The following is a 57,671-nucleotide window of genomic DNA, read 5'->3' as shown; positions in this document are numbered from 1 at the left end:
CGATACGAGGTGGACGAGGAGACGTGTCGAAAAGAAGTGACTCGTTTCGTTGAACTATTAGTCCAAAAAGAGCTTGTCGAAGTCAGATGACCAAGCGTACACGTCTTTCCGCTATTGAATTACTTCAATTCATTGAAGCCTATCTATCGTTAGGATTTGCCAGAGGATGTGTCGTATTTCTTCCCTTTCGCTACGTTGCACCTTTACTAGGGCGAGCGGTTCAGGAGTCACCGTCTTATACTGGGGATTTAAGGAACGATGTGAAACGAGCAATCGAAAGAAGTGCCTATCGAACACCTTGGCGTAGTAATTGTTTAGCACAATCGTTAGCAGCGATATGGATGATGCGACGACGGGGACATCACGTAACGACCTATATGGGCGTTCGGCGTGATGAGAATAGTGCGATCATTGCTCATTCCTGGACGATGGCAGGAGAAGCGTTCTTGACCGGAAAGCGAGGACATGAGTTGTATACGGTGACAAAGATATTTTCGACATATTCAAAATGACAGAGGTAGCTTCCTTCACAAATATTAGAAGGAGCTACTTTTTTGTATGAGCAGAAAATAGAAGAAGTCATTTTAAATGATATTTACTTTTATTCAAAAAAATAGAAAATTAAAGTTCTGATTTTCTTATAAGATATAAAGGTTGAGAAAAAAGAAAGAGAGTGATGAACATGAAAAAGGTAGCAATCCTTGGAATGGCGGCATCAATATTCGGACTTGGGTCATCATCAGTTGAAGCGACGGTTGATTTACCAAAAACAGCCGCTTTTTTGAATTATGGTGACTATAAAGTCATTCCAGGACAAAATTTATTGTGGGGTTATTACGGATACGAAGATGCTTCACTTGTGGATCTCGGTCAAGGAACTAGACTCCAAAGTCTTTCTGAGACGAGAGATACGTATCATGAAACAGGCTTCGCGGTTTCAGATGATCAAAAAATGGTAGCCGTTGCAAAAAACAATCGGATTTATGTATATGATGCCTTCGCAGAGCTCATCGATACGATTGAAATGATTCCGTACAACAATCAGGAAATCAAGAACTTCACGAAGGTAGAGTTTTTACCAGGTTCACATCAAGTGATTGCGTTAGCGGATGAATATGAGGACGGAAAGCTCATTCGCTATGACTTAGATACGAAAGAACTTCTATTCGTTCGTGGCACAAGTCAATTCGGGGATATTCTCGTATCCGACTCAAACATTGCAGTCATTAATTCAGATGATATCTATCTTTACGGCCAAGATGGAACATATCAACGAGTCATCCATTCGACAAGTGGAAACGCGATCGAAGCTTATGATTTCAATCGTGATGGATTGCTCGTCGTCGGAGAAGAGGGTGACCGTCAATTAAAGGTGTACGATGGAAGTCAAAATTTCAAACCTCTTCATCGGTCAGGTTCTTTCGTGACAGAAACGGATTATGCATTTAGTGATATCGATATCGATGAATCCGGTCAATTCATTGCGGCTACCTATTCAGGATGGGGAAGCGATTTTTCACTATTTGAACGCAAAACAGGTCGAAAAATCTATACCAGTTTAGATGCAGATAACATCGTTGCTCAAAATTCACCTGTTGCTTTGACAAAAGATGCAAAATCTATCGTACTGCGGACAGAGGATAATCGATCAAGCGTGTTCAGCGGAAAAAACATCTCGAAGCGTCCAGTTGCTATCTCGATTATCAAAGACCATCAGTCGGTGACATCCGGCGCATCGGAAACCCTTTATTTAGAGGTCACACAGGCAGACGGCAAGAAAGTGAAGATTAAATCAGGTGTCAAGTGGGCGACCAACGCACCGACGAAAGCCTACATCAAATCAGGTAAGCTTTACGGAAAAAGCGTTGGAACATATACACTAAAAGCAACGTATGAAGGCTTCACAGCAACAACGACAGGCAAAGTTATCGCACCACCAAAGCTATCCACTTTAAAGGATGAGCCGTGGCTAAAACGCCATCGTCAAGCGATTGAAGCAACAAAATCATTTGAAGGAAAGTTAGCGCCAGGCACTTCTTATAAAAAGGTGACGGGTACTGCTGGGAGCCTGTTCATTCCCCATACAGATGCGGTCTGGAGTGGTAAGTGGAATGGAAGCGTCTTGTATTCACGTTACGCCATGAGTAACTCGAACGTGATTGATATGCTTGTGCTCCTCCCGTCACTAGAGAAACGAAGCATTACAAAAGCAGAAATCAAAAATGCTTTTGGAAAAGCAGGAAACGTCATCAATTATTCAAAGCCAACGACGTATCACCTCGATAAATCGAAGAAGACATTTGCTAAGTACTCCGTAAAAAGTGCCTATATGTATCAATGGAACGGTCAAGAATTGTATGTCGCCTTTGACAAAAATGACTATGCCCGTTTTTTAGTTTTAAGTCCGTCGGAGTAAAGGCACTAGAAAAATAAATGGATGAGGTGGGGATGAAAATGAATCATATTCGAAATATTTTGATAGGGGTCGGGGGTGCGTTAGGACTTGTCATTTGTACGATACCTGCATCGGCACAAAACTCGGAAAATGAGACGCAGCGCTTAATTGTAGAAACGAAACAACCAGACATGTTGAGTATCGATGACGCAGAAGTAGTGATTAAGAAAAAGGAAAATCGTAATGCGTTACTGGTCGTAGATGTCCCAGTTGATCAATCGGTGGCATCTTTTAAGAACGAACTAAAAAAGGAAGCTGGTGTCGTGCGCGTCGAACAGGACCATTTAGTATACAAGACACAAACGCCAAATGACCCGGACTTCTCGACTCAATTCCACCATCGTAATATTGAAACAGAAAAAGCTTGGACGCGAACGATGGGGTCTAGATCCGTCATTGTAGCCGTCATCGATGATGGAATCGATCAGAATCATAGAGATTTGAGAGGGAATATCGTCGATGGGTATGACATCGTCAATAACTCGCCTTATACAATTACGAATGGCGATCACGGTACACATGTTGCGGGAATCATCAGTGGCGTCAGTAATAACGGTCTAGGGGGTACAGGAGTAGCTCCGACTACTACAGTCATGCCACTTGATGTATTTACAGGCGATTCCGCGTATTCTTCTGACGTGATAAAGGCTATTTATCGTGCGACAGATCGTGGTGCATCAATCATCAATATGAGCCTCGGCAGTTATTATTACAACTCACTTTATCAATCTGCCATAAATTACGCTCACGATAAAGGTGTTGTTGTCATTGCTGCAGCAGGTAACGATGCAACATCACGCAAACACTATCCATCTTCGTATGAACACGTCGTATCGGTCGCCTCAACAACGTCATGGGATGATTCGTCATACTTTTCGAACTATGGAGAAGATATTGATATCGCAGCACCAGGTAGTTCGATTTACTCGACGTTACCGTATGATGATTATGGTTATATGAGTGGAACATCGATGGCTTCACCCGTTGTTGCAGGAGTTGCAGCTTTAATTAAGGCAGACGATTTTTCGATGACGAATGACCAAATTGTTTCTCGTCTTGAGGAGACAGCGGATGATTTAGGAACGAACGGATGGGATTACGAGTTTGGTCATGGACGAGTCAATGCCGCTAACGCGTTACTCATAAAAGAATATGGTCAATTGTATATAGATGAGGTAACTGATCAATCAACAACGATTGATGGAGAAGTACCATTTGATATCGAAAATGGTACGATCTATGTCTACGATTTGTTGGATGAACTCGTTGGAAAACAAGTCAATGTATCACAAGGAAGATTTTCGATACCGATTGATAAGCAACCAAGTAATCGTGCGTTAAGCATCTTCATAGAAGACGAAAAAGGCAATAAAAGTTCGCGACAACCTTTAATCGTCGCGGATCGTACGAAACCAGGAGCCCCCGTCGTAAACGAACTAACGGATCAGCAAACCCAACTAACTGGAACGGGTGAAGTAGATGGAATCGTTCAGGTCCATGACGAGAAGGGGAATCTAATAAATGACGGAACGGTAGATATAGACGGCATGTTCGATGTCTATATTTCGCAACAGTTTAGTGGAACGAAGTTGTTTGTAACAATAACAGATACTTCAGGAAATGTCAGCGAACAGACGGTCATTAAGGTAGTGGATCGAACGAAACCGATCTTTTATGAAATTGATCCAATCTCTGATCAGATGAACCGAGTAACAGGTGATACGGAGCCGGGTGCAACCATCACGATTAAACATAACAATACTGTGATTGGTGTAGGAAAATCGGATCAAGCTAATACATTTGCTGTAAGTATACCTCGTCAAAAAGCTGGTACGAAGTTAAGTGTGATTGTAACAGATACAGCTGGAAACGACAGTGAGGTAGTATTCGTCCAGGTTCTCGATCGAACGCCTCCTGCTAAAGCGAAAGTCGAAAAATTTTCAGATAATATGACAACTCTTAAAGGAACAGCTGAGAAAAATAGTACTGTTGAGATCAAGCGAGATAATAAGGTGATTGCGAAGCAGTCAACAACTTCCGGAAAGTTCAGTATCCGCTTATCTAAACAAAAAGCAGGAACTGTGTTAAGTGTATTCGTATACGATGAGGCGAAGAATCGAAGTACGCATACAGTAGTGAACGTACTGGATCGAACACCCCCGGCATCCCCAACTGTTAATGTAGTTACGACAAAAACTACGATTTTGTCTGGAAAGGCTGAAGCCAACGCAATCGTAGAAGTATACAGTGGAAAAACTAAAATCAAAGGTACTATTGCTTCGAGTAAAGGAACATACAAAGTAACCATTAAGCCGATGAAGAAAAATACGAAGCTGACTCTTTATGCGATTGATAAAGCAAAAAATAAAAGTAAATCGCGTACAGTTCAAGTTAAATTATCTACTAGTAAATAACGATTATACTGAGAGTTAGTAGTTTGAAAAAATAGTACCTAAATAAAAGAGCAGTATCAGTCATGAATTAAAGACTGGTGCTGCTCTTTGCAATATCTAAGATGTAAAAAAAGTAGTTAATTTTATTAGCTTTTTAACCACAGGAATGCATGGTATATTTTTAGATAATATATCAGTTGTATAGAGAAGGACGGTGTAGAGTTTGAAAAGTAATAGTAAAAAATTTATGATAGCCACAGTAATCATTCTTATTATTGCCACATTAACAATTAATTATATGTATCCGTATAGCGCTTTAAGTATGAATAAAAAAATTGAAGTAAATCAAAACAAAATAACAACTCGTTATAAAAACAATCTAAAAAAATTGTCTGCCGGTATTCCGACGCTCTCGGAAGATCGATCATACAATGAAAAAATAAGTGCACAGGTTGAGAATGTTCTTGCGTCTTCGACATTGAAAAAAGAAGATATAAAAAAATCGGACTTACGAAAATTATTGAGTGAGATGAATAACTTAGTAAAAAACATCAGACATAGTGTAAGATATCAACCGAAGTATTTTAATGACGACCAGCGATCCTATCTTATTGAATTAAAAAATCATCTTGAAGCGAATTCATATAATACCAATCAAATCATTGAAGATTCTTTTTCGAGTAAAAAAGACATTCAACAAGCAATTAATAATTTATACGTAGGGATGAACCAAGACATAAAATCGTTGCTAATACTTGGTTAGTTTACTTTTTACTGAAGAAGAAAGCACTTGAATCCACGGATTCAGGTGCTTTCTTTATTCTCAGAGAGATGAGCGATTTAGTGATTATCAAAATTGCTTCGCTGCGAGGCTATGACTAAAAAATTAGGCGCTTCCGCTCGATCGTAATAAATTTAAATATCCAAACAGATCCTCTTCTTTCAACGGTCGACTGAAATAATAGCCCTGGAAATAATCGCAACCTTCTCGAGCGAGCCAGTCTGCCTGCCCCAACGTTTCTACCCCTTCAATTAAGACCTCCATCTCGAGATTATGTCCAAGTTGAATCATCGATTGAACGATTGCTTGTTGATTCTTACCGTCAAATAACGAACTGATGAACGAGCGATCAATCTTTAACAACTGAATTGGTAATGAACGAAGCTGCTTGAAGGACGAGTAACCGGTACCGAAGTCGTCGAGGGAAACACGAATACCGAGTTCTTGCAGTCGTGCTAATTTTTCATAGGTCGTTGTCTCATATGATAAGGCGGCAGACTCCGTGATTTCGAGCTCGAGGTATGCCGGATTCATTCCTGTCTCCTCGAGAATTGTTTCGACGCGACGTAAGAACTTTTGACTCGCGAACTGAAGTGGGGAGACGTTAACGGCAATCGAAAACGGTTCCGGTGTCAAGTCTTGCCACGCGACCCAGCGTATGCAGGCGGTACGTAACACCCAGTCACCTAGGGCATGAATCGCCCCGGTATTTTCAGCGACTGGAATGAATTCTGCCGGTGAGACGAACCCAAGCTCATCGTGCGTCCAGCGTGCTAACACTTCAACACCAGTCATGCGTGCCGTAGCCACTGCAATCTTTGGTTGATAGACGAGCTCGAAGGCTTCTGCTTCGAGTGCCTCCGTCATGAATTTTTCGATCTGGACGGTCCGCAAGATATCGTTTCGATTCTCGACCTTGAATTCCTTGATCGTGTTTTGCGCTTCAGTAAACGAAGCATGTAGTGCCAGTTTTGCATACTCGATCAGTTCTTCTGCTGTTGTGGCGTCTTCCGGGTAATGACTAATCCCGGCGCGCATCGTCAGCGTAATGACGGTTCCATCGATATCAAATGGTTGCGATAAGGCAGCGTAACACTTCTCGGCTTTTTGTGTCGCTAGCTGACTGCGTTCGTCAACGAGGAGAACAAGAAATTCGGATGAATCAAGGCGTGCTAAGACATCACGCGCGTGAATCGTTGCTTGAAGACGTTCTGCAATTTGCAGCAACAGACTCTCGACGCCTTTATGTCCGAGCATATCACTTAGAGAACGCCAACGATCCATACTGAGCGCGAGACACGAAATCGGAATTCCTTGTCTAATCTGTTCCTCGATAAACAGCGTGATCTTATCTCGATTCGGTAAATCCGTCAATCGGTCATGAAAGGCAAGGTGTTCGAGTTGCTGCTGCGACGACACTTGATTGGTGACGTTGCGGAAAAACCACAATGTCTGATTCAAGTTCTCGCCTTTTAGCGGGTGATTGACGACTTCAAGGATACGTTCGTCGACGTGCAGCATTTGTTTCGTATGATCGGGTACATCAAGACGTAAAGCTACGTCATGTTCCGTTAAGTATGAATGACGTTCCGGGAAAAAATCATGGAACAGTGAGTTCGCATATTGGATCAGACCATCAGGGTTCGTTGTCACGACACCATCTTCGGTCGATTCAAGAATCGTCGCTTGGATTAAGTCACGTTTACGTAACTGGAGGTCAAACAAGACGGAAGCGAAGAAGACGATGAATAAAAATAGTGTGACGATCGACACAAGCGTCAACAGCATCGCTGGTTCGATGACTTGATCACTCGTGAATGATGGAATCATCTGAAACTCTAAACCGAGCATCCCGACGTGATGCATTCCGGAGATCGCGATGCCCATGATGAGAGCAAAGAAGACTTTCGTTTGCACCAACATCTGTTGCTTTGCGTAACGCGAAAAGAAACCAATCCAGAGTGCGGTCCAAGAAGCAGCGATCGCAATCAAGATCGAGAATAAGACGTAACCAGCATGATACTGCAGGGTCATCCCCTGTAAAGCGGCAATCCCAACATAATGCATGCCGGCAATCGCACTCCCCATCAAGAAACCACCGAGAACGAACGATTCACGGGACATGCGACGAGCGACGAGATAAAAGCCGAGAATACATCCCGTTATCGCGATGATGACCGATAGAAAGACGAGCGGGAACGAGTAGGTCGCATCCTTCAAGGTACCGTGACCAAGCATCGCGACGAAATGCATCGACCAGATGCCAAGACCTAAAATCGATCCACCAGCAATCAACCAAAGATGTTTCGAACGATCGGTCGCTGTCTTGACGCGTCCCGCGAGTTCAATCGCGATATAGGCGGATGTTGCGGCAATCAGATAAGATAAAGTGACAAGCAAAAAGTCAGTATGAGCATGCATCGTATGGTTTGGCATGATGGATGGAGTCACCTCGGCAGAGTGGAATGTTTAATCGAATGGTAAAGGTGTAATCTAGATACCCTTTTTCATTCAATCATATACATTTTTTTCAAATAACATCTGCAGGTGAGGAAAAATCAAAGCGTATCGATTATAGATGAAGACCGACAAGGATTTTATGGTCCATTAATTTCGTATACTGGAGCGTATGAAAAAATGGATTTCCGAAGTCGCATGGTTGAAGATGGACATGGATCATGTGATAGCTGTATGACAAGTTCGGGTTTGCCTTTAGCAGATTCAAAATCGTTTGTTCTTGGGACGCTGGGCTGATGTCATAGATATGAAACGAAATGATGTTATGACGGATGCGAAACGGGGCAATCGTGAGGGTGAACGGTTTATGGTGGGCGAAGCGATGTGCTGTTGAGACGGTCGATCCGGTAATCACGAGCTCGTGTGGGGTGATGCGTAATTTTGGGTGCCAGAAGTCTTTGAATTCGATGGCGATGATGTCGCGCAAGTCTTCTTCCGTCACATACGTCGTGACGAGAATATCTGAGGGATTGCCAAGATAGTCGTTATCCGTATTCATATGTAAGCTCCTTTATCGATTAGTGGATGGAATCAATACGCTGTCGTTCAGGGTAAAGAAAGGTATGTGTTCTCTCCTGCTCTACAGAAAGTAGATTTAATATGATTGTAACTTTTTTCCTTATTTTTGTTTTTCACTCATTGATCGTTTAGGGAAAGCGATTCTTGATATTTCATCAAAAATCAATCGTGTGCTCCATTAGCTTTCACGTCAGTCCTACAAAAAGGAGGAACTAGCTATGCCCCACCATGACTATCTCGATCAGTATTTATTGACGGACTTCTCGCGGACAGCCCATACGATCAAGGCATACCGGAGTGATCTTCGACAAATGCGTTTGCATCAGGTCGACTGGTCTGTCGCGTCCTTACGACGCTACTTTCACTGGATGCGAGCGCATTATAAGCCGTCGACGATTCTGCGACGCTATCACGTCTTACACCGGCTCGGAAACGTTCTCGTCGAGCGGCGACGGATCAAAAAGAATCCGATGGTCGAGATCCGTCCGATTGTCCATCAACGTCTCCAAGATGAGACCTATCATGATAGTGAAGAGTTGATCCCGGTGATTCGACAGATTCAAGATCCAACCTATCGCCTCTTCTTCGAGGTGCTCAGCCAAACGGGCCTCCGCTTCATGGAGGCCCGTTTGTTGACGGTGCAGGATTTTGATCTAGCGAAGAATGAACTGTACGTGCGTCACGGAAAAGGTGGGCGGACCCGGACCGTTCCGATCGGAAAGACCCTTTGCGAAAAGATTGTTCTGTTTCTAGCAGATCGTACGACCGGCTACTTGTTTCAATCCGTCACGGGACGGATGATCAATGAACATGCGGCAAGGAAGGCACTTCGCGAGGTCGGATTTACGTCCTTGAAGCGTCACATCCGTCCGCATATGTTACGGATCGCCTATGCGACCTATCTCTATCAGCAGGCAGGGTTGAAGTTGCTCGATATAAAGCGTCTGCTTGGTCACGCTAGCATCTCAACGACGGAAGGATACATCCGCAGCCAGACGAATCACGTCCGGGACGTTCTTAATCGTCTGTCCGCTTGAGCCGATTGACCGACGAATGAGCAATGTCGTGCGACGGTAGGACGTAGTGCTGGGTCGTTCTTACGTCGCTATGCCCAAGCAAGCGCATGATGGTCAGAATATCCGTCTGATGTACGTGATAGAGCGTCGTTGCGAACGTCACCCGGATGTCATGCGGTCGCAGGATTCGTCCGAGACATCGTTCACTTGCCTCCCTTAAGACACGGCGGAACTTCGCCGGATTGACCGGTCGTCCACTGTCTTCGCAAAACAACGAGGTGGCGTCAGGACGAATCGTCTCGATGTAACGCGTTAGGACATTTCGTAACGCATGATGCAGCGGAACTTGACGTGATTGATCGCCTTTCCCACTCCGAACGAGCACGTGATCGCGCGCAAAGTCGACATCTGCGAGGTGCAAGTCACGGGCTTCTGAGAAACGCAATCCTGTATGCAGGAGCAGAAAGCTAAAGGCGTAGACGGTCTCATCACGAATCGTCTCGAGGACACGGTGGACGTCGTCGTACGTGAAGGCAAGTCGTCGGTAGGGTGCAGGAATCGGTTTTTTGACGCGAGCCAACGGATTTGTCGGAAGTGAACGTTCCGCGACCAGTTGATCGAACAGGATGGACAGAGCATGCAGTCGCCGAGCCGCAGTCGCTGGGGCATACGTGTCGCGTAAAAACTTAGCGTAACGTTGCAACGACGGGACATCGATCCGTTCGACGTAACGACAGAGATGCCGTACGTCCGAGCGATAGGCTTTTTTCGTCAAGGGACGATAGTTCGCTTGTTCGATGATTACGAGTAAGCGTTCTTGATAATAGGTCATCATCCGAGGAGGTACTGGACTTTCTGCCGGAGTTCCGACTTTAATGAGCGCAGTCGCGCTGGTGAGTAACCGAGCGTTTCTTCCGTGCCGTGCATCAAGGCTTCGAGAAACGCGTACTCCTTATTCGACAGATCCCGTTTGAGTTCGCTGAGGAGATAATGAAAGGAGACGTTCGGCGTCCGAGGGAGTTCCGGCATTGTTTCGACCGCGACTTCGGTCGCAAGCGTCCGGTTACGGGTCGCTAAGTAGTCAAGCATCGCGCCTTTTGCCCGAATCCGGGCGAAGGTGACGGTCATGACCTTGCCTTCTTCGATTGACTTCCAAAGTCGGAGTAGGGCGGCTTGCCGGCATTCATCATGTTCATTCGGGTGGATCGAGAGGCGGGCCAGGAGGGAGTTGACGAGGGGAATCCAGTTGCGTAGTAAATCGTTCATAGGTATCCATTTCTTCAGATATGCATATCTGGTATGTATTCCGCGGTAGTTTTAGTATAAGTAGAGTTATCCTGAAAGCGATCGCTCTAGAATGAGAGTTTATCTGAAGCGAATGGACGGAAGGATGGGAAATCACGCGGCTTACGCTCTTTGAAAGTTGAAGAAACCGTTGGCATGATTGAAGAAATGGAGCATTGCGTCGAGCGGATAACTCTACTTATCCGCTGGGGTGTTCGGATAAATTTAATCTTTTATCTCTATTATTGAATCGTTGAAATCAAGAGTTATCGAATTGAATTTTAATTATAAATAAAGGTAGTTTATTGACTTATAAATGTAAAAAATTAATTCTAAATAATCCTTTTAATGGTAAAGTTATATTATTATAGGAAAAGCGGGTGTGCGAATTGTTTTACATAATCATTGGTTTAGTGTTACTGATTCTTTTTGCAATATTCGGAGGATTGGAAGGAATCGGTTGTTTCTTTTTCTTATTGATTGGTCTTATTTTATGGCATATTGGTCTACTAGGTTTCATAATCAGTACAATTATAAAAGTTGCGCGATGGATCATCGTTCGTATCTTTATCTACTATCAAAAATACTTTGGTACGGAAGAAGGAGCCTTTTACTTTTCTCGCGAACTGATTAGATACATTACTTAAAAAATTGAAGATAAGTTATTGAAGATAAGTTAATGTACAACTTAAACGAAAAGAGAAAGTCCTTTGAAGAATAAATCTCAAAGGACTTTCTCTTATAAAAGCTTAGAAAGGTTTTTCTTCAGAAGACTTAGTCGGCTTATTATCTGTAAAAATGAATTGGTAAACTTCAATAATTAAGCAACATACCACAACAATATAGAGTCCAAGTGAAATAAACGAATAATTGAATTCAGCTGGAATCAGGTAACTCAAGAATGAAAATTGCTCGTTCACGATCGTATAAGCAAAAGCTAAAATCAATGTAAATATCATCAATCGTCGATTGAAATTAAGAGGCAAACGATTTATGAACTTTGTAACACCAATGATTAGGCAAACGAAAGAAAGTAAGAAAAATGCCGATTCAATTTGATTAACTAATAAAATTTCGTTAAATCCTGTCATTGAACTCGAAACATGAATAATCCAACCAACTAAAAGTGAGAATATACCTAGTTTTAAATTAAACGAACCGGCTCTTAATTGTGGAAGAAACTCATGCTGATGTTTAATCATAATGACTATGATTGCAATTAATGAAACTCCAAGTAAGAAAGACATGAAAAAACTCCTTTATTTTAGCAATATAGATACATTATAAAGAATCTAAGGATTTTATATCTATTTTATTTGATTAAAAAGGTAATATATTGTTTTTTTTTATTTTAGTTTTTGTTTGTTTTAATTCACATTAGATATAGATATTTAGATACGAATGGAGAAAATATAGTACTAAATGGACGTCACAATGTAAAACAAGTACGATTTACAACTACTTTGGTTCAAGTAATGTAATAGTTGGATAGGAGGAAACTGGATGAAACGCTTGAAGTTGATGATTCTGACCGTGATGGTGTTTACGAGTCTGTTCATCATCGGAGAAAGTCGAATGCTGACACTTGAAGGATTCGCAGAACCGTTCGTGTCGACGACGATCTATCCGAATCCGAAGATTTCGGAACAACAGATGCTAGCAGATATCGAGCGAGCCGCGACAAAACATCAAGTCGATGTCTTCACTTATGAAGAGACGCCTAATCAGACGTTCTCCAGTACGAAGACGATTTACGGGACGGCTGGTACTAAAGCGATGTTTGCTACCCGCTCGATTGAAGAACAGGTCTATCAAAGCGTCTTTCTCGGTGATATCACGTTCCAGTTCAAGCCGTTATCCGAGCATCCTGCCGTTGCTTATACACCAAACTTCTACGGGATGGGTTCAGCTGCTGCCGTAAAGGCGTTTAAGATGGAATTGATTGATACATACGCGGGGAATCATCCGCAACCGGGTTATAATGAGTCAGCAGAACTGTACCGTATCTTAGGCGTATTCGCACTTGTTGCGATCATCACCGTGTTACTGACCTTCTATGAGCTGGCTGTCGTCAGAAAGGAATTGCTCGTTCGTCTATCGATGGGCGAATCGTTAGCGCGATGGGTGACACGTTCGATTCTGATGGACTCCGGCATTTTGTTGCTTTCGTTCATCGTTAGCTTTTTGACACTCCGTTCATTCACGCCGATTGATCCATACTTGATACTGTTCAGTGGCTTGATGGTTGGATTGCTCGTTGTCAACGGACTGGTCTATCTGCGATTGCGACGCTTGACGATCAAAGAAGCGTTCTCGAACGGTCAGCGTTCGAACAAATTACTAGGCTTTACATATGGCATGAAATTCGTGACAGCTTTCTTGACGATCTTGATGCTCTCAAGCAGTATCACGGTCATCGCCGAAGCCGTGACGATCTATAAGCAACGTCCGTTCTTTGAAGCAAAGAAAAATTATTCGTATACTTACATCGGTCACAAGGTAACGTCTCCGCTTTACTCGGATGAAAAAAGTTCCGACATCTCGGAACGAATCCAGACAGAACTGTACACACGCTTTTATGATGACTTTAAAGTGACATTGAGTACCCCGATTAACAGCTTCACGACGGCAGACCAACCGACCGTCTTGATGAACCGGACAGCATTTAATGAATTTGCCGGGAAATTTGAGAATAGTGCTTCCGTCTTGAAGCATGAGCTGACGTTCTTTGCACCAGAGGGGATTGCAATTCCAGCGAAGTCGACCATTGATAGTGGACTTCGTGAACTCGGACTCGTAGCGTATCTCGCAGACGCCTATCCGGTCGTCCGCTATCAGGAAGATTTCGAAACCGTCGCGATCGATCAAAATCTTACTAGCGGCAGTACACTCATCGATGATCCGTTACTCATCGTCGTCAATGAAGCAAAGCAACAGAAAGTACCAAAACAACTGTCAAATGTTTTACTCGCTGACGTCATGTATGACCTGGACCAAGGAGCCTTTCAAGACTATGTGGCGGAGAAACAGATGACAAATGAACTTGTCTTGCAGACGAATGCGTGGGAGAAGTATCTTGGCATCTGGGAAGCAGCAAAACGATTGATGAACATGAACCTGATCTTTGCCGTACTGATTCTTAGTCTCGAGTTGCTCGTCATCTGGACGGTGCTACGACTCGAGTATCAAGTGAATGCGATCGAGTTGTCGGTTCAGAAGGTGATGGGGTACAGCATCTGGCAGAAAAATCGTCGCCTGATCGTATCCACGATGGGGATTACGCTTGTCAGTACACTGGCTGTAACGCTTACTGCCTATATCCTTGAGTTTTCTTCACCCGGGCTACTATTAGCTGGCGGAGGACTCTTACTAGTGGCAGAAGGCGTCTTGCTAATTTGGCTGATTCGAAAGATTGAACGGGCAAATGTCCAGCGCATTTTAAAGGGGGGAAATCTATGATTGAAATCCGGCAACTGACCAAGTCGTTTCAAGGGAAAACCTTATTCGAAAACCTATCGCTAACGATTTCTCAGGGCGACTTCGTCATCTTTTCCGGTCCAAGTGGATGCGGGAAGACGACGCTACTCAACATGATTGGGGCGCTAGAGCCGATTGATACGGGAACGATCGTCGTCGACGGAAAGGACATCACGAATAAGCGCAATCAACTGGCATACTTCCGGACGAAGCTTGGCTTCTTATTTCAGAACTTCGCACTCGTCGACCAAAAAACGGTCCGGCAGAATCTCGAGATCGTTCAAAAACGCTATCGCGCTGGTAAGACGATTGAAGAAGTGCTGACTTCTGTTGGATTAAGCGACAAAATCGATCAAAAAGTCTTTATGTTGTCAGGTGGGGAACAGCAACGGGTCGCATTAGCTCGATTGATGCTGAAGCAATGTGACATCATCTTGGCGGATGAACCGACGGGCTCGCTTGATCAAGCGAACGCGGAGCGGGTGATGGCGCTGTTACAAGAGCTGAACGATCAAGGAAAAACGATCATCCTCGTCACACATGACGAAGCGATTAAACAACAAGGGAAAAGGTTATTGAAGATTGGGTGACGAAACGAACGATGCGCTGTTACTTTCGAAATAAATCTTCATAATAATATTGATAAGAAACACTCGGTTGCGCCTAGATAATGATTGCATAAAGATGAGGAATACTGAAATACGTGAAGAAGTTTAAGAATACTTAAGCGATTTCGGTGAAATAGGTGTGTATATCCAAAAGAAAGTTCCCAATTTTTTGTTAACCGTAAATCACAACAAAAACTCCATTTTGCACGCTGGACGGTTTTCCCTACATAAGATGGAGTTTGTTCATCTTCTTCTTTGCTAACGGAATCTTAGCCCTATTGATCGCACCGTTCGGCTCTTCTGGATACGGTCTTAGCTTTGCGATCGGATCGACTTTGACGTTCGCGTTTGCACTAATGCGACTTATCCAGTACGTCTCAGATATTGATTATCATACGTTTTGTCGAATGACTTTACCGCCACGATCGATGCGCTTCGCCCGCTGGAGTGACCGATTAAACCGCTCTTGGATGTGAAAGTTGCCTGTAAAAGCTTTCTACCATCCGTTCGTCTATTTAAAAAGGAGATCAATTTCCGAAATGAATTCGGAAATCGATCTCCTTTTATGTGTGTAGAATAAAATCTTTTATCGTCTACATTATTTTTGATAACCGTCTGGATTATTTGATTGCCAGCGCCAAGCGTCCTTACACATCTCAAATAAGTTTTTCTCCGCTTTCCATCCAAGTAAACGTTCTGCTTTTGAAGCATCCGCATAACATGAACTAACATCTCCCGGTCGTCTTGTCGTAATCTTTCGGTCGATTTGCAGGGAAGTCGCGTCTTCAAACGTCGCAACAAGTTCAAGAACACTTGTTCCTTGACCCGTTCCTAAATTGAATGCCTCAATACCAGAATGATCATGATAAAGCGCCTTGATATGCCCTTTTGCCAAGTCGACAACATGGATATAATCTCGGACACCAGTGCCATCTTCGGTGTCATAATCATTTCCAAATATTTGGAGAGTATCTAATTTACCTGCAGCAACTTGCGTCACGTAAGGCATCAGGTTGTTCGGAATACCATTTGGATCTTCACCAATGAGACCGCTCACATCCGCGCCAATTGGATTGAAATAGCGGAGTAACGTAATGTCCCACGTTGGATCAGCCTGAGCGATATCTTCAAGGATCTGCTCAATCATGAGTTTCGTCGCACCATAAGGATTTGTTGCAGATCGCGGAGCAGATTCCGTAATTGGTGTCGTCTCAGGCACACCATAGACTGTCGCGGAAGAACTGAAGACGAGCTTCTTAACGTCGTGACGACTCATCACATCTATCAAAACAAGCGAGCTGATCAGGTTATTTTGATAGTAGAATAACGGCTGTGATACAGACTCACCAACTGCTTTTAAACCAGCAAAATGAATGACGGCATCAATCGAATGCTTTTGGAAGATGTCTTCTAATGACGATTCATTGCGAACATCCATCTCATAAAATGTGACAGACCGTTCCGCGAGCTGTTCGACACGTTCGAGGGCATTCTGGTGACTATTACTTAGATTGTCGACGACAATGACTTCATGACCCTCTCGTAAAAGTTCGAGACACGTATGACTGCCGATATAACCAGCGCCTCCAGTTACTAAAATATTCATATTTTTTCCTCCGTTTAATTCCATAATTTATATAATAATAACATAGAAGTAAGGATTTTTTTATTGATTTTTCTCTTTATCCATTTTTAGTTTTTCTGGATAAACTGTCCATTCTGTTCGATCATGAAGTGCCAAGGAGCCGTATGTACGATATTTTGCTCCCGTCTATGTAAGGTCGTGACTGAAAGCTCGAAGAGCGAGGCAATCGATGTTATCGAATCTGTTGCATCTTCTTTCGTATATCTAAATGATCCGTAGTTTTTCATACAGCGAAAACTTAGATTTAGACATAGAAAAAGCTCCCTTCAAAGAATGGATAGTTTTTGATATTTCAACTGTCTACTTTTTGGGCAGCATATTATGATGGCAATTCCTTCTTTTCGTTAAATTCAGCTAGTTATGTCCCAGCCTCGTTTAAAAAATTACCTATTTACATTTTCTATAGCAGATACGAGGTATATGATTTTAGATCATTTTTTAACGATGATTTCGATGTCTACTGTTTTTTCTCCAGGGCCAGGTGAAAGAATGAGATACGTCGTGCCTGGTTTTTTCGTTAACAAGCTTACTTTAGAAAAATCCCAGTCCATCGTGTAATGACCTTTTGAATGAAGACTATATTCGTAGTCTTTCGCATCGGTCAGTTGATGACGTCCTATTCCGATTCGATCTCCAACATGAACCGTATAAGTATGCTTACCGATATATTTCGCTCTTCCTGATAGCTGTTCGAGTCCTAACCAAACTTCCGGTTGCTCTGCTACAATCCGATCGTCTTGACCCGTTGGTTGACCAGTCGATACCAGTTTATTTTTTTTGTAGCTGTATTTGCTGAGGGTGATGGAACGATTGAGATAGTAAAGGTTTCCTTTTGCAATCTTCGCATTTCCCATCAAAAGTCCTTCCTTCGTTTGAATCGTTTTTAGTGTTTCTCCATCCGTTGATCCAATGAGATAGGAATTCAAGAAATTTCTACTCCCTGATTTGTACCCAACAACAGCATGTTCATATTTTCCGATCAGACCAGCTGTGATGAACTTTACATCATGTTGTTCTTTGATGACTTTTTCATAAGATTCTTTCCATTTTCCGTTTTTTAATTCGTGAACTCGGATGATATAGTCATTAAAAAATGAATCTCTTTTCTTTTTGAAGATGGAGACAATTTCCTTGGAAGAGGACTGATTCATCTGTAGTGTACGATGCATTAAATATGTATGACCCTGAAGCGATTCCTTTTTTAGTTGCTCGATTTTTTTGTCAGTTGAAGAAGCATCGACTGGAACGGTCGAGAGTGTCAACGCAAGCAATGTAAGTCCAATTTTTTTCATATAACGATTCTCCTTCACATCAATGGTTTTATATGTAAATTATAATAAAAACTTCACAAGTATTCTTTTACAAGTGAAGATTTAAGTGAATAGTTTTTTTGATTTTAATGAAGTTGAAACTCACTTTTTTATACGATAGATTTCGTATTTATGTTTTTTTGTAATTTCAGTTGAATGTTTGTTTTTATGGATTGAAGCTTTCATTTATATTTTTAAGACCATATTTTTGCGAAAGCGACGAGAAAATATGAATTATATATTGGATGATTTTGAAAACGATTTCATGATACGCTAGGGAACAGAAAACTTGTCCAGAAAGAAGGAATTCCCATGCATATTCTTGTCATCGATGATGAGGCGAGCATCCGGCATCTCGTCAAACTGCAACTTGAGCTCGATGGTCAGACGGTCGAGACGGCAGCCGACGGAGCAGCAGCACTCGCCTTGCAGGCAACACAACCCTTTGATTTGATCGTCCTCGATTTGATGCTACCGGATACGACCGGTTTCGATTTGATTCCTAAGCTGCGACAGACGACACCTGACTTACCGATCTTGATGCTGACGGCGCGTGATCAGATGAACGATAAAATCATCGGGCTTCAGCTCGGAGCGGATGACTATATGACCAAACCGTTTAACGGAACGGAGCTCGTTTTGCGTGTCAAAAATCTGTTGAAACGCGTAAAGGTGGATGCGCCACCTGTACCTGTCACGACCGATCCATTCTTATCGGTTGATTCCGAAGAACGCGTCATTCGGCTCGACGGTCAACCGTTACCACTGACGTACCGGGAGTATGCGTTGCTCGCACTCTTCCTGACGCATCCAAAACGGGTCTTCGAGCGTGATGAACTGCTCGAACAAGTTTGGGGTTTTGACTTCTCCGGTCAGACCCGTGCTGTCGATATCATGGTCCAACGCTTGCGGAAGAAACTCGGAGCACAAGGCGAACGGATCAAGACGATTTATGGTGTCGGCTACAAGTGGGTCGACGCATGAAGCTACGCCAAGTCATCACGGAAAACTTCGTCTTACTCCTCGTTCCGGCACTGCTCGTTCTGTTCTTGATTCTTTATGCCTTCATTCAATCGAATCTGTATGAGAACGCTGTCGATTCTGTCCAAAAACTGAGTCGGGAAGCGGAGCTCTACACGACGAACTACCTCGCAAGTGAAGAGACGGACTCACTCGCCGATACGGCAGTCCCGATCGCTTCCTATCTCGCGGACCGATTCAACGCGCGCGTTCAGCTGTTTGGACCAAACGCGGAACTGCTCGCCGATTCCGAGCGCGATCAATTACCGCTCCTCGCAGGAGACATCGATCAAGCCCTAAAAGGAAAATCGAGTTATCTGTTCCTGAAGGAGACCGATGTCCCGGTGCTGTTCTTCTCAAGCCCGCTGTACGGTGAGACGGACGTCATCGGTTCGGTCCGTTTTCTCGTCGATCTCCGGACGGAAGCCGACCTGCTGCGGCAATTCACCTATGTCTTCACCGGCGTGTTTCTGATGTTGATCGTGATCGCCGTCTGGACGGCGCGTCGGATGGCGAAGACATTAATCGGACCGATCGATGATTTACGGAGTGTCTCGCACGCCTTGACGAAAGGACACTATGCGCATGCGCTACCGGCGTATCCATATGAGGAATTGAACCGACTGGCAGCGGACTTCTCGACGCTTGCTGACGCAATTCAGCACAACATCGGACAACTCGAACAACAACGAAACGACCAACAGACGTTCATCGATCACATCACTCATGAGCTCCGGACACCGATGACGGCGATCATGGGCTATGTCGAATTGATCCCCAAGCTGCCGCCGGAGGAAGCGGCGCACTGTTATCACTACATCGAAGTCGAGAGCCAGCGCTTGTTACGACTCGTCTCACATAATCTCGAACAGGCGAAACAACGCAACGAACGCCACGTGACGTCGACGATGTTCGCGCTCGATGCCTTGCTCGCCGACGCCTTATTCATCATGCAATTGCGTCTTGATGGACAAGGAATTCAAGTTGAACAGGATGTTCCGCCAATCTACGTGCTCGGTCAACCGGATCAGACGAAACAAGTCTTGTTTAACCTCCTCGAGAATGCCGTCAAATACAGTGACGCGATGACGGTGACGTTTTCGACCGTCAGTACAGATACGACCCTACAACTCCTCATGACGGATGACGGGATCGGTGTTGATCCAGCAGTGCTTGCCGAATGGAAGAAGGAGCAACATAGTCTGACGACGGCGAGTGGGAATGGACTCGGTCTACCGCTCTGCCGACGTCTGATGCAGGAACAAGGTGGCGATTTTGCACTTGAAAGCGATGTAAGCGGAACACGTATCACATTGACCTTCCGATTAGCGAACCAGACATGATGTAATCGCTTACAAATGATACATTTACGAAACAATTTGACCGGATTTACGAAACAATTGCCCCGTAATCTAAGAATTAAGCAAGGAGAGGAATCATGAAAGCATCGACCATCGCTTATCTCTTCCTGATGGGTATCTTGTTTGCCCTCGGTCTTCTTTTGCTTCAGCAGACGGTCTTCGGACGCTTACACGTCCTCGATGGACCGAAACGGCTGAATGCTTCCGATGACTCACTCCCGACCGAGTTGACGTTACGTCACCGGGCATGGGGGGAGCAGACGGTAGAAGACGGAACGGAAGTCCAGCGCATCACGACGCTATTGAAGCAAATGAAGACGGTGGCAAACGGGACCTGTCCGGCGGGTACTGCGACGTTTACCGGAACGCTCCGTTTCTTGAACGGAACGACATGGACGTTCTCGCTCGGGGAAAGCATGACGCTAAATGGAAAATGTGTCGCAAAACGTCCTAGCACCCAAACGACGTCACTGAAAGCACGATTCTTAAACGCCTATCACGAACCGGAACAGCTCGCGCGTCAGTTCGCCGAGGCGGAAGTCGTGACCGTGTATGCAGCAGGACGGTCTCGTTCTTTGACTGCACGCGAGCGAGAAGACGTCAAGCGTCGCCTGACGCAGGCAGAGCCGATGACGGACTATGAAGAAGTCGGTCAATCACTCGATGCCAGTCAGGGACAGCCGCGCATTCTCAAGCTTCAGCGGTTCAAGAATGAGCAGAATACGCGTGCCAACTTAATGAATATTACTGTGTATGAGACATTGTTCAGCGTCCAGTACATGGATGATGACAATGGAAACACCTTCTATTTAAAAGGACAACTCCTGCCGACCGGGAAGGAGGCGAATCGATGAGAAAAGGAATGCTCTTCTTGCTGAGTATCATTTGTCTCATGAGCATTTGGATCGTCCGCAACAATGAACAGACAAAGCAAGGAACAGCCGCGCGGGAAACCGTTCCGCATTTGACGGCGTATGTTTCCGCAAAAGAGGATATCGGGCGTGCCTTACTGTCATCGTATTGTGAACAAGCAGGTTGTACGTATGAGTTCGTGCGTCTCTCGACGGAAGAACTTGTCCGGCGCGTGACGAAGGAAGCGGATCATCCGCGCGCCGACGTCATTATCGGCGGAACGTGGGACGCCCACCAGACGCTCAAGCAACGGGGATTATCGACACCTTTCCCGAGCGACATGGATCAAGCGGAACTGCAGGATCCGGATCGCTACTGGATTGGCTATGAAGTTGAACGCCTCGCGATTGTCATCAATACCGATGTCTGGAATGATCGATTCGGGGCAGCGCCGTATCCGAAGACGCTCGCTGACTTGACGGCAAAGCAGTATCAGGACGAGTTGATTTTGCCGGATCCGAACCATTCCGGTACCGGTGCGACGATCCTGCAAGCGGTCTTTGACGGATACGGGACGAAAGCGGAAAATGTCTTACGCGAGCTAATCGAGCGAACGCGACTATTCACAGCGAACGGCTTTGCGCCGACGTCGTACGTCGCCAGTGGGGAAGCGATGCTTGGGGTCAATTTCATCGGGGATCAACAATCACTGCGCGAAAAGTATTATCCGGTCAAAAGTATCCCACTCGATACGTACTCGATTAACGCGATTTCAAAGCTGAAAGGACGAACGCAACAGAAACAGGCGAATGCCTTCATGCGTTTCGTACTCTCAGCGGACGGTCAGGCGATTCTACGGAAAGTCTCGTTCGGTACGCCGACCTATGCCATCGCGAAGACACAACCGATCCAGCAAAACGTCGGGCAGGATATCGTCGCCGATTACCGAGACTATCTCCGTCGATTCAATCAGCTCCAGGACAAATGATGCGAAGACTCTGATTCAGGATAGGGGAAATGGAAGATGGGCTTCTTCAGCATCAAAAAGTTGCCGAATGCCGGCATACCAATCGAAGTACAACGAAAACAATGGTTACAACAATTCTTAAAGGCATTCTTAGTCGTCTTCTTCTCATATATGGCGATGTATCTCATCCGAAACAACTTCAAAGCAGCGCAACCACTCTTGAAAGAGGAACTGGGCTTTACGACGACTGAACTTGGTTATATCGGCTTCGCCTTCTCGATTACATACGGAATCGGGAAAACGTTACTCGGTTATTTCGTTGACGGGAAAAATACGAAACGCGTCATCTCATTCTTATTGATTCTCTCGTCCTTAATCGTCACGGCGATGGGACTCTTGATGAGTGCCGGCGGAAGTCCGGTCGGTTTATTGATGGTTTTATGGGGACTCAGTGGGTTCTTCCAATCGGTCGGGGGACCATCGTCGTACTCGACGATCGCCCGCTGGACACCGTTTGAAAAACGCGGACGCTACCTCGGCTTCTGGAACGTCTCGCACAACATCGGTGGAGCGATTGCCGGTGGTCTCGCACTGTGGGGAGCGAACGTCTTCTTCAACGGGAGTGTCGTCGGGATGTTCATCTTCCCAGCTGCGATTGCGCTCGTCATCGGGATTGTCGGTCTGTTCATCGGGAAAGATGATCCGGAGGAACTTGGATGGAATCGGAGTGAGGAAATCTTTGAGGAACCGATCGAACCGGAAAACCTCGCTGCTGAAAGCATGACGAAGTGGCAAATCTTCAAGACGTACGTCATCTCGAACCCCTGGATCTGGACGCTCTGTATTGCGAACGTCTTCGTCTACATCGTCCGGATCGGGATTGATAACTGGGCACCACTTTATGTCACGGAACACTTGCACTTCAGCACGGAGAGTGCAGTCAATACGATCTTCTTCTTTGAAATCGGTGCATTATGCGGCAGTATGATTTGGGGTTACGTGTCCGATTTACTGAAAGGACGCCGGGCGCTCGTCGCAGCGATCTGTCTCTTACTGACGGCTGTCGCGGTCCTCGGTTATCGTTACGGTACGAGTGAACTTATGATTTACGCGTCACTATTTGCACTCGGTGCGCTCATCTACGGACCACAGCTCTTGATCGGTGTCTCCGTCATCAGCTTCGCACCAAAACAAGCGACGACGGTCACGAACGGGATGGTCGGGACGTTCGGTTACTTGTTTGGTGATTCGATTGCAAAAGTCGGTCTAGCGAAAATCGCTGACCCAGAAACGAACGGTCTAACAATCGGTTCAGTCACCTTGCACGGTTGGAGTGACACCTTTGTCATCTTTAATGCGGCGTTACTGTTTGGTTTGATCGCCCTTGCGATCGTTGCCGTCGTCGAGGAGAAAAAGATTCGTCGCCTCGGACTGCTGGAGCGTCAAGCGGATAAGTTGAGTTCGTAACAGACTCAAGCACCCTCGCCTAAATATGCGAGGGTGCTCTTTTAATGAGACAAGTAGGCAAGCAAAAAACCTTCTTCCAGTTTAACGTGACGAATCGAACGGTAACGGGCATGACGGAAAGGAAAATAGAAGGAAAGATCGACGGTCAGGAGTCGATTTGCATAACGCAGATAAGGTGGACGAATGAGATAGGTTTCATTAAAGGATTCAGTATCATGAGGACAGACATCAAAGACTTCGAACGTGATGGTGCGTTTATCGACTGCTCGCAATTGGAGCGTTAATTCGACCGGTAAGTCACGCTCTAGACCATAACGTGTCAACGGTACAGCGGCTTGAAGGTGAAGGTGCGTCGGTCGAATCGTGACACAGATATCTGTCAGCTCTGGAATTTCCTTTGTCAGCACACTTGCAAGGTCGTATTCATCAATACTTGCTGCAAGCGTAAAACGACGAAAGGTCTCAATTATATGGCGCCCCAGTTTCATGAAGTAAACTCCTCTCTTATGCTTGTTAACTGTAGTATAAACAATAACAAACCTAATTATTCCATATTATTTTTCATTAAAGTAAATTAATTCCTTTGAATTAGAACTTCTTTTTAAAACAATATGATTTATGCATGTTTTTATGTCGTTCAGGGAACGATTAACCATGTCGATCTGTCGTATTTTTTCGAAAGGAGTTTTTTGATGCCTTACTTATCTGGATTTCCATCGTCTTATTGGAAACAAAGCGCATCTGCTACTTCCTATCCCGCTCTCAATCAAGATACTAAGCATGATGTCGTCGTCATTGGGGCTGGGATTGCTGGACTTGTCACGGCAATGCAATTGACGGAACGGGGATACGATGTCGCCGTGATCGAAGCAGGCGACGTCGCTGCCGGCACGACGGGCTATACGACGGCGAAAGTTTCCTCACAGCACGGTTTGATTTATGACACGCTAATCCAAACCGTTGGCGAGGAATCAGCAAGACTCTATTATGAAGCGAACGAAGAAGCAATCACGTTTTTACGTCATCAAGTGGAACGGCTCGATATTGGCTGTGAACTTGAAAGGCAAGACGCCTATCTCTACGTTGCGAACTCAAAAGAGCAAGCGATGGAACGAGAAGTCCGTGCCTATGAACGCTTAGGGTTGAACGGTGGCGAGGCGACGGAAGAAGTCCGAAGTAAGTTGCCGTACGATGTCAAACGAGCGGTCGTCCTGCGCGATCAAGCGCAGTTCCATCCTGTGAAATATCTTCAAGGTCTTGCGGAACAAATCGTCCACCAAGGTGGGAAGTTGTATGAACAGACACGTGCCGTATCGCTCGAGTCGAACCGGACGCCAACGGTCATCCTTGAGAACGGTCACCGGATCGAGGCGAAAAAAATCGTCATCGCGACCCATTTTCCGTTTCATGACTTCAAGGGCTTATACTTCTCAAAACTCGAAGTCCATCGCTCGTATATCGTATCGGGTCATGTCGACGAGACGTTTCCGGACGGAATGTTCATAAGTGCTGATCAACCGAGTCGTTCTTTGCGTCACGCGCGAACAGAAGACGGGCGTCTGCTTGGTCTGTTCGGTGGTGAGAATCATTTGTCTGGTCACGAGACGGAAACGATGCAACGCTATGAGCATCTTGCTGACTTTGCGAGAAGTGAATTCCATGTCGAGGCGTTCGAGCAGTTTTGGTCAGCGCAAGATTTGATCACGCTCGATAAGATTCCCTATATCGGACAGATGACGGCAAATGATCCGAACGTATTCGTTGCGACCGGCTTCGCGAAGTGGGGAATGACGAACGGTATCGCAGCTGGGTTGTTGTTGAGCGATTTGTTGACGGGAACACCAAATCGTTTTCGTCATTTATTTGACCCGACCCGTTCGAAACTTAAAACGAAAGATGCAACGCAGTTCGTCAAGAACAATGCGGACGTCGCCATCGAGCTTGTCAAAGGGAAGCTGACGAAAGCACGTCGTCGTGCTGACGAATTACAGCCGGACGAAGGTGGACTCGTCACCCATCACGGGAAGACGGTCGGCGGATATCGCGATCCGGAAGGGAATCTTCATCTCGTCTCGACGACCTGTACGCATATGGGATGTGATACGAAATGGAATGAGGCGGAACGATCATGGGATTGTCCGTGTCATGGTTCGCGATTTGGTCCGACAGGAGAGGTGCTCGAAGGACCAGCAGTCAATCCACTTAAATCAATCGATTAAGCAGAGGCACTTGTCTCTGCTTTTTAAATTTCAAAAAAATATTCCGTAGACAATTTATGATATGTGCTATAATTACCTGGTATTAAAAATATTTTAGCGCTAAACAATTAGAGTGCCGCTTTTGAATCGTGTTGTAGAGGCACCGTCACGACCATCGCTCACTGGTTTCATATTTTAGTTTCACCATTTTACTTAGCGTCGTGAACGCTGAAACAACCCGAGGAGGAAGCATCACTATGAGTAAAGAAAAGATTGCCCAGCTGCGCAAACACGTGTCGCCGTTTGAAAAGGCAGACATCAAAGCCAGCGTCCGGCAGATGATCAACACGATCCTGCCGTTTCTCGTCCTATGGTTTCTGGCATATCAGGCCCTGAAGCTGTCTGTGTTTCTCGCGGTTCCTTTGGCGATCCTCGCCGCTGGATTCGTCGTCCGGATGTTCATTATCTTCCATGATTGTACGCACGGTTCATTCTTCAAGAATAAGAAAGCGAATGCCATCGTCGGAACGATTACCGGGATTTTAACGTTATTCCCGTATGAGAAATGGAAGCGAGAGCACTCGATCCATCACGCATCAAGTGGAAATCTTGATAAGCGCGGTGTCGGTGACATCTGGGTCATGACGATTGAGGAATACATTGAAGCGTCACGCTTCACACGCCTCAAGTATCGTCTGTACCGGAATCCTCTCGTCATGTTTGGTCTTGGACCGCTCTTGTTGATTCTCGTCTCGAGCCGCTTCAACCGGAAGGATGCTCGCAAAAAAGAACGCATCAACACACATGTCATCAATGCGTCACTTATCGTCCTGTACGGTATCCTGATTTACTTCATCGGCTGGCAAGCCTTCTTGATCATCCAAGGAACGACGATGTTCACAGCAGGTGTCCTTGGAATCTGGTTATTCTACGTTCAACATACGTTCGAAGACTCGTACTTCGAGGATGAAAGTGAATGGGATTACGTCAAGGCGGCAATCGAAGGTAGTTCGTATTACGAGTTGCCGAAGGTCTTGCAATGGGTGACAGGAAACATCGGCTTCCACCATGTTCACCATCTCAGCCCGCGCGTCCCGAACTATCATCTCGAAAAAGCGCATGTCTCGACACCACCACTTCAGAAGGCGACGAAGATCGGTTTATTCTCGAGCCTGAAATCGCTTCGCTATAAACTATACGATGCGAAGAACAGAACGTTCGTGACGTTCCACGACATCAAACACCTCTTACGCGAACCGAAGACGTCATCGTTGTAAGGAACTGCACCTCGTCCACTTGGATGGGGTGTTTTTTGTTGTGTTGGAAGCAAAAGAGGGAATCAACAGGTAATGAGAGTAAGATAAGTCCGCCTTTTGGCGTATGTTCACGATAAGCATCCATGGTAGGATGTACTAATAGAAAGGAGAGTGCAGGATGCGCCGGATACCCATTTCCGTTTATATAGGAGGAGCCATCTTACTTTCCTTATTCGTCTTCAGTTCGATGACGTACCAGCAACAATCCTTGATTCCGTTTTTGACGCAACATATCCCACTCGACTGGGTGTATGCATTTTCCTTCGTGTCGTTCCATTATGAAGTGCCAATTAGCGTCGCGTCGCTTGGACCTGCGGCGTTCCTTGAGTTTTTCCTTCGGAAGGGAATGCACGCTGGATTGTTCTTCATTCTTGGAATCAGTATCGTTCATTTCTTACGGGGACGAGGATATGCGGCATTACCGGCTGCTTTTTTTGCCTTTACGACGGCGATGACGATTGGTGTCATAGATGAGTTTCATCAACAATTGACGGGTGGACGAACCCCACTCGTTGGTGATGTATTGATTGATGGCAGTGGTGCAATGATTGGAATCGTTTTGTACACAGCGATTCGTCTTTACTTAAAAGCTGATCGAATCGTGCGGGAGCAAGAACAACAGCGTGCATGAAAATAACCCATCGTCTCAATCCTATGACTGAGGCGATGGGTTATTTTAGCGATTAGAACCGTTGGACCCATTCAATCTTATACTGAGTACGTCCGAATTCTTTTCTTAACATGTTGTCGGCTTTCTTTCGTGCTGCCGTGTGATCGCCTGCCCGGATGTTGAGTCGATCCGTATCAACGATCTCATCTCCGCGTAATACTTGATATTGAACGGTATAATCTTTTTTCATTAAATTAAATAGTCCCAAGAATTTCACTCCCATAATCTTCTTTCTGTTAGTTATTATATGGTATACCAAATATTTCTGCAATCTAAAAATGTGACTTTTGTACTACCTATCGATAAAAATATAATGGTTCTAATGACAGGTTGCTTTACCGTGTGAATTGCGTATGAATGCTGAATAATCAAAAAAATCGTTTTAAAATAGAATGAATGAAATTTAATTACAAAAATAATGAATATTAAGGAGAATAGATTTTATTATCGATAAATTTACAAAAATATAAGTTATCTGAATATTATTTTGGTATGTTAGGAAAGGATTCCCTTGGAACTTCGAGGGAATAACCGTTAAGATAAGAAGGAAGAGACAACGATGAATGACGTGATATATGAGGGAGATGACGCATGGAGCAGGAGACGAATGAACGGATGGATCCCGCGCACTGGATCAGACGAGCGGTGACCCGCAAAGAAACCGTCTACTTTAGTTTGTTGTTAGGCATCGCCATCGTGACGGTCGGTGCCATCATTGGATTAGTATTTGAAACAGGGCAGCCTGGTGTTTATGTGATGGGTGGTCTTGTAATCCTATTGTTGATACTCTGGCTACGACAGTGGCAGCGGGTCTCCCGCATTCGAAGTGAAGGAGTGCGCTTGAGTGCCGAGCAGTTTCCAGAGTTGTTTGACCAAATCCGTATACATACAGAACAGCTACGACTATGGCGAATGCCAGAAATCTATTTTCAAAATGACGTAAAACGACCGCACGTTATCGGTCTATTCCAAAAGTATTTGATTGTCCTACCAACATCATATCTGGAATTGACAGAAACGCGTCGTTTCCGGTTGTTACTTGAACTGGCACGGATCAAACGAAACCACCAAGAAAAGCAGATCTTACTTTGGATCGGGAGCTGGATTCCGTTTTTGCGTCCGGCTTACATGCGGGCATGTGCTCGGACTCGTCATCAGATGATCCTCCCGCTTGTTTCAATCGCATACGCGCGACAAGCTATGTTTGAGGATGTGCTTGGACCAACGCTCCTAGCAACGACAGATACAGAGGTCTATATCGAGGAGAAACGGCAGCAATGGACGTTTTCCATCTTATTGTATGAAGCGTTACGAACGGAACCTTCTTTACTCGAACGGTTGCACTTAACGGGTGAGCCAATTGAACGTCCGCGACCACTCTTTCGATATGGTCAAGGCTTCATCGTCGCAGGTAGCATTCTACTCGTATTGTTCCTCGTTAGTACGACAGCAGGTATGTTGTTAGACGGAGGGGCAATCGAGGCGAAGAAGGAAACAAGTGACGAGACCGTCTCGGCGAAGACAAGCGGTCAGGATCTCAACGAGACAGAGCTGATGGCAGCGATTCAAAAAGGAAAACTCGAAGACATTCATCGATTGATTCCGGAAAGTGATATGAAGGCAGTCGATGCCGATGGCGATACGGCGTTACATTATCTCGGATACCGGAAATCCAGTACAGGACTCGAATCAATCTTTAAGGAATTGCTTGCAGCGGGCAGTGATGTCGATGCTGTCAATGAGTTCGGCGAGCGACCGTTCATTACAGCAGTCTTCAGTAACAACGATGAACTCGTCGACCTGTACTTGAAGCGAGGCGAAAAGGTCAATCAACAAGATGCCGACAAGTTCACGCCTCTTCATCATGCTGTTGAAGGAGAAGGGAAAGAGACCGTCAAACTCTTACTCGAGCATGGTGCTGATCCATCGATCAAAAACGCGGATGGCTTTACGCCACTCATGTTGGCACAAGAGTATGAACTCGATGAAATCATTGATTTGTTGAAGCAAAACTCATCGCAGACATTATAAAACAACAACCGCAGGCTCTCTCGAACGAATCGAGAAGACCTGCGGTTGTTTGTTGTGTCTAATTAGTTTGGTAATTTTGAAGTGTCGACGATGCGACCTTCGATTTTGTAGTCGACTTGACCGAGTGATTTCGTGAAATCACGTAGGTTTTCCCAGTCTGAGAGACCGAGGTCTGTGACGCGACCTGCTTTGTAAGCCGTTTCGAATGGTGTGAGACCATCGCCACCCTTAGCTGTGAAGGCATTCGTTGCGATGACATACGTCTTCGCTGGATCGATGGCTTCGAACGTGCCGTTATTGTTGACTTCCATCTTCGTGACGCGTTCGCCTTTAGCTTTTGTGCTATCGTATTCGAATTTCATCCCAGAGACGTGGAGGAAACCACCGTTTTCAATCGGTGCAACGCCAACACTGATTTCGAGGAGAGACTTGATTTCTTCTCCTGTCATTTTCGCAGTCGCGAGCGTGTTACCGAATGGAAGTGTCGTTAAGACTTCACCGACTGTGAGTGGTCCTGCATCGATAGCAGCACGGATCCCACCACCGTTTTGCATCGCGATGACTGTATCTTTATTGTATTCTTTTGCTTTTTTGAGCATTCCATCTGTGATCAAGTTTCCGAGAGCTGTCTCGCTGTTCCGGACACTGACTTCACCACGTGGGTTTGGAAGCGCGTTGACGATGTTCGCACCGACTTCTTCGTTTTTCAATTCAGCGATTTGATCGGCATAAGGTTTGAGGATTTCAGCTGCACGGACGTCTTCAGCTGCTTTTGAAACGTCGATGAGTGATCCGTTATACTCTGTCAATTTTCCTTTGTAGTCGAACGTCAAATCAAGATTTCCGAGGAAATCACCGTATTGGTATGCTTGCGCGATGATCGTTGGTTCTGTTTTGCCTGGTACGACTGTCTCGTCGACAACGACTGGTTTTTCAAGTTTCGTATGCGAGTGACCACCGACGATGACGTCGATCCCGTCGACGTTACGTGCGAGCAGTTGATCGTTATCAATTGCTTCGTTGTCATCGAATCCGATATGTGTCAAGGCGACGATTTTATTGACGCCACGATCTTCGAGTTTCTTCACGGCTGCTTTTGCACTCGTGATGTAGTTCGCGAACGCCACCGTACCTGGGCTTGCGATATCAGCTGTTTCTTCTGTCGTCAAACCGAAGAAACCGATTTTTTGACCTTTGTATTCCTTGATGATTCCTTGATAGATTTTGCCACGCTCTGGTCCTGCTGTGATCGTTTTCTTTTGTAGACCGTTGAAGAGTTCGTTTTTACTGAAATCAACGTTCGCCGTGATGAACGGGAATTTCGCAGCTGTGACGAAGTTCTTCAAAGCGATGTTGTTGTCTGTATCCCCGAGATCGAACTCGTGGTTACCGAATGTCATCATGTCGTACTTCATGTAGTTCATCAGTTCGAGATCAGCTTGACCAAGGAACTTGTTGAAATAGAGTGATCCTGAGAAGACGTCACCTGCATCCAAGAGAAGCGATGGTTTGCCTGCTGCGCGGTAAGCAGAGCGAAGGTCTTTAATGACTGTTGCCCGCTTTGGTGCTTTATCGAGGTTCGCATGCGTATCGTTCGTATGCATCAAACCAATTGAGAAATCATCCGTATTGACGTCAAGTACTGTGATTTTTGCTTTTAATGTAATCGTCTTACCAAGACGTGTATAACTTGCGACCGCATATTTCACACCCGCTTCGCTCGTATCAACTTTCGACCAGCGGACTGGCTTGTCATAGATGCGACCTGTCGCATAGAGAACAGCTAATGTTTTCGGCAATTCTGGTTTTTGATCGACGTAGATTGTCTGATCCGCAACCTTCTCGACGAACTTCACAGCGTAGTTCTGAATGTAGATCTTGATTTCGATTGGATTCTTTTTCTTACCGTATGTGCCTTTGACCGTTTGATAACGGTTGAACGCATGGCGATCGTAAGATTTCCACGTGATCTTCTCACCTTTATATGTAGCAGGGAGTTTGACCGGGGCACCTTTCGTGAAGACGAGTGACTTGAGTTTGACCGTTTTGACTTTGACATGTGTTGCAGCCGAAACTGTCGTTTGAGCAACTGGCACGATTGCCGATGTCGTCAGGGCGACAGCAACAGCTGCCGCGTAAAGCGGTTTTGATTTGTACATACGTAAAAATCCTCCTTCAAGAGTGGGGTATGAATGCAAGGTCGCGATGCGATCGTTGACCTCTTCTTCTACTATAAAGGGTTCGGAAAGCTTCGTGGGATGAACCTTTTGTAAATAACGTAAATTCTTAGGTCCGACAACATGACAACCTATGGAAGTCGTTTGCTCATGAGCTTTAGAATCCGAACGTTCGCCTTCACAAGAAAATGATAACGCTTTCATTATATCTTGTCTTAAATAAAAATGAAACGAAATAATATTACCAAGCGTTAAACATTACCATTAAATGTCGATTTTTTAGTGGTTCTGAATTGCTAAATATTGTATGATGTCAGTATATAGGCAGTTCGGATGAAAAGAGGCAACGATAGATGAATGATACGATTCGAGGCGGTGTCCTCGTCGGCATTATTTGTGTGATCACGGTCCTCCTCGTATGGGGGCTCGCATCACCACCGACGACGATTGAGTTTCCACATTTTAATCATGCGTAAAGGAAACAAACTAGGAGATGACCGGTGGTTTACCCGCCGGTTTTTTCGTGCCTGAAAAACTACAGTTTGGTGTCGGTTCGTCCAATACATTGACACGCTTTTTCACGATAGCTAGAATTGATTAAGTGTATATAGGAAGTATTGCTTCTGCCATGCACGAATGAGTGGACAAAGGAGGCGAGTCGGAATCGACCGGGCAAGTACCCGTTCATGCGGAGAGAGCGTTCGTTTGAGCAATCGCGGACGGCATCTGTCTTTTTTTTGAGTGGAATCAACGAATATGAAAATAAAATACATGTATCATGAATCGGAAGGAACTTACACTTATGCTGAAAGAAATGAGAAGTATCATCCGGGAACAAGTGGAGAATTTCCCCTTGATTCGCCGGTTGGCGCGATATGAGATCAAATCAGCGCATGCAGAGCAACGCCTTGGCCTTTTATGGGAGCTCCTCAATCCGGGTCTCCAAATCTTTATCTATTGGTTCGTCTTCGGTGTCGGTCTACGCGGAAACAAGAACGTCGACGGAGATATTCCGTTCATCGTCTGGCTTCTTTGCGGGATTGTCGTCTGGTTCTTCATCAATGACGCCTTGCTCCGTGGGTCGAACTCGATCAATAGTCGTCTCGCGATGGTAACGAAGATGCGTTTCCCGATGAGTGCGATTCCGTCGTATGTCATCTTATCACGCATGTATCAACATTTTGCGATGCTCTTGATCGTCTTCATCGTCATCATTGCAAATGGCATCCCGATTACATGGAAACTACTTCAGTTGCCGTATTATATGATCGCGACGTACATTTTCGTCTATGCGTTCTCACTTTGTTTTTCAACACTTATCACACTCGTTAAGGACATCCAGCTCTTCTTGCAATCGATGATGCGGATGCTCTTCTATATGACACCGATCCTTTGGAACATCGAACGGTTCCCAGATGCTTTACATGGTATCCTCCGTTTGAATCCTGTCTTTTATCTCGTCGAGGGATACCGAGCAAGCTTGCTCGGAGGGCATTGGGTCTGGCAAGAGTGGCCGACCGGTCTGTACTTCTGGAGTGTGACGCTCCTCTTGTTCACAGCGGGAACATTCTTGCACATCAAGTTCCGTAAATCATTCACAGAGCTCGTTTAAGGGAAGGAAATCGCCATGTCTATGATTAAACTCGACCATGTCACGAAACGCTTCGACATGGTCACGACTACGAAAGAAAAATTCAAGCTCTTGTTCAAGAATCAAAGCAAGAGCGTTAAAACATTCACTGCACTACGGGATGTCTCGCTCGAAATCGGCTCAGGTGAAGTCGTCGGACTCGTCGGAATCAATGGTTCTGGTAAATCGACGTTATCGAACTTGATCTCAGGCATCATCTACGCAAACGAAGGAGATGTTGCGATCAACGGTGAAGTTGCGATCATCGCCGTCTCGCAAGGGTTGAAGAACGTCCTGACGGGGCGGGAGAACATTCGCTTGAAGTGTCTCATGCTCGGAATGGATGATGCGGAAATCGAGCGCCGGATGCCTGGAATCATTGATTTCGCGGATATCGGTGACTTCATCGATCAGCCGATCAAGAAGTACTCGAGTGGGATGAAGTCGCGTCTCGGCTTCGCGATCGCAGTTAATGTCGACGCCGACATCCTGATCGTCGATGAAGCGTTATCGGTCGGGGACCAAACCTTCTATAACCGATGTATCGATAAGATGAACGAATTCAAGGAAGAAGGAAAGACCATCATCTTCGTCAGTCACTCGCTCTCGCAAATCAAGAGCTTCTGTGAGCGGGTCGTCTGGCTCGAGTACGGTCAAGTACGTCTCGACGGAACAACGAAGGATGTCTTACCGGAGTATAAGAAGTTCCTCGCGGAATATAAGAAGTGGTCGAAAGAGGAACAACATCAATACCGTCGCGATCGCTTGAAAGAACAAGCGGCAAATGCGCGATCGGGTAAAGAAAACACGGACTCAGAGGATACAGTCAAACATCCAGGGTGGATTTTGTCAGGTCTTGGGTTACTCGTCCTTGCAGCCGGGAGTTTGATGGTCATCGATGAGACGCCGTCTTTGACGAATCTTAGTGATGCGATCTTGAATTTCTTTTAACGTTAAACCAGGTGCATGCGCATCTGGTTTTTTTGTGCTGTAAAGTAGGATTCTTACGTCAGTGTAGAGAAAATGAGTAACGAGAGAGAAATAGAATCGGAAGAGCTGGGAATCCATACAAAAAAACGGAGTCAAAGACTCCGTTAGCATCAGGTTTGTGAGCGATCCATATAGGTTTTGACGTGTGGAGCCTCATACGTTGCGAAGCGTTCAAGGAGACGATCAGGGTCTGACTCGACAATCAGCATCGCGCGGTGTTCCGGAATCAGGAATCCTTGACGTTCCATCGTGTCAAATAGGGCAATCAAGGGGTCATAGTATCCGTCAATATTGAGTACACCACACGGTTTTTCGTGTAGACCGAGTTGTGCCCACGTAAAGACTTCAAAAAACTCCTCCATTGTACCGGGACCACCCGGAAGAATGATGAAGCCGTCAGCGAGTTCTGACATCTTCGCTTTTCGCTCGTGCATCGAGTGAACGAGATGCAATTCAGTCAGTCCGGGGTGGGCAAGTTCCTTTTCTTGTAGAAAATGAGGTAAGACACCGATTGCCTGACCTTGAGCAGCAAGCGTAGCGTCCGCGACAGCCCCCATCGTTCCAACACGGGAACCGCCGTATACGAGTCCGATGCCGCGCGCGGCGAGCGCTTGACCAAGTGTACCCGCTTCCTTGCGAAAGACTGGGTGAGCACCATCTTTGGAACCACAAAATACAGCAAGTCTATTCATGAAACAGAACCTCCTTCATTATCTTCACCATAGCATATTCGGTGATCGGACGGCAGAGTAGACCAGAAAGGAGATCGATATGCGACCACGTACGATTGTTTGGCTCGTCCTAATTATCGCAGCAATCAATTTAGGACTTGGGATATGGATGCCGGATACGTCGACGCGAACGACGATTAGTTCAATACTACTAGGTGTGATTGTCGTCCTCGGTATCTTTTACGTCATCGCGTTACGACAATCCTCAAAATAAAGAGAGCTCGTTCGACTCGTAGGAGTTGAATGAGCTCTATTTTTGTCTGTTATGGAATTTCATCATGATGGAATATTCAAAAAAATCTATTTTCATACACAAGTTCGACATATTGATGGGTGATTTGTAAGAAAAACACAGGAATCAGGACATATGACTCGAGTCGAAAGTCATAGAAAGTGAAGATAATGTGTAAAATACTATAATTATTCGTATTCGAATATTCGGAGGGGGTCTAAGGTTATATGATGTTGTTACGAAGTCATACGAAAAAAATTAGGAGGTAATTTAAATGAACTTGAAAAAGAAATTGGTCGTAGCTAGCGCAAGTGCCGTATTAGTATTAGGACTTGGTGTATCGGTATCAAATAACACTACACAAGTTGCAAAAGACCTTCTCCCAGGAGAGTTTTCAGTGAAGAATGTCGCGAAGGATCTCCTCCCAGGAGAGTTTTCAGTGAAGAATGTCGCGAAGGATCTCCTCCCAGGAGAGTTTTCAGTGAAGAATGTCGCGAAGGATCTCCTCCCAGGAGAGTTTTCAGTGAAGAACGTCGCGAAGGATCTCCTCCCAGGAGAGTTTTCAGTGAAGAACGTCGCGAAGGATCTCCTCCCAGGAGAGTTTTCAGTGAAGAACGTCGCGAAGGATCTCCTCCCAGGAGAATTTTCAGTGAAGAACGTCGCTGGTAACAAAGATTTATTACCAGGAGAATTTTCACAGGCTCGCTAATTTACAAAACTTAAACTTTATTATTTGAAATCAGTATTTGTTTGTATTCATTCATTCCTAAGATATCGAATAATGTATATGCCTTTGAATAAGCTTCTTTACAGGATGGGTTTAAGGGGTCAATCATTTCTAATGCGTAAGCCTTCTGATAATACAGTTGTCCTAGCAAGGACATATCTTTAAAACGAAGGCTCAAGTAAATCCCATCGTCGATGTATTCTAAGGCTTCTTCACATTTTTTCATAGCAACCAATACTTTAGACACGTTATATAAAAGACGAATCTTCTCGACGAGTAGTTCATCGCTCTCGTAACTAAGAGCAAGTAAATCTTCATAGGCTTTTAAACCGTGATTGAAATTATTCTTTTCATAATAAATCGTAGCAATCGCGGATTTGATACGAAAAATCATTTTCGGGGAATAAAAAAATTTAATACATTTTTCAGAAAGTCTTTGAAGTTCGACGATACATGTTCGAAAGTCGATTCTAGATATGCGATAGGCACTCAAATGCATGTAATAAGAATACAATGCTGCTAATTCGCTGTTAGAATCAATTAACTCCATTTGCTTCTTAGATAATGTATAAATTTCCTCATAGTCATTATTTTGAAATTTCGTTAAAAGTTCATCATCGATTATACGCAGGGTTTCTAAAGAACTGTGTTCACTTAAAAAAATCGTCATTGGCACCTGTAATCGACGCGATAACGCATAGAGCAATTCGACTGTCGGTGAATGGGTTCCACTCTCGATCTTACTGATCTCTGCTTGACTGCAAATTCCGTTTGCTAAATCTTTTTGGGTCAGATTGTGTTTCTTCCGCAATCGGCGTAATGCTAAGCCGATTTGCGGTGACATGAATTGATCCATCGGCTCCTCGTCCTTTCGTGGAGATTGAACTGGTATAGGGTACCAACTTCTATTATAGAAGCGAACCAGACGAGATACTACTGATTTACTTGATTTCGTATCAATGTTTCAACGACCATCACACTTGATTCAGAAAGGGGTACATCCATGACACTCATCTTAAAAGAAACGCGACGTAACATGACTTCTTGCGCTTGGTGTCTCAATCCTGCTACCGTCTCCGTCGCCCCCCTCGCTCATCGGGAAATGGACCGGACTGCTACGAAACCTAAGGCAAACGTTAAATCGGCTTAATCCACACAAAAGGACTTCATTCGGTTATTAGAATGAAGCCCTTTTTTCAATCATTTGATGAGAAAGGAGAGAGGACATGATCGGATTATCGCTTTTATCGGAACAAGACGGCTGGTTGCAACGTTCTCTACCATCGCTTGATCTGCAGACGTTTTGTGAGACGCACCGTATTTCGCTCGACGCGTTTGATTACGACACACATACGTTCCATGATCTACTTGATTATATGGATTTTCAAGAGTATGAGCACTACGTCTTCGTCCTCCAAGGGGAAGGCGAACGAACGTTACGACTCGTCGCGTATTTGCAACACGAGATGTTACACGTCCAGTTCCACTTGATTCGCCCAAATGGAGAAGTCCTGTTCGGACAACCTGATTTCCTGAATGGTCTCTTCTTACCGCAGGAAGACATGCCGGCTTCTGCATCCGTTCCAGCGGTCCATCATGCGCTTCTCTCATTGATGACAGGTGTGTACCCAGCATCAGTGCCGCACCATCCGCAACCGTTACGTCATGTCTACATCGAGGACAGCTCATTACTGGAGAAGATTCCGGCAAGCAATTTCCAGACGATGACGATCAACAGTGTCATCTATTTTGATCACCCGATGCGTCACGATCTACCGATCATCGAACTGATGAGCCGGACACCGATTCTGTTGACGTTTTCCGATCGTCTTTCGCCCTCGCTTGATTCGCAGTTGACGGTCTTGTCACGTGACGCGCTAGCAGAACGATTAGTGGACTGGCAACAAACGGGCCGGATTCAAAATGATCAATCGATGGGGATCCTCGATTATGCGACGTTAAGTGGATTACGCGTCTCGCATCGACTGTTCTTCTTTGCTGATGGAATTTACGCCGATCGACAGAAGACGATTCAGTTGAGTGCAGACCTATCTGTTGATATTGAATCTTTCCGGGAGCGGCAACCTCAACCTGACGCGCTTGCATCACAAACTGAACTGGAGCTATATCCTCTCCTGTATCAACTTGCCGGAACGTTTCAGGGAACGAGCCGTTTCATCACACCGTACTCTGATCTCGAATTACCTCGGACATCCGGGCGGATCGGACCGTTGACGTTAATCGGCATTCAAAACGAGGAAGGTTGTTTTGCGTTCGACCGGACGACGTTGCGCCTATTTGAGACGAACGAAGCTTTCCTCTGGATTCTCGAAGCGGATCAAAAGGAGCAGTTCGACATATTACCGGAGCGACTCGGCGCAGATTATGCAGAAGCGATTCAGCACTACAAGGAGTTGATGTATCATGGGTGACGTCTTATTTGGTCCATTCTTGCGTAAAGGGAGCTACTCGCGCGTCGAAGTGCTGAATCATGTTCAGGCAGACGAACGATTCGGTCAGCTGTATCAGGAAGCGCAACAGTTAACTGAAGTCGATGAGCTGATGCTGTATCGGCGTTATTTGCGAAAAGGAGAGCGAATCCTGTTTCATGGAACATTTGATCCATCGCTCTTCAATCTCTTGTCGGATGAAGGGTATGATCTTTATCTGATCGAACCGGAAGCTGCGCGGACGAAACAGATTGCGGAGAAGTATCAGCATAAGATTTACGGCTGGAGTCATGACGTGACGGACGTCGTCGGTCCTGAGTACTTTGACCGGATCATCTTACCGGGAACGACGATTTTACGTTATACGCGTGGGGAGCTGCTGTTGTTCTTCCGGAACATCCGTCAATTGCTACGACCAAGTGGACGACTGCTTGTGTCCTTATATCGTGTCGATCATCTAAAATCGATGGCGCATCCGATTGCGACGCGACGTTTTCAAAAGACGTTGCTGTTTTATGGCTATCAAGTCGACGGCGAACGTTTATTGTTCAACGCTTACCTCAAATCGGGGAAAGAGGAAAAGGTCAGTTATGCGGTCGAGTACTTGTATGAGCCGAACACACTGTTTGAATTTGCGACGTTATCACGCTATCAAGGACAATTTCTTTATGAAGGAAAAACGATGCTAGTACTGGAATTCGAAAAACAGTAGTCGAATAATATAATGTAACGATATAATTAAAAACATATGTAATATATTGGTTTGGATAGGTCTAAAGACTGGGTAATGTGATAGAGTAGTTTCCTTTTCACGATTCGAAGTACATCATGAGAAAGAGGAGCCGGACACATCATGGAAAATCAGAGCGGAAGTACCTTTCAGCAAAGCTGTTTATCGTTCATTGAGACCTTGTTTCCAGATGAATCTTTTTACTTCTTAGAAGAATCGAAAGCAACGGACGCCTTTGGACATCCCGGTCGACAATTGTTCTTCTCTTCACCGGTCCGTACCCTAAAATTCAGCATACTCGCGCAGGCGCATCAGCGCTACGCACGCGTATTCGTATCCGAGAAAACAAGTGAGAATACCTTTTTTCGTCAATTACTAGAAGCGACATATGAAGACGGACAATTGTACATTGACCATATCGTTCAAACGGAATAAGAAAAAGGAATCAAAATCAGCTGATTTTGATTCCTTTTTTTACGCCTCGATGGAGGAAAGCCCTCGTTTTAATGCCTGATCAATGGACGTCGCCATCTCATCTCGGACGTCCGCTGAGACGAGGCGACCATCGAAATAGATTTCCTTTGATAGACTGAGGTGAACGAGTAAGTCCTCGAGAATGAGCTTCAGATCAAGCGGTTGCGAGGGTTCAAGCGCTTGTTGCATGAATTCATTCAACGAAGGATGCTGTACATACTTCGGATCGATGAGATCAATGACCGTCGTGTCTAAAGCAAGAGCCAATCGTTCTAGGACTTGAGGAGAGGGCATGCGCTGACCACGTTCGTAAGCGGAGATGTCCGTTGCTGATTCACCACATCGTTCAGCTAAAAACTTTTGAGTATACTTGTGTTGTTTGCGCAGTTGCATGATTTTTTTACCTAGTGCACGATTCATGGCACTCCACTCCTATTCTTCAGGTCATCGTGTATAGTACTAATTAACCACTTTCATTATAAAAGAAACCTTCGAAATGTAAAATATCGTTTTTCAAGGAAACTAAAAAATTAATTTGGGTTAAACTAGAAATTGAATTTTAGAAAGAATCCGCCAATTTTTTGAGGTCCATGCTATTCTAAAGTGATATTAAAAAAGGAGTGTCTTCATGAGAAAAATCACGTGGTCCGGCTACGTCGTCCTTGCCATTCTATTGATCCTCTTCATCTCAAGTTCGATGCCGTACCAAGCGCAATCCATCAAACCAGGGTTATCCCGATTCATCCCGTTAGGCTTCGTCGATCATCTGCGCTTCATCTCTTTTTCCTATCATGGAGAAGTCAGTGTCGCCGCCCTTGGACGAAGTGGCTTCATTGAGTTTTTCATCCGAAAAGCAGCCCATGTCTCGACATTTCTTGTATTAGGGATCGGATTGATCGATTTGACACGTCGTCGTCTGACACCAGGACTTGCCGTCTTGTTCGCCTATTCGTTAGCGATCATGGTCGCTGTCTTTGATGAATTCCATCAAATCTTGACAGGAGACCGGACGGGACTCATCCAAGATGTCTTACTCGATGGAACGGGTGCCTTGATTGGAATCGGATGTTATGTACTCATCTATAGGAAAAAAGTACGACGCCAAGCAGGAAGTCTTTCCTTCCAGCACGAAAAGAACAGGCATCACTTTTAACGAAGGAGACTGCCTTATGAAGACTTTCCATTTGTTGATGACGAGCGTTGGTCGCCGGACGAAGCTGGTCGAGTATTTCGTCCGTGAGATGCCGGACGGTCACGTCAGTACCGCGGACTGTAGTCCACTCGCACCGGGTCTCTATATGACAGAACGCCACCATCTCGTCCCTTGCATCGATGCACCGGATTATATCGATCACTTACTAGAATTGTGTCAGCGCGAACAGGTGACGGCGCTATTGTCATTGATTGATCCTGAACTGGAATTGCTCGCAGCGGCGACGGAACGGTTTGAAGCCATCGGTGTCACAGTCCTTGTCTCACCGATGGATGCCTGTCGTCTCTGTTTCGACAAGTACGCGATGTATACGTATTGTGTCGCGGAAGGAATCGCGCATGCGCGGACATACGTGACGCTTGAGGCTTTCCGAAATGCACTTGCGCAAGGAGAGGTCCAGTTCCCGGTCTTCGTCAAACCACGCAATGGGAGTGCCAGTCTCCATGTCCAGGCAGTTTCTTCACTTGAGGTCGTCGAAGGATTATTCGCTACCTATCCCGATTTATTGATTCAAGAATACTTAAGAGGACAAGAGCTCGGTGTCGATGTCTATGTCGACTGGTTGACGCATGAAGTGACCGATATCTTCATCAAGGAGAAACTCGTCATGCGTGCAGGGGAAACGGATAAGAGTCGCTCCGTTAAACGCGACGATGTCTTTGAACTGGTCGAGCAGGTCTTAGATGGAACCGGTCTCGTCGGACCGCTTGATTTCGACCTGTTCGATGTCGACGGAACGCTCTACCTATCGGAAATCAATCCGCGATTCGGTGGGGGATATCCACATGCTTATGAATGCGGCGTTAATTTTCCGAAAGCAATCCGAAACAATCTACAGGGACGACGTAATCCCCGACGCATCGGGGCATATGCGGAAGACATCTATCTATTGAAGCACGACACGGTGACGCTGTTGCCTGCGTCTCTGCTTGAGCAAATCAAAAAACCATAAGCGTAAGAAAAAGGAGTGACTCGGTAGTGATACCGGGTCACTCCTTTTAGGTAGAAGAGCAGAATCAAGAAAGAGAGACGCGTGCACGCTTGAGGCATTGCACGGCGGAGGTCCAGCTACCGAAGAGAGCGTTGATCGTCGAGGTGCTCGGAACCGAGCGACCTTCTGCCCATTTCCGGTAATGAATGATGCTGAGGGAAGGTAATTCTTCTTGTGCCTGCCGCAGTGCTTCAAGGACATCTTCTTCGACCCATTTCCGGCGAGGCGGTGCGATGTCGAGGCAAGCGAGGGCATCTGCCCATGAACCGTATTTACGGGCAATCGTCGCGACTGTCGGATGACCATTTTCCTGTGCCCAAATCGCATACGTCTGTGTCGTCAGACGGGGGAGGACATCAGAAGCTTCGAGTAAGGCTGTGATGATCCGTTCTTCGGTCATCGAGATGGAGCGTGTCATCTCGATTTGTGCTTCTTCGAGCGCACGTGACCAAGAACCGAAACGTAAGTTGATCAATGTCAAGGAGGGTCCATGTTTCGCCTTTGCCCATTCCCGGTAGCTGTTGCTATGGAACGGGTGTAAGCGTGTCGAAGCTTCCTTGATGAAAGCAAGGATCTCTTCATCTGAAAAGTAAGGACGAATCGATGAGAGACCTGCCGCTTGGAGTGCTTCACGCCAAGAGCCAAATACATTGATGATCGTCGTGATCGATGGAATGTCTTTTCCGACCGACCAGCGCGCATACGTCTTTGCGTCGAGAGTGGGATATTCGATACTAGCTTCGATTAGGCTATCGATGACTTGTTGTTCTGTCCATTTCTTCATGATGTCATACCCCTTTCATGTAGGTGCTCTAGGTGTGGGTACTGTCGTGAGGTGGAAGTCGACGAAGCGACGTATAAGCGAGAAGGCTGAGCCAAATGAAATAAAATCCACTCGGTCTGACGAGAATGCTTTCCGTGAATTGAAGTAGTCCGAGCCAGCTAGCAAGCAACAGGGCGAGAAACGCGAGATTCGTCGTCTGAAGCCGAAACAGTCGATAGAACAAATACAGAAAGACTGCACCGTACAGCAAACAACCGATCAGTCCGAATTCATAGAGATAGGTAATCGGTGTGCTGTGGAACGTATAAAGAACTTGTTCATTCAGTTGCTCCTGCAGTCCGCGTGGAGCACTTCCAATTCCGTGCCCGAACCAAAGTGAATCAGCGGAAGCACGCCATCCTGCCTGCCAAAGCGTAAATCGTCCGTTGAGACTGAGCAAACGGGGAAGCAGTCCTTGAAATGCAAAGACGGCTAGGAGGATCAAGCTGCCCATGACGTAACATGCTGTCACCTGCAACCGCCGTCTCGTTCCCGGAACCATTCGAATACTCGTCAGCAGAGCAAGGAGGAGAAAAGAATAGATACCTGTCTGCGAACCGCTTCTGAGTAACGCGATGATGATGAGAAGGAGGAGGACGGCGTGCAGAAAGCTTTGCCGACGCGGGAACTGTCTGAGCAGATAGAACCAAGCAAACAGTCCGCCTGGAACAAGCCACGCTGCAAACGTATTCGGATTGTTCATCAGACCAGCGAGGCGAAGGAACGAGCCTTGTTCCCCGACGTACAGTTGAGGAAACGACAAAGGACCGATTCGAAGCCATTGCAGGTTTTCGACCGGAACATACTCTGAACCAAATGAGACGATGAGGGCGTAGGAAGCGAGAAAGACGGCTTGTCCATAAAGAAAGTGACACAACAGTCGTTGCCATTGTTCGATCAATGTACGCGAGAGCGAAGAGACGATGCCAGCGAATAGCCAAGTCGAAATGAGGTAAAGCGAAGCAAGAATACGATCCGTATTCGCGTTAAAAAAGAAAAAAACGATATGAAATGTCAGATAAATCAGAAAAATAAGTGCGATTTGATGTCCAGTCGCTCGGTTGACGCGATAGAACGGTCGTAAGATGAGCCAACAGACGCTGAACAGAACGATGTAGGCCGGAAGCAACCAAAGAGACCACTGTTTCGGCAACACTTCGTCCGTGAAAGATAAGGGACGAATCCAAGCATCGAGCATGATCCAAACGACTAGGATGGATAAGGCAAACGATGTGGGTATATTGACTGATTTTAACATGATTTCTAAAGACTATCCACCCTTCATATAGGACTTATTACCGATTTGAGCACTTTTTAATCATCAAATTGGTATTTACCCTTATCTTTCAAAACATCATGCAGATAAATGAAAAAATATTAAGGAAAACGTGATCATTTTTTCGTGAATCGCGTTTTTTTCGTGACGTGAATTCATGCGGTGAACTAGTGTCACGCAAGCGAGATAGCTACCGAAAAAAATATAATCATTTCCACCAAGCTCTAATTGTTTTGGGAGTCGATTGGAAATAAGGTGTAGACATAACCAATGTCCATCCATTCGGTCAAGCCAGAAAGAGGTGAACAACAGTGAGCTCGATGCATCAAAGAAAAACCTTCGGAGATCATTTGACGACACTCCGACGCGGCTGGTGGCTACTCGCACTCTTCATGATTCTTTTTGCGGGAGCCGGATATGCGCTTAGCACGTATGTCATCCCGAAGACATACGAGGCGACGGCCTACATCCTCGTCGTTCCTCAAGCGAACGCAGAGGCGACATCGACGCCGACACTCGTCAGTACCTATCAAGATATCCTACGAAGCCCAGAGGTCGTCGATCAGGTCGCCCAAAAGATGAACGTCACTGACAAGCGGTTATTCGATTTGACGGATCGTCTGACGGTCTCGAGCAATCTCGATTCGCAAGTCATCGCCTTATCCGTCACGGATCGTTCGGCGGAGCAGGCAGCCATCCAGGCGAATACGATGACGGAAGTCTTCCAGGATTATCTCCCACAACTGATCAACACGAGTAAGACGGAAGTGTTCTCGAGCGCACGGATTCCAACAAAACCTGTATCACCGAACATTCTAATGAATACAGGGATCGGTGGCGTCCTTGGTCTGATGCTCGGACTCCTGATCGTCTATTCTCGCTCGTTAAGCAAAAAGGAAGCGACACGCGAATCCACTGATAGTTATCCGAAAGCGATTCCCCGCAGTCATTCATGAGAGAGGAGAGGAGACACCGTCATGCAGCATTCCCCGCTCACCCCGTATCGTCGACAGTTGAAGATCGGACTCCTTCGCCTGATCGACGCCGGAATCATCGCACTCGCGACTGTCGTTACGTTCTACTTCTTTAATCCGCTCCATCTCACCGTCAACTTCGAGTTGCAGGACGCACTCGAAATCGCTCTCATCCAGTGGGTCGCTCTTACGTTCGTCGCACACTGGATGCGTTTTTATCAAATCATCTGGCGTTACGCGAGCCTTCGTGATCTCGCCGTTCTCCTCGTTGTCGTCCTCGCCAGCAGCTTCGTCTTACTAGGACTTGAATACGCATTGTTCGACTTCGCGGTCGAACGGGCGATCTTCCTACAGACCGGACTCGTCTTGAACGGTATCTTATTCGTCCGTCTGTTGATTCGTGGACGTAGCTTAAGACTCGTTCCTGACAATAAGACGCTTGGCAAACGAACGCTGATCATCGGTGCCGGTGCCTCCGGTCAGATGATCACAAAAGAACTGAAACAAAAGAAATCGCATATCTTAAACGTCGTCGGCTTACTGGATGATTTGCTCGAACTCCGCGGGATGCGGATTCACGGTGTTCCCGTCATCGGAGCAATCGACCAACTCGAATGCATCATCGAAGAACAAAAAATTGAAGCAGTCGTCCTGGCGATCCCATCGTTACCGTATCCGCAACGGGTTGAATTGCTGAACCGGATCAAACAAACCCAAGTCGAAGCGCATACGTTACCGATGCTCGTCGAACTGGCATCCGGAAAGGTCTCGATCAAACAGATCCGTGAAGTCTCGATCGCTGACTTACTCGGTCGGGAACCGGTTGAACTCGATATTACGGAAATCGAACGAAGCGTTCATGGCGCGACCGTCCTCGTCACCGGTGCTGGTGGTTCGATCGGTTCCGAAATTTGCAGGCAACTGATTCGCTTCCGTCCTGAACGGCTCATCCTTCTCGGACACGGTGAAAACAGCATCTACCTGATCCGCCGGGAGCTCGAGTGTCTCAGCCGGGACATCCAGTTCGAATCCGTCATCGCCGATGTCCAGGACAGTGACCGGATGCTTGAAGTCATGAGACGGTTCGAACCGGATCTTGTCTATCATGCAGCAGCCCATAAGCACGTGCCACTGATGGAAGATAATCCGAGCGAAGCCGTCAAGAACAACATATACGGCACACGCAACGTTGCTCGAGCGGCGGAAGCAGCTGGTGTCAAACGCTTCGTCATGATTTCGACCGATAAGGCCGTCAACCCGACGAGTGTGATGGGGGCGACAAAACGAATCGCCGAGATGGTCATCCAGCAGATGGCACGTAACAGCGAGACGACGTTCGCTGTCGTCCGGTTCGGCAACGTCCTTGGGAGTCGCGGTTCCGTCATTCCACTCTTCAAGGAACAAATCGCGAAGGGCGGACCGATCACGATCACCGATCCCCGGATGACGCGGTATTTCATGACAATCCCGGAAGCGAGTCGGCTCGTCATTCAAGCGAGTGTCCTTGCGAAAGGTGGCGAAGTCTTCGTCCTTGATATGGGTGAACCAGTCCACATCACGACACTGGCGAAGAACTTGATTCACTTGAGTGGCTTCACGGAAGAGCAAATCCCGATCGTCTACAGCGGCATTCGAAAAGGCGAGAAACTCTACGAGGAACTGCTCGCTCGCGATGAAGTCCATGACGAACTCGTCTTCGACAAGATCCTCGTCGGGAAGACACGACCTTTTGGATCCGTCGACCCGTACTTGCGTGAGATCGCCCAAGCGCTCGGTCAGGATGAGGCACTCCGCCAGTATTTGTTAGACGTCACGAACGAAACCGATACCGACCCGGTCGCACCAACGATACGGATCGCTCGCAAATAGAGAGGAGGGGAAACGATGAAAACGGCCCGGCTGTCCCGCTTCAATCTCATCTTCATTGCCGATACGGCGTACTCGCTCCATCAATGGATGATTTTGACGCTCCTGATCAAATGGAGCACACCGCTCAACATCGGTTACTTCAACTACGCCCTTGCCATCACCGCACCGATCGTCATGTTCTGTTGGCTGAACGCCAGTACGATCCTGACGGCAGAACGGGCTGGCCTGACGAACTTCTGGCTCTTCATCAAGACTCGTTTTTCACTCCTCTCGGCAGGTGTGTTCGTTCTCCTTGGGGTCTATTATTTCTTCGGTGAAGCGGACATCCTACTCCTGACATTACTCGTCTACCTGAATAAGTACATGGAGTCGTTCGCTGATCTCGCTTACGGTTTCCTGCAAGGACACACTGCCTTCAAGGAAGTCGCGGTCTCGAAGATCTTCCGTAGTCTCTTGAACGTCTCAGGCGCAGCACTCGTCCTCTTTACGACCCATTCGATTCACGGATTCGTACTCGCCTTGATTGCTGGGAACTTGATCATGCTACTCGCATACGACTTACCGACGATTCGCCGCGTCGGTCGTGGCTTTGACAATCAAGCGCTCGACTTACGATACCGGTCAGGCAAGGAGCTGTTCCTCAAAGCGATGCCACTCGGATTCGTCGCACTCCTGATCGCCTTGAATGCAAACATCCCGCGATTGTTCGTCGGTCACGCAATCGGAACGGAAGAGCTCGGTTATTACGCCAGCATCGCCTATCTACTCGTACTCGGCAGTCTGTTCATCCACTCCTTGATCGCCGTCTTGCTACCGAACTTCTCGTCTGAGACGGGCGAACGCCAAAGTTTACCGGAACTGCGCAAGCTGACTCGCTCGATGTTACTGATGACGAACATCGTCGGCATCCTGTTGATTGTCGGAGCGATCTTCTTCGGCAAGTGGGGCTTGACGATTTTCTACAACGCGTCGTTCGTTCAATACCATCTGATTTTCGTTTTAATGATGGTCGCCTCACTCTTTTTCTACAACTCGACCGTCATTCAGGCACTCTTGACCGGTTTTCAACAGTTCCGGATCCAGACGATCTCGATCTTCGGTAGTGTCGTCGTCAATCTGATCGCCTGTAGCCTATTGATTCCGCTGTACGGTCTATACGGGGCAACGATCGCTTATACCCTCTGCGCCGTCACTCAGATCGTCTTACTGTTACCGGCACTGTATCGATCCTTATATCCACGGGACGTCGCTCTCGTCGTCGAACAAAGCAGCTAAGGAGGGAAGAAGATGCGACCAATCCTACTACTCATCGTTCTCGAAGCGCTCGTTTGTCAATTCGCCCGGTCGCTCTTCCCGGACACCTACGTGACCGCCTTGCTGCTCATCAACTCGGTGTTGTTTCTTTATTACTTGCTTCGTCAAGCAGAGACGACACCACTCTTTCTCATCTTCATCACCGCTTTCTTCGTCCGATTGGTCCTGATGTTCATCGATCTTGAGCTGTTCCGCTTACCGCCACACAGTGGTGATGATACCGAGGCCTTTCATCTCGAAGGTGTCCAAATCTTTACCGATCCGTCGACATTCAACGATGTCGTTCGCGGGACCTATTCCAAGTTTCTCGGAATCTTCTACGTGATGTTCGGTCCTGAACGAATCCTTGCTCAGTTCTTGAACGTCATCCTCGGCGTCGTCGCCGTCGTCATCCTAGCGAAGACGCTGCAACGGTTACGCTTACCAGAACGCTACGTGTTCGCAGCGACACTGATCTTCGCGTTCTTCCCGCAAGGATTGTTGCTCTCACCGATTCTCTTACGTGACCAGATCGTTGCCCTGGGCATCGTCTACACCCTCTACTACATGGTGCGCTGGACGGAAGAGAAGTCTGGATGGTACATGACGCTCGCGTATCTCGGCTACTTCGTCAGTACGATGTTCCACTCCGGTCTTGCCGTCGGGATCATCGTCTTACTCGTCTACTTCTCATTTTACAGTCATGAGACACGACGAATGGACTTTGAACCGACGAAGGTGCAGCGCCTGATCTTCCAAGTGCTGATCGTTGGCTTCATCGTCTATAGCTTCCAGGACGTCTTGTTCGCGAAGTTCACCCACGTCTCAGAAAACGGACAGTTGTTCAGCGGGATGAGTTACGACCGTGGCGGCTCCGCTTATCTGAACGGATTGACGGTGACCGGTCCAGCTGACATGATTCTCTACTCACCGATTCGGACAATTTACTTCCTGTTCTCACCATTCCCGTGGCAATGGTCGAGCGTCATGAACATCCTGATTTTCTTCCTTGATGCCGTCTTCTACTTCGTCGCCTGTTTTGCGATCGTCCGGTCCTTTAAACTGATCCGTCAGCATCCGTTCGGCAGCGTCCTCTTCTTCTTTTTCCTTCTCTTTGCTCTTAACGCCGTCATCTTCGGTCTAGGAACCGGCAATGTCGGAACGGCCATCCGACACCGGTATAAGTTGTTTCCGATGTTACTCATCGTCTACACATCTGTTCACTATATGCGCTGGCAAGCGCGCCACTACTTCGAGGAGGTCGAACACCGTGCCGAATAAAACGATCTTAATCACTGGTATCGCAGGCTTCATTGGATTTCACGCCGCACGTCGTTTCATCCGGGAGGGTTACCGGGTCATCGGACTCGATGAAGTGAACGACTATTACGACCCGACGTTAAAGGAAGCCCGGCTCGCTGAACTTGGAACGAACTACACGTTTTACCGGGTCTCACTCGAAGAGACGGCAGCCGTCGCACGGATCTTCGAACAGGAATCAATCGATCTCGTCCTCCATCTGGCAGCACAAGCAGGGGTACGGTACAGCATCGATCGACCGGACGTCTACATGACGTCAAACATCGTCGGCTTTCTCTCGATTCTTGAGGCGTGTCGGCATTACCCAGTCGAACAACTGATTTATGCTTCCTCCAGTTCCGTCTACGGATCGAATACGAAGATGCCGTTCGCGACGACGGATGCCGTTGATCATCCGCTAAGTCTTTACGCCGCTTCAAAGAAAGCAAACGAGCTGATGGCACACACTTACAGCAGCCTCTACGGTATTAAGACGACAGGTCTTCGCTTCTTCAGTGTCTACGGTCCGTGGGGACGCCCGGATATGGCATTGTTCAAGTTCACGGAGGCGATCGCAAAAGGTGAACCGATTGATCTTTATAACTACGGCGAGATGGGGCGGGACTTCACTTACGTCGACGATATCATCGAAAGCATCTATCGCCTATTCCAGACTGAACCGGAAGCCGACGCGACGTTTGACGCTTCAAATCCCTTACCGGATCGCAGCAACGTTCCGTATCGTGTCTACAACATCGGCAGTCACAGCCCGATTCGACTGAACGAATTCGTTGCCTTGATCGAACGGCGCCTCGGCAAGACGGCAATTAAAAATGGAATGCCGCTTCAACCAGGCGACGTTCCAGAAAGCTTTGCTGACGTCTCCTCACTCTTTGAGACGATTGGTTACCGTCCACAGACGACGGTCGAAGCCGGCGTCAACGCATTCATCGACTGGTACGAGAGTCGCTACTTGCTGAAGGAGGAAATCCAAGATGGCGCTTAAGGAGGAATTTTACTATCGTTCCCCGATCTTCATCCAAAATTGGCTGACATCGTTATACGGTCGCAAGTTGATGCAAGAGCGATACGGTCCCTTCTACGAACAGAAGATGAAGGAACTCCGAATGAAGGACCGGACGCAGGATTATAAAGCGGAACAACTCGATCGCCTGAATGCCTTTCTTGCCTTCGTCGTGACGCACACACCGTACTACACACAACTCTTTTACGAACATGACATCCAGTTACCGTTGACATCACTTGAGCAGTTGAAGACGATTCCGATCCTTGAAAAAGAGACGCTTCGCCAAAATAACGATGCGTTCATGTCTCGTGTCGATGCGCCGGTCCGAGGACGGACGGGCGGAACGAGTGGAAAGTCGCTCCAAGTCGCATTCATGCGCGAGGATGTCCAGGAACGAATGGCCCATCTCGACTACTTCAAGGAACGTCACGGCTTTCACGCCGGGATGCGCCGGGCGAGCTTCACCGGTCGGACGCTGACAGCCGTCGATCAAAAGAAACCAATCTTCTGGCGGATGAATCGACCGCTCAATCAGTTATTACTTTCAATCTTTCACATGAAGGAAGAGAACTTTCCCGCTTATATCGAGGAGCTGAATCGCTTCCAGCCACGAGCACTCGACGGCACACCGACGGCGATGGTTGAAATCGCCCGCTACATGCTGAAGCATCACATTCGACTGGAGAGTCCGCTGATTGCCATTTTCCCGACTTCGGAAACGGTGACGGAGGAGATGCGCTCAATCCTTGAGGAAGCGTTCGGTGTTCCAGTTTTCGATCAATACGGTTCCTCAGAAGGCGCACCGATCATCTCAGAATGCAGTCATCGAAAACTTCATCTCCACCACGAGACGGGCATCATTGAACCATACGGAGAGGACGGCGAAGTCGTCGTCACGTGTTTTACGACACGGGGAACACCACTGATTCGTTACCGGATCGGTGACCGGATGACGCTCAGTGACGAGACCTGCAGCTGTGGCTTAAACGGACCTGTCATCGCTTCGATCGATGGACGGGGAACGAGTTACATCGTCAGCGAAAAGCGGGGCAAGGTGTTTGAAGGGGACATTACAACGATTGCCCGTGAACTACCGAACTCGGTCTTACGACTCCAAGTCGAGCAGCACGCGCTCAATCACGTGACACTACGCTATATTCCAGATGCAAAACGTTTCCATCCGAAACACGAACAGATCCTTTTAAACGAGATGCGCAAGTTACTCGGCTCCGAGATGAAAATCGTTCTTGAGCCAGTCGAACAAGTCAAGCAGGAACCAAACGGAAAAACGTTGATCGTCAAACAGTCGATGAAATAGGAGGAACCCACCATGAACAAGGCAGTCAAACACATCGTAGATACGACAGCAGCCCAAACCGGTGCACTTCCCATTGCCAACCGTTCGATTGCCGTCGTCGGACTTGGATACGTCGGACTTCCCGTCGCCGTCGCCTTTGGCGAAAAAACAGACGTCGTCGGCTTTGACATCAAGGAACAACGCGTTCAAGAACTGCAAGAAGGTATCGATGCAACACTCGAACTGAGTCCGTTCACACTGAAGAATGCAACGGTCGATTACGTTTCGGATCCTTCTGCTCTCCAAGCGAGCGACTTCATCATCATCGCTGTTCCGACACCGATCAATGCGCAGAATCAACCGGATTTAACGCCACTCTTACGAGCTTCACATCTCGTTGGTCGCCAGCTCAATAAAGGCGACATCGTCGTCTACGAGTCGACAGTCTACCCAGGGGCGACGGAAGAAGATTGTATCCCGGTCCTTGAAGAAGCATCCGGCTTACGCGCTGGCGTCGACTTCTTCGTCGGCTACTCACCAGAGCGGATCAACCCGGGTGACCACGAGCACACGTTCAAGACGATCAAAAAAATCGTCTCTGCCCAGGATGAACAGACACTCGACATCGTCGCAGAAGTCTACGAAGCGGTCGTGGAAGCCGGTGTCCACCGTGCTTCATCGATCAAGGTCGCAGAAGCGGCAAAAATCATCGAAAACACACAACGCGATCTCAACATCGCCTTGATGAACGAACTGGCAATCATCTTCGACCGGATGGACATCGATACGCTCGAAGTCCTCGAAGCCGCCGGTACGAAATGGAACTTCCTTCCGTTCCGTCCAGGTCTCGTTGGTGGTCACTGTATCGGCGTCGATCCATTCTATCTGACGATGAAAGCTGAGTCACTCGGCTATCATCCGGAAGTCATTCTCGCTGGACGCCGGATCAACGATACGATGGGACGCTTCATCGCAACAGCGCTCGTCAAGAACTTGATTAAACAGAACATGCCGGTCCTCGGCGCTCGCGTCACAATCCTTGGCTTATCGTTCAAGGAGAACGTCAGCGATATCCGGAACTCGAAAGTCGCGAACCTCGTCCGCGAAATCGAAGAGTTCGGCATCGACGTCCAGGTGACGGATCGACTCGTCGAAAAGAGTGAAGCGAAACGTGAGTACGGGATTGATCTACTCGAGATGAGCGAACTCAAACCAGCCGACGTCGTCATCTTCGCTGTCTCACACGAAGAATACGTCGAAGGCGGTTGGAATCTTGCACAACACTTATTAAAAGTCGGACGCGGAATCGTCGTCGACATCAAAGGGATGTTGCCACGGTCAGAACAGCCAGAGGGGGTCCACGTATGGCGCCTCTAAAGATTCTTCAAGTCTGTGCTCTCGATACGACGGCAGAGACGATGTTGCAGCCGCTCTTACTTGCTTTACAAAACGCCGGGCACGACGTTGGCATCGCTTGTGCCGACACCGGTGCCTCGGCAAAACTCGCAGCGAAGGGCTTCCGAATGCACGACATTCCGATCGAGCGCCGGATCGACTGGACGAGTAACTGGCGTACGATCCGAGAAATCACGCGAATCTTGAAGGAGGACGGCTACGACGCCGTCCATGTCCACACACCGGTCGCCGCCGCCCTCGGACGCGTTGCCGCGAAACGGGCCGGAACGAAGCATATCGTCTATACGGCACACGGCTTTTACTTCCACGAGAAGATGGGGCGGATGACGTATCAGCTGACATACTCCGTCGAGAAGTGGCTGGCGCGTTTCGCAACCGATTATCTGCTCCTTCAAAGCGAGGAAGATTATCAACTCGCCCAGCGCAAACGCTTTAAAGCGAACACGCGCCTGATGCACCTTGGAAATGGCATCGACTTGACCCGCTTCTATCCACGCCCGCGCGAAGCCGGGGCACCGTTTACCTTCCTCTTCATCGGTCGGATCGTCGAAGAGAAGGGGATTCTCGAACTGCTCGATGCGTTCGAGGATGTCGTCTATCGTCACCCCGAAGCTCGCCTCGTCATTGCCGGTGAGATGATGGCAAGCGAGCGCGATCAAACGACGAAACACTTATTCTTACGGCGGATTCGCGAGATTCCAAACGTCGACTACCTCGGATTCGTCGAAGATGTACCGAGCTTGTTCCAACAAGTCGATGCCTTCGTCTTACCATCACATCGCGAAGGCGTACCACGATCAATCATCGAAGCGATGGCGAGTGCTAAACCGGTCATCGCAACAAACATCCGCGGCTGCCGCGAAGAGGTCGTCGAGGGGAAAACGGGTTATCTCGTTGAAGTCCGCGACGTCACAAAGCTCGCTAAACGGATGAACACACTCGTCGAACATCCAGACCGTGCCAACGAGATGGGACGGAACGGATTTGACCGTGCTATGAAACATTTCAACGAAGCCGACGTCATCAAACGACAACTTGATCTCTTTTCAGCTATGTAAAAGGAGGACGTCATCATGAAACGCCTATTCGACTTCACGGTTAGCCTCATCGCCATCCTGATCCTACTTCCTGTGTATGCCGTCGTCGCCTTAGTCATCTATACGAAACTCGGACGACCGATCTTCTTCAATCAAGTCCGCCCTGGCTATAAGGGGGAGCTGTTCAAAATCTATAAGTTCCGTACGATGACGAACGAAACAGATGCCGACGGACAACTCCTTCCGGATGTGGACCGGATTCCAGCATCGCTCGAGTGGATCCGTCGCTTAAGTCTTGATGAGATTCCGCAGTTCGTTAACATCCTCCGCGGACAGATGAGTTTCGTCGGCCCGCGTCCGTTACTCGTCAGTTATCTCAATCACTATACGAAGGAGCAGATGACACGGCACGACGTCTTACCTGGTCTGACAGGCTGGGCGCAGATTCACGGTCGCAACGCAACGACGTGGCAGCAACGCCTCGAGCAAGATCAATGGTATGCAGCCAATCATACGTTCCGACTTGATCTCTACATCCTGTTTAAGACGTTCAAGATGGTCATCTCGTCAGAAGGGAACTCGACAGCTCACCAGACCGGTATGGGTGAGTTCAAGGGTCTCGACGGAGGTGTTCCCCATGATGTCGCTAAGCGATGAACGATTGATTCGGGACCCACGCGAATGGGACGCGCTCGTCGCAACCTATCAACTCGACTGTTATTACGAACACGCTTACTTCGAACTCGCAAAAGAGCACGATGAGATTCCTGAATTATTTTATTATCCGACAGAGTTCGGGACGTTGATCTATCCGTACTTGCGGCGACGGATTCCAGGCACACGCTTTGAAGACATCACGACGCCGTATGGCTACGGTGGTCCTTACTTCACAGGCATCTGGTCACTCGATCAGATTCGCGAAGCCCGCGAGCGATTCGAACAATACTGTCGCGAGACCGGGATCGTCACCGAGACAGTTCGTTTCCACCCCTTGTTACACAATCAGGAACTCGGTCAACACTGGTGCCATCAAACGGATATCTTGCAGCCGACCGTGACACTTGAACTGACGGATCCGTTCGAGACGATCGAAGGTGGATTCTCGCAAATGACGCGACGCAATATCCGGAAGGCACGCCGCGAAGGGGTCACGATTCGCCTCGGACGTCCGGAAGAGTACTCGGACTTCGCTCGTCTCTACCAGATGACGATGGATAAACACCAAGCCGATGCGCGGTATTACTTTGATCAGACCTACTTTGATCACTTCGCCGACGGACGGATTAAAAATGTCCTGTTGCTTGCCGAACAAGAGGGACGGATCATCGCTGGTTGCATCGTCTTAACGGGTCGCCAGTTCGCACATTATCACCTCGGTGCTTCAGATCCTGCCTACTTGTCGCTTCGACCGAATCACCTGTTATTCGCGGAGATGATTCGCTGGGCAAAACAAGCTGGTCTGCAAGCGTTGCATCTCGGTGGCGGAACGACACGATCCGATGAGGATAGCTTACTCGCCTACAAACGGTCTTTTGGCGAAGCGAATCGAACATTTTTCGGACTCGGGACATCGATTCTTGATACAACGATTTATGACCGGCTCGCACGACAAATCAAACGACAACATCCGGAAGTCGAGACGGGGAATTGGTTTCCGGTCTACCGGACGCCACTCCGTCAGCTGTCACCTCGAAGGGAGGAAACATCATGAAACACATCCCGCTCTCCATCCCGCACTTAAGTGGCCAAGAAGCACGTTACGTCACGGAAGCACTCGAGACGAACTGGGTCGCACCGCTCGGACCGAACGTCGACGCCTTTGAGCGAGATATGCGTTCCTACACAGGGGCTGGTGCAGCGCTTGCGACGAGTAGCGGAACGGCGGCGATCCACTTGGCACTCGCGACGCTTGGTGTCACGACGGGGGATGACGTCTTCTGTCAGTCCTTGACGTTCATCGCTTCGACGAATCCGATTCGCTACGTTGGTGCCCGTCCCGTCCTGATTGATTCGGAAGAGGAAACATGGAACATGTCACCCATCGCACTCCGACGCGCGTTGATCCAGGCAGCAACGCGAGGAAAACTTCCGAAAGCGGTCATCGTCGTCCATCTCTACGGTGTCGCAGCGCAAATCGAGGAGATCGCTGCGCTCTGTGAAGAGTACGATGTCCCGTTGATCGAAGACGCAGCAGAGTCACTCGGAACACGTGTCAACGGGCGGATGACAGGAACGTTCGGGACGTTCGGGATCTATTCATTCAATGGCAACAAAATCATCACGACGTCAGGTGGTGGGATGCTCGTCGCAAATGATCCAGCCTTGATCGAACGCGCCTTCTATCTCGGGACACAGGCACGACAACCGGTCCTCCATTACGAGCATACGGAAGTCGGCTACAACTACCGGATGAGCAACGTCGCTGCTGGGATCGGACGCGGACAACTTGAAGTCCTCGATCAACGTGTCGATGCGCGGCGGAAAATCTTTGATCGTTACGATCGTGCCTTTGCACCGGACGGCGTCACGTCGCAAGTCGAGCAGACCGGAACATTCGCCAACCGCTGGCTCAGTGCTTTTCTCTTACCTGGTGGTCAAGCGCAACGTGATGAAATGATTCGGACGCTGCAACAAGCAAACGCCGAATCCCGTCCGGTCTGGAAGCCGATGCACTTACAGCCCGTCTATCGCGACGTACCATTCGTCACAGCAGAAGGAGATGATATCAGTCGTCGCCTATTTGAAGACGGAATCTGCCTTCCGTCTGCTTCACAAATGACGTTCACCGAACAAGCCGTCGTCATCCGAAACGTTCGTCACGCCTTGCAGACGACCGTACGCAGGAACGTCCAGTCATGAATATATGGGAAGGGGACATCGTCATGCGCGATATGGAGGAAGCGATCCATGCACTCCGTCTCGCTGCGAACGGGAAGAATGAATTGACGGCCAATACCTATTTCCGCTGGCAACTGAACACCACTCATCCAAGCGTCGCGGAAATCTTGATGCTGTTTGGATCGTGGCAGATTGCCTTGGAACGAGCTGGCATCGGACAAGCCCGCTTGACGTTCACGAAATCGGAAATCATTGACGCTTTGCGTCAGGCACGGGAGGAACTCGATCCT

The 57,671-nt window shown here is 47.2% G+C and carries 56 protein-coding genes (2 of these 56 running past the window's edge); 41 read left to right on the top strand and 15 right to left on the bottom strand.

The window, feature by feature from the left end; genetic code table 11:
* From ACZGCQ_RS10850 to ACZGCQ_RS10830, 5 genes are all read left to right on the top strand, one after another.
* Positions 1-90 carry the 3' end of a lasso peptide biosynthesis PqqD family chaperone gene (locus ACZGCQ_RS10850; RefSeq protein ID WP_481266254.1) on the top strand. It extends 192 nt beyond the left edge of the window, so 90 of the gene's 282 nt are visible here — the last part of the coding sequence; the start codon falls outside the window, past its left edge; it ends in the stop codon at positions 88-90.
* On the top strand, positions 87-512 hold the full coding sequence (locus ACZGCQ_RS10845) for a lasso peptide biosynthesis B2 protein (protein WP_481266253.1): 426 nt from the start codon (positions 87-89) through the stop codon (positions 510-512). Before ACZGCQ_RS10850 ends, ACZGCQ_RS10845 begins: the two co-directional genes overlap by 4 nt.
* 170 nt (positions 513-682) lie before the next feature.
* Positions 683-2,416: a hypothetical protein gene (locus ACZGCQ_RS10840; protein WP_481266252.1), complete on the top strand. Its 1,734-nt coding sequence runs from the start codon at positions 683-685 to the stop codon at positions 2,414-2,416.
* Positions 2,417-2,454: 38 nt separating this feature from the next.
* Positions 2,455-4,869, top strand: coding sequence for a S8 family peptidase (locus tag ACZGCQ_RS10835; RefSeq protein ID WP_481266251.1), 2,415 nt, complete (start codon positions 2,455-2,457; stop codon positions 4,867-4,869).
* A gap of 226 nt (positions 4,870-5,095) precedes the next feature.
* Positions 5,096-5,611 (top strand): hypothetical protein, encoded by a 516-nt coding sequence (locus ACZGCQ_RS10830; RefSeq protein ID WP_481266250.1) that lies wholly within the window; start codon positions 5,096-5,098, stop codon positions 5,609-5,611.
* Positions 5,612-5,734: 123 nt separating this feature from the next.
* Here ACZGCQ_RS10830 and ACZGCQ_RS10825 read toward each other — a convergent pair whose 3' ends face one another.
* Together ACZGCQ_RS10825 and ACZGCQ_RS10820 are read right to left on the bottom strand one after the other, a co-directional pair.
* Positions 5,735-8,065 (bottom strand): bifunctional diguanylate cyclase/phosphodiesterase, encoded by a 2,331-nt coding sequence (locus tag ACZGCQ_RS10825; protein WP_481266249.1) that lies wholly within the window; start codon positions 8,063-8,065, stop codon positions 5,735-5,737.
* A gap of 136 nt (positions 8,066-8,201) precedes the next feature.
* Positions 8,202-8,645, bottom strand: a complete 444-nt coding sequence (locus ACZGCQ_RS10820) for a hypothetical protein (RefSeq protein WP_481266248.1) — start codon at positions 8,643-8,645, stop codon at positions 8,202-8,204.
* Positions 8,646-8,883: 238 nt separating this feature from the next.
* Between ACZGCQ_RS10820 and ACZGCQ_RS10815 the strand changes: the two genes are divergently transcribed.
* Entirely contained in the window at positions 8,884-9,702 is an 819-nt protein-coding gene (locus ACZGCQ_RS10815) for a tyrosine-type recombinase/integrase (RefSeq protein ID WP_481266247.1), read from the top strand.
* Here the strand turns inward: ACZGCQ_RS10815 and ACZGCQ_RS10810 are convergent.
* From ACZGCQ_RS10810 to ACZGCQ_RS10800, 3 genes are all read right to left on the bottom strand, one after another.
* Positions 9,683-10,516: a tyrosine-type recombinase/integrase gene (locus ACZGCQ_RS10810; protein WP_481266246.1), complete on the bottom strand. Its 834-nt coding sequence runs from the start codon at positions 10,514-10,516 to the stop codon at positions 9,683-9,685. The two genes, ACZGCQ_RS10815 and ACZGCQ_RS10810, sit on opposite strands and share 20 nt — an antisense overlap.
* Positions 10,513-10,947, bottom strand: coding sequence for a sigma factor (locus ACZGCQ_RS10805; protein ID WP_481266245.1), 435 nt, complete (start codon positions 10,945-10,947; stop codon positions 10,513-10,515). The genes ACZGCQ_RS10810 and ACZGCQ_RS10805 overlap by 4 nt, the downstream gene beginning before the upstream one ends.
* Before the next feature lie 767 nt (positions 10,948-11,714).
* Positions 11,715-12,212: a hypothetical protein gene (locus tag ACZGCQ_RS10800; RefSeq protein ID WP_313635610.1), complete on the bottom strand. Its 498-nt coding sequence runs from the start codon at positions 12,210-12,212 to the stop codon at positions 11,715-11,717.
* Positions 12,213-12,468: 256 nt separating this feature from the next.
* On the opposite strand from ACZGCQ_RS10800, the gene ACZGCQ_RS10795 reads away from it, so the two are divergent.
* From ACZGCQ_RS10795 to pelG, 3 genes are all read left to right on the top strand, one after another.
* Positions 12,469-14,424 (top strand): DUF1430 domain-containing protein, encoded by a 1,956-nt coding sequence (locus tag ACZGCQ_RS10795; protein WP_481266244.1) that lies wholly within the window; start codon positions 12,469-12,471, stop codon positions 14,422-14,424.
* The gene (locus tag ACZGCQ_RS10790) at positions 14,421-15,032 is read left to right on the top strand and encodes an ABC transporter ATP-binding protein (RefSeq protein WP_481266243.1); all 612 of its coding nucleotides are present in this window, start codon (positions 14,421-14,423) and stop codon (positions 15,030-15,032) included. The genes ACZGCQ_RS10795 and ACZGCQ_RS10790 overlap by 4 nt, the downstream gene beginning before the upstream one ends.
* A 257-nt stretch (positions 15,033-15,289) precedes the next feature.
* A complete protein-coding gene (gene pelG, locus ACZGCQ_RS10785; RefSeq protein WP_481266242.1) occupies positions 15,290-15,526 on the top strand; it encodes an exopolysaccharide Pel transporter PelG in 237 nt (78 codons plus the stop codon).
* A 122-nt stretch (positions 15,527-15,648) separates the two neighbouring features.
* Here pelG and galE read toward each other — a convergent pair whose 3' ends face one another.
* Together galE and ACZGCQ_RS10775 are read right to left on the bottom strand one after the other, a co-directional pair.
* Positions 15,649-16,656, bottom strand: a complete 1,008-nt coding sequence (gene galE, locus ACZGCQ_RS10780) for a UDP-glucose 4-epimerase GalE (protein ID WP_481266241.1) — start codon at positions 16,654-16,656, stop codon at positions 15,649-15,651.
* Positions 16,657-17,126: 470 nt separating this feature from the next.
* Entirely contained in the window at positions 17,127-17,987 is an 861-nt protein-coding gene (locus tag ACZGCQ_RS10775; protein WP_481266240.1) for a hypothetical protein, read from the bottom strand.
* Positions 17,988-18,317: 330 nt separating this feature from the next.
* Here ACZGCQ_RS10775 and ACZGCQ_RS10770 point away from each other — a divergent pair, with 330 nt between their 5' ends.
* The 5 genes from ACZGCQ_RS10770 (at position 18,318) to uhpT (ending at position 23,672) form a co-directional block, all read left to right on the top strand.
* Positions 18,318-18,989 (top strand): response regulator transcription factor, encoded by a 672-nt coding sequence (locus tag ACZGCQ_RS10770; RefSeq protein WP_481266239.1) that lies wholly within the window; start codon positions 18,318-18,320, stop codon positions 18,987-18,989.
* Positions 18,986-20,368: a HAMP domain-containing sensor histidine kinase gene (locus tag ACZGCQ_RS10765; protein ID WP_481266238.1), complete on the top strand. Its 1,383-nt coding sequence runs from the start codon at positions 18,986-18,988 to the stop codon at positions 20,366-20,368. The genes ACZGCQ_RS10770 and ACZGCQ_RS10765 overlap by 4 nt, the downstream gene beginning before the upstream one ends.
* Positions 20,369-20,463: 95 nt before the next feature.
* Positions 20,464-21,240, top strand: a complete 777-nt coding sequence (locus ACZGCQ_RS10760; protein WP_481266237.1) for a DUF3919 family protein — start codon at positions 20,464-20,466, stop codon at positions 21,238-21,240.
* Positions 21,237-22,226 (top strand): ABC transporter substrate-binding protein, encoded by a 990-nt coding sequence (locus ACZGCQ_RS10755; RefSeq protein WP_481266236.1) that lies wholly within the window; start codon positions 21,237-21,239, stop codon positions 22,224-22,226. Before ACZGCQ_RS10760 ends, ACZGCQ_RS10755 begins: the two co-directional genes overlap by 4 nt.
* Before the next feature lie 36 nt (positions 22,227-22,262).
* Positions 22,263-23,672: a hexose-6-phosphate:phosphate antiporter gene (uhpT, locus tag ACZGCQ_RS10750; RefSeq protein ID WP_481266235.1), complete on the top strand. Its 1,410-nt coding sequence runs from the start codon at positions 22,263-22,265 to the stop codon at positions 23,670-23,672.
* Positions 23,673-23,713: 41 nt separating this feature from the next.
* Here uhpT and ACZGCQ_RS10745 read toward each other — a convergent pair whose 3' ends face one another.
* Entirely contained in the window at positions 23,714-24,160 is a 447-nt protein-coding gene (locus tag ACZGCQ_RS10745; RefSeq protein WP_064299305.1) for a hypothetical protein, read from the bottom strand.
* 204 nt (positions 24,161-24,364) lie between these two features.
* Here ACZGCQ_RS10745 and ACZGCQ_RS10740 point away from each other — a divergent pair, with 204 nt between their 5' ends.
* The 3 genes from ACZGCQ_RS10740 to ACZGCQ_RS10730 all read left to right on the top strand — a co-directional run bounded on the left by ACZGCQ_RS10740 (position 24,365) and on the right by ACZGCQ_RS10730 (position 27,817).
* Positions 24,365-25,891: an FAD-dependent oxidoreductase gene (locus ACZGCQ_RS10740; protein WP_481266234.1), complete on the top strand. Its 1,527-nt coding sequence runs from the start codon at positions 24,365-24,367 to the stop codon at positions 25,889-25,891.
* 236 nt (positions 25,892-26,127) lie between these two features.
* Positions 26,128-27,147 carry a Delta(5) desaturase DesA gene (gene desA, locus ACZGCQ_RS10735; protein ID WP_481266233.1) on the top strand — a complete coding sequence of 340 codons (1,020 nt, stop codon included), beginning with the start codon at positions 26,128-26,130 and terminating at the stop codon, positions 27,145-27,147.
* A gap of 157 nt (positions 27,148-27,304) precedes the next feature.
* Positions 27,305-27,817, top strand: a complete 513-nt coding sequence (locus tag ACZGCQ_RS10730) for a VanZ family protein (protein ID WP_481266232.1) — start codon at positions 27,305-27,307, stop codon at positions 27,815-27,817.
* A 52-nt stretch (positions 27,818-27,869) separates the two neighbouring features.
* Here ACZGCQ_RS10730 and ACZGCQ_RS10725 read toward each other — a convergent pair whose 3' ends face one another.
* Entirely contained in the window at positions 27,870-28,046 is a 177-nt protein-coding gene (locus ACZGCQ_RS10725; RefSeq protein ID WP_481266231.1) for a hypothetical protein, read from the bottom strand.
* Positions 28,047-28,447: 401 nt separating this feature from the next.
* On the opposite strand from ACZGCQ_RS10725, the gene ACZGCQ_RS10720 reads away from it, so the two are divergent.
* Complete coding sequence (locus tag ACZGCQ_RS10720) at positions 28,448-29,887, top strand: ankyrin repeat domain-containing protein (RefSeq protein ID WP_481266230.1); 1,440 nt, start codon at positions 28,448-28,450, stop codon at positions 29,885-29,887.
* 62 nt (positions 29,888-29,949) lie between these two features.
* Here the strand turns inward: ACZGCQ_RS10720 and ACZGCQ_RS10715 are convergent, their stop codons facing one another.
* On the bottom strand, positions 29,950-32,046 hold the full coding sequence (locus ACZGCQ_RS10715) for a 5'-nucleotidase C-terminal domain-containing protein (RefSeq protein ID WP_481266229.1): 2,097 nt from the start codon (positions 32,044-32,046) through the stop codon (positions 29,950-29,952).
* 371 nt (positions 32,047-32,417) lie between these two features.
* On the opposite strand from ACZGCQ_RS10715, the gene ACZGCQ_RS10710 reads away from it, so the two are divergent.
* From ACZGCQ_RS10710 to ACZGCQ_RS10700, 3 genes are all read left to right on the top strand, one after another.
* Positions 32,418-32,540: a hypothetical protein gene (locus ACZGCQ_RS10710; RefSeq protein ID WP_255359374.1), complete on the top strand. Its 123-nt coding sequence runs from the start codon at positions 32,418-32,420 to the stop codon at positions 32,538-32,540.
* A 338-nt stretch (positions 32,541-32,878) separates the two neighbouring features.
* Positions 32,879-33,676 carry an ABC transporter permease gene (locus ACZGCQ_RS10705; RefSeq protein WP_231925655.1) on the top strand — a complete coding sequence of 266 codons (798 nt, stop codon included), beginning with the start codon at positions 32,879-32,881 and terminating at the stop codon, positions 33,674-33,676.
* A 15-nt stretch (positions 33,677-33,691) separates the two neighbouring features.
* Positions 33,692-34,645 (top strand): ABC transporter ATP-binding protein, encoded by a 954-nt coding sequence (locus tag ACZGCQ_RS10700; RefSeq protein WP_214807767.1) that lies wholly within the window; start codon positions 33,692-33,694, stop codon positions 34,643-34,645.
* A gap of 149 nt (positions 34,646-34,794) precedes the next feature.
* Here the strand turns inward: ACZGCQ_RS10700 and ACZGCQ_RS10695 are convergent, their stop codons facing one another.
* A complete protein-coding gene (locus ACZGCQ_RS10695) occupies positions 34,795-35,376 on the bottom strand; it encodes an LOG family protein (protein WP_481266228.1) in 582 nt (193 codons plus the stop codon).
* Between the two features lie 79 nt (positions 35,377-35,455).
* Between ACZGCQ_RS10695 and ACZGCQ_RS10690 the strand changes: the two genes are divergently transcribed.
* Both ACZGCQ_RS10690 and ACZGCQ_RS10685 read left to right on the top strand, forming a co-directional pair.
* A complete protein-coding gene (locus tag ACZGCQ_RS10690) occupies positions 35,456-35,629 on the top strand; it encodes a hypothetical protein (RefSeq protein ID WP_023469413.1) in 174 nt (57 codons plus the stop codon).
* 292 nt (positions 35,630-35,921) lie between these two features.
* Positions 35,922-36,356, top strand: a complete 435-nt coding sequence (locus ACZGCQ_RS10685) for a hypothetical protein (protein WP_481266227.1) — start codon at positions 35,922-35,924, stop codon at positions 36,354-36,356.
* Positions 36,357-36,366: 10 nt separating this feature from the next.
* Here ACZGCQ_RS10685 and ACZGCQ_RS10680 read toward each other — a convergent pair whose 3' ends face one another.
* Positions 36,367-37,230 carry a helix-turn-helix domain-containing protein gene (locus ACZGCQ_RS10680; RefSeq protein ID WP_481266226.1) on the bottom strand — a complete coding sequence of 288 codons (864 nt, stop codon included), beginning with the start codon at positions 37,228-37,230 and terminating at the stop codon, positions 36,367-36,369.
* A gap of 147 nt (positions 37,231-37,377) precedes the next feature.
* Between ACZGCQ_RS10680 and ACZGCQ_RS10675 the strand changes: the two genes are divergently transcribed.
* From ACZGCQ_RS10675 to ACZGCQ_RS10660, 4 genes are all read left to right on the top strand, one after another.
* Positions 37,378-37,524, top strand: coding sequence for a hypothetical protein (locus tag ACZGCQ_RS10675; protein ID WP_156323178.1), 147 nt, complete (start codon positions 37,378-37,380; stop codon positions 37,522-37,524).
* A gap of 76 nt (positions 37,525-37,600) precedes the next feature.
* A complete protein-coding gene (locus ACZGCQ_RS10670) occupies positions 37,601-38,806 on the top strand; it encodes a hypothetical protein (RefSeq protein ID WP_481266225.1) in 1,206 nt (401 codons plus the stop codon).
* Positions 38,799-39,536, top strand: coding sequence for a hypothetical protein (locus ACZGCQ_RS10665; protein ID WP_481266224.1), 738 nt, complete (start codon positions 38,799-38,801; stop codon positions 39,534-39,536). Before ACZGCQ_RS10670 ends, ACZGCQ_RS10665 begins: the two co-directional genes overlap by 8 nt.
* A gap of 141 nt (positions 39,537-39,677) precedes the next feature.
* Positions 39,678-39,989, top strand: a complete 312-nt coding sequence (locus ACZGCQ_RS10660; RefSeq protein ID WP_481266223.1) for a hypothetical protein — start codon at positions 39,678-39,680, stop codon at positions 39,987-39,989.
* A gap of 39 nt (positions 39,990-40,028) precedes the next feature.
* Here ACZGCQ_RS10660 and ACZGCQ_RS10655 read toward each other — a convergent pair whose 3' ends face one another.
* Positions 40,029-40,448 carry a helix-turn-helix domain-containing protein gene (locus ACZGCQ_RS10655; protein ID WP_223040845.1) on the bottom strand — a complete coding sequence of 140 codons (420 nt, stop codon included), beginning with the start codon at positions 40,446-40,448 and terminating at the stop codon, positions 40,029-40,031.
* A 208-nt stretch (positions 40,449-40,656) separates the two neighbouring features.
* Between ACZGCQ_RS10655 and ACZGCQ_RS10650 the strand changes: the two genes are divergently transcribed.
* Together ACZGCQ_RS10650 and ACZGCQ_RS10645 are read left to right on the top strand one after the other, a co-directional pair.
* Positions 40,657-41,181 (top strand): VanZ family protein, encoded by a 525-nt coding sequence (locus ACZGCQ_RS10650; RefSeq protein WP_481266222.1) that lies wholly within the window; start codon positions 40,657-40,659, stop codon positions 41,179-41,181.
* Positions 41,182-41,197: 16 nt separating this feature from the next.
* A complete protein-coding gene (locus tag ACZGCQ_RS10645; protein ID WP_481266221.1) occupies positions 41,198-42,193 on the top strand; it encodes an ATP-grasp domain-containing protein in 996 nt (331 codons plus the stop codon).
* Positions 42,194-42,257: 64 nt separating this feature from the next.
* Here ACZGCQ_RS10645 and ACZGCQ_RS10640 read toward each other — a convergent pair whose 3' ends face one another.
* On the bottom strand, positions 42,258-43,016 hold the full coding sequence (locus ACZGCQ_RS10640; RefSeq protein WP_481266220.1) for a homing endonuclease associated repeat-containing protein: 759 nt from the start codon (positions 43,014-43,016) through the stop codon (positions 42,258-42,260).
* Positions 43,017-43,044: 28 nt separating this feature from the next.
* On the bottom strand, positions 43,045-44,313 hold the full coding sequence (locus ACZGCQ_RS10635) for an O-antigen ligase family protein (protein WP_481266219.1): 1,269 nt from the start codon (positions 44,311-44,313) through the stop codon (positions 43,045-43,047).
* A 338-nt stretch (positions 44,314-44,651) separates the two neighbouring features.
* On the opposite strand from ACZGCQ_RS10635, the gene ACZGCQ_RS10630 reads away from it, so the two are divergent.
* The 12 genes in view from ACZGCQ_RS10630 to ACZGCQ_RS10575 are tightly spaced (at most 21 nt apart) and all read left to right on the top strand, a layout consistent with a single transcriptional unit that may run on beyond the window.
* Positions 44,652-45,287 carry a YveK family protein gene (locus ACZGCQ_RS10630; protein ID WP_231681773.1) on the top strand — a complete coding sequence of 212 codons (636 nt, stop codon included), beginning with the start codon at positions 44,652-44,654 and terminating at the stop codon, positions 45,285-45,287.
* Between the two features lie 21 nt (positions 45,288-45,308).
* Positions 45,309-47,174, top strand: coding sequence for a polysaccharide biosynthesis protein (locus ACZGCQ_RS10625; RefSeq protein WP_481266218.1), 1,866 nt, complete (start codon positions 45,309-45,311; stop codon positions 47,172-47,174).
* 15 nt (positions 47,175-47,189) lie between these two features.
* Positions 47,190-48,449, top strand: coding sequence for an oligosaccharide flippase family protein (locus tag ACZGCQ_RS10620; protein WP_481266217.1), 1,260 nt, complete (start codon positions 47,190-47,192; stop codon positions 48,447-48,449).
* A gap of 12 nt (positions 48,450-48,461) precedes the next feature.
* Positions 48,462-49,748 carry a hypothetical protein gene (locus ACZGCQ_RS10615; RefSeq protein ID WP_481266216.1) on the top strand — a complete coding sequence of 429 codons (1,287 nt, stop codon included), beginning with the start codon at positions 48,462-48,464 and terminating at the stop codon, positions 49,746-49,748.
* Positions 49,738-50,772 carry an NAD-dependent epimerase gene (locus ACZGCQ_RS10610; protein ID WP_481266215.1) on the top strand — a complete coding sequence of 345 codons (1,035 nt, stop codon included), beginning with the start codon at positions 49,738-49,740 and terminating at the stop codon, positions 50,770-50,772. Before ACZGCQ_RS10615 ends, ACZGCQ_RS10610 begins: the two co-directional genes overlap by 11 nt.
* Positions 50,762-52,111, top strand: a complete 1,350-nt coding sequence (locus ACZGCQ_RS10605; RefSeq protein WP_481266214.1) for a phenylacetate--CoA ligase family protein — start codon at positions 50,762-50,764, stop codon at positions 52,109-52,111. Before ACZGCQ_RS10610 ends, ACZGCQ_RS10605 begins: the two co-directional genes overlap by 11 nt.
* A gap of 12 nt (positions 52,112-52,123) precedes the next feature.
* Entirely contained in the window at positions 52,124-53,467 is a 1,344-nt protein-coding gene (locus ACZGCQ_RS10600) for a nucleotide sugar dehydrogenase (RefSeq protein WP_481266213.1), read from the top strand.
* The gene (locus tag ACZGCQ_RS10595) at positions 53,455-54,564 is read left to right on the top strand and encodes a glycosyltransferase family 4 protein (RefSeq protein WP_481266212.1); all 1,110 of its coding nucleotides are present in this window, start codon (positions 53,455-53,457) and stop codon (positions 54,562-54,564) included. Before ACZGCQ_RS10600 ends, ACZGCQ_RS10595 begins: the two co-directional genes overlap by 13 nt.
* A gap of 15 nt (positions 54,565-54,579) precedes the next feature.
* The gene (locus tag ACZGCQ_RS10590) at positions 54,580-55,200 is read left to right on the top strand and encodes a sugar transferase (RefSeq protein WP_481266211.1); all 621 of its coding nucleotides are present in this window, start codon (positions 54,580-54,582) and stop codon (positions 55,198-55,200) included.
* Positions 55,181-56,254, top strand: a complete 1,074-nt coding sequence (locus ACZGCQ_RS10585; protein WP_481266210.1) for a lipid II:glycine glycyltransferase FemX — start codon at positions 55,181-55,183, stop codon at positions 56,252-56,254. The genes ACZGCQ_RS10590 and ACZGCQ_RS10585 overlap by 20 nt, the downstream gene beginning before the upstream one ends.
* A complete protein-coding gene (locus tag ACZGCQ_RS10580) occupies positions 56,251-57,402 on the top strand; it encodes an aminotransferase class I/II-fold pyridoxal phosphate-dependent enzyme (RefSeq protein ID WP_481266209.1) in 1,152 nt (383 codons plus the stop codon). The genes ACZGCQ_RS10585 and ACZGCQ_RS10580 overlap by 4 nt, the downstream gene beginning before the upstream one ends.
* On the top strand, positions 57,399-57,671 hold the beginning of the coding sequence (locus ACZGCQ_RS10575; protein ID WP_231925654.1) for a hypothetical protein. It continues 498 nt past the right edge of the window; the window shows 273 of its 771 coding nt (coding positions 1-273); it begins with the start codon at positions 57,399-57,401; its stop codon lies beyond the right edge, outside the window. The genes ACZGCQ_RS10580 and ACZGCQ_RS10575 overlap by 4 nt, the downstream gene beginning before the upstream one ends.

It is taken from the genome of Exiguobacterium sp. HSB13 (assembly GCF_056764755.1).
This window is presented reverse-complemented; position numbering and strand designations above follow the sequence as displayed.

Bases quoted from the DNA above. Each gene is read 5' to 3' on its own strand.
- ACZGCQ_RS10845 (WP_481266253.1), top strand. From the start codon at position 87: ATGACCAAGCGTACACGTCTTTCCGCTATTGAATTACTTCAATTCATT.
- ACZGCQ_RS10840 (WP_481266252.1), top strand. From the start codon at position 683: ATGAAAAAGGTAGCAATCCTTGGAATGGCGGCATCAATATTCGGACTT.
- ACZGCQ_RS10835 (WP_481266251.1), top strand. From the start codon at position 2,455: ATGAATCATATTCGAAATATTTTGATAGGGGTCGGGGGTGCGTTAGGA.
- ACZGCQ_RS10830 (WP_481266250.1), top strand. From the start codon at position 5,096: ATGATAGCCACAGTAATCATTCTTATTATTGCCACATTAACAATTAAT.
- ACZGCQ_RS10825 (WP_481266249.1), bottom strand. From the start codon at position 8,065: ATGCCAAACCATACGATGCATGCTCATACTGACTTTTTGCTTGTCACT.
- ACZGCQ_RS10820 (WP_481266248.1), bottom strand. From the start codon at position 8,645: ATGAATACGGATAACGACTATCTTGGCAATCCCTCAGATATTCTCGTC.
- ACZGCQ_RS10815 (WP_481266247.1), top strand. From the start codon at position 8,884: ATGCCCCACCATGACTATCTCGATCAGTATTTATTGACGGACTTCTCG.
- ACZGCQ_RS10810 (WP_481266246.1), bottom strand. From the start codon at position 10,516: ATGATGACCTATTATCAAGAACGCTTACTCGTAATCATCGAACAAGCG.
- ACZGCQ_RS10805 (WP_481266245.1), bottom strand. From the start codon at position 10,947: ATGAACGATTTACTACGCAACTGGATTCCCCTCGTCAACTCCCTCCTG.
- ACZGCQ_RS10800 (WP_313635610.1), bottom strand. From the start codon at position 12,212: ATGTCTTTCTTACTTGGAGTTTCATTAATTGCAATCATAGTCATTATG.
- ACZGCQ_RS10795 (WP_481266244.1), top strand. From the start codon at position 12,469: ATGAAACGCTTGAAGTTGATGATTCTGACCGTGATGGTGTTTACGAGT.
- ACZGCQ_RS10790 (WP_481266243.1), top strand. From the start codon at position 14,421: ATGATTGAAATCCGGCAACTGACCAAGTCGTTTCAAGGGAAAACCTTA.
- galE (WP_481266241.1), bottom strand. From the start codon at position 16,656: ATGAATATTTTAGTAACTGGAGGCGCTGGTTATATCGGCAGTCATACG.
- ACZGCQ_RS10775 (WP_481266240.1), bottom strand. From the start codon at position 17,987: ATGAAAAAAATTGGACTTACATTGCTTGCGTTGACACTCTCGACCGTT.
- ACZGCQ_RS10770 (WP_481266239.1), top strand. From the start codon at position 18,318: ATGCATATTCTTGTCATCGATGATGAGGCGAGCATCCGGCATCTCGTC.
- ACZGCQ_RS10765 (WP_481266238.1), top strand. From the start codon at position 18,986: ATGAAGCTACGCCAAGTCATCACGGAAAACTTCGTCTTACTCCTCGTT.
- ACZGCQ_RS10760 (WP_481266237.1), top strand. From the start codon at position 20,464: ATGAAAGCATCGACCATCGCTTATCTCTTCCTGATGGGTATCTTGTTT.
- ACZGCQ_RS10755 (WP_481266236.1), top strand. From the start codon at position 21,237: ATGAGAAAAGGAATGCTCTTCTTGCTGAGTATCATTTGTCTCATGAGC.
- uhpT (WP_481266235.1), top strand. From the start codon at position 22,263: ATGGGCTTCTTCAGCATCAAAAAGTTGCCGAATGCCGGCATACCAATC.
- ACZGCQ_RS10745 (WP_064299305.1), bottom strand. From the start codon at position 24,160: ATGAAACTGGGGCGCCATATAATTGAGACCTTTCGTCGTTTTACGCTT.
- ACZGCQ_RS10740 (WP_481266234.1), top strand. From the start codon at position 24,365: ATGCCTTACTTATCTGGATTTCCATCGTCTTATTGGAAACAAAGCGCA.
- desA (WP_481266233.1), top strand. From the start codon at position 26,128: ATGAGTAAAGAAAAGATTGCCCAGCTGCGCAAACACGTGTCGCCGTTT.
- ACZGCQ_RS10730 (WP_481266232.1), top strand. From the start codon at position 27,305: ATGCGCCGGATACCCATTTCCGTTTATATAGGAGGAGCCATCTTACTT.
- ACZGCQ_RS10725 (WP_481266231.1), bottom strand. From the start codon at position 28,046: ATGAAAAAAGATTATACCGTTCAATATCAAGTATTACGCGGAGATGAG.
- ACZGCQ_RS10720 (WP_481266230.1), top strand. From the start codon at position 28,448: ATGGAGCAGGAGACGAATGAACGGATGGATCCCGCGCACTGGATCAGA.
- ACZGCQ_RS10715 (WP_481266229.1), bottom strand. From the start codon at position 32,046: ATGTACAAATCAAAACCGCTTTACGCGGCAGCTGTTGCTGTCGCCCTG.
- ACZGCQ_RS10710 (WP_255359374.1), top strand. From the start codon at position 32,418: ATGAATGATACGATTCGAGGCGGTGTCCTCGTCGGCATTATTTGTGTG.
- ACZGCQ_RS10705 (WP_231925655.1), top strand. From the start codon at position 32,879: ATGAGAAGTATCATCCGGGAACAAGTGGAGAATTTCCCCTTGATTCGC.
- ACZGCQ_RS10700 (WP_214807767.1), top strand. From the start codon at position 33,692: ATGTCTATGATTAAACTCGACCATGTCACGAAACGCTTCGACATGGTC.
- ACZGCQ_RS10695 (WP_481266228.1), bottom strand. From the start codon at position 35,376: ATGAATAGACTTGCTGTATTTTGTGGTTCCAAAGATGGTGCTCACCCA.
- ACZGCQ_RS10690 (WP_023469413.1), top strand. From the start codon at position 35,456: ATGCGACCACGTACGATTGTTTGGCTCGTCCTAATTATCGCAGCAATC.
- ACZGCQ_RS10685 (WP_481266227.1), top strand. From the start codon at position 35,922: ATGAACTTGAAAAAGAAATTGGTCGTAGCTAGCGCAAGTGCCGTATTA.
- ACZGCQ_RS10680 (WP_481266226.1), bottom strand. From the start codon at position 37,230: ATGGATCAATTCATGTCACCGCAAATCGGCTTAGCATTACGCCGATTG.
- ACZGCQ_RS10675 (WP_156323178.1), top strand. From the start codon at position 37,378: ATGACACTCATCTTAAAAGAAACGCGACGTAACATGACTTCTTGCGCT.
- ACZGCQ_RS10670 (WP_481266225.1), top strand. From the start codon at position 37,601: ATGATCGGATTATCGCTTTTATCGGAACAAGACGGCTGGTTGCAACGT.
- ACZGCQ_RS10665 (WP_481266224.1), top strand. From the start codon at position 38,799: ATGGGTGACGTCTTATTTGGTCCATTCTTGCGTAAAGGGAGCTACTCG.
- ACZGCQ_RS10660 (WP_481266223.1), top strand. From the start codon at position 39,678: ATGGAAAATCAGAGCGGAAGTACCTTTCAGCAAAGCTGTTTATCGTTC.
- ACZGCQ_RS10655 (WP_223040845.1), bottom strand. From the start codon at position 40,448: ATGAATCGTGCACTAGGTAAAAAAATCATGCAACTGCGCAAACAACAC.
- ACZGCQ_RS10650 (WP_481266222.1), top strand. From the start codon at position 40,657: ATGAGAAAAATCACGTGGTCCGGCTACGTCGTCCTTGCCATTCTATTG.
- ACZGCQ_RS10645 (WP_481266221.1), top strand. From the start codon at position 41,198: ATGAAGACTTTCCATTTGTTGATGACGAGCGTTGGTCGCCGGACGAAG.
- ACZGCQ_RS10640 (WP_481266220.1), bottom strand. From the start codon at position 43,016: ATGAAGAAATGGACAGAACAACAAGTCATCGATAGCCTAATCGAAGCT.
- ACZGCQ_RS10635 (WP_481266219.1), bottom strand. From the start codon at position 44,313: ATGTTAAAATCAGTCAATATACCCACATCGTTTGCCTTATCCATCCTA.
- ACZGCQ_RS10630 (WP_231681773.1), top strand. From the start codon at position 44,652: ATGCATCAAAGAAAAACCTTCGGAGATCATTTGACGACACTCCGACGC.
- ACZGCQ_RS10625 (WP_481266218.1), top strand. From the start codon at position 45,309: ATGCAGCATTCCCCGCTCACCCCGTATCGTCGACAGTTGAAGATCGGA.
- ACZGCQ_RS10620 (WP_481266217.1), top strand. From the start codon at position 47,190: ATGAAAACGGCCCGGCTGTCCCGCTTCAATCTCATCTTCATTGCCGAT.
- ACZGCQ_RS10615 (WP_481266216.1), top strand. From the start codon at position 48,462: ATGCGACCAATCCTACTACTCATCGTTCTCGAAGCGCTCGTTTGTCAA.
- ACZGCQ_RS10605 (WP_481266214.1), top strand. From the start codon at position 50,762: ATGGCGCTTAAGGAGGAATTTTACTATCGTTCCCCGATCTTCATCCAA.
- ACZGCQ_RS10600 (WP_481266213.1), top strand. From the start codon at position 52,124: ATGAACAAGGCAGTCAAACACATCGTAGATACGACAGCAGCCCAAACC.
- ACZGCQ_RS10595 (WP_481266212.1), top strand. From the start codon at position 53,455: ATGGCGCCTCTAAAGATTCTTCAAGTCTGTGCTCTCGATACGACGGCA.
- ACZGCQ_RS10590 (WP_481266211.1), top strand. From the start codon at position 54,580: ATGAAACGCCTATTCGACTTCACGGTTAGCCTCATCGCCATCCTGATC.
- ACZGCQ_RS10585 (WP_481266210.1), top strand. From the start codon at position 55,181: ATGATGTCGCTAAGCGATGAACGATTGATTCGGGACCCACGCGAATGG.
- ACZGCQ_RS10580 (WP_481266209.1), top strand. From the start codon at position 56,251: ATGAAACACATCCCGCTCTCCATCCCGCACTTAAGTGGCCAAGAAGCA.